The organism is Shinella sedimenti, assembly GCF_022601905.1.
GTDB lineage: Bacteria > Pseudomonadota > Alphaproteobacteria > Rhizobiales > Rhizobiaceae > Shinella > Shinella sedimenti.
Genome location: NZ_JAKVIN010000011.1, coordinates 55557 through 101479 on the forward strand (window position 1 = coordinate 55557; position 45923 = coordinate 101479).

43 protein-coding genes and 5 pseudogenes are annotated in these 45923 nt (G+C 60.0%); 15 read left to right on the plus strand and 33 right to left on the minus strand.

From position 1 onward, the window contains the following. The first annotated feature begins 188 nt into the window (after positions 1 to 188). Positions 189 to 935 (plus strand): FadR/GntR family transcriptional regulator, encoded by a 747-nt coding sequence (locus MKI86_RS21960; protein WP_241605337.1) that lies wholly within the window; start codon positions 189 to 191, stop codon positions 933 to 935. Between the two features lie 122 nt (positions 936 to 1057). On the opposite strand, the gene MKI86_RS21965 is transcribed toward MKI86_RS21960, so the two are convergent. The 11 genes from MKI86_RS21965 to MKI86_RS22015 form a co-directional block, all read right to left on the minus strand. Further along, positions 1058 to 1825, minus strand: coding sequence for a TSUP family transporter (locus MKI86_RS21965; protein WP_241605339.1), 768 nt, complete (start codon positions 1823 to 1825; stop codon positions 1058 to 1060). Next, entirely contained in the window at positions 1822 to 2985 is a 1164-nt protein-coding gene (locus MKI86_RS21970) for a mandelate racemase/muconate lactonizing enzyme family protein (protein WP_241605341.1), read from the minus strand. Before MKI86_RS21970 ends, MKI86_RS21965 begins: the two co-directional genes overlap by 4 nt. Positions 2986 to 2992: 7 nt before the next feature. Then, positions 2993 to 3727, minus strand: a complete 735-nt coding sequence (locus MKI86_RS21975; protein ID WP_241605343.1) for an SDR family NAD(P)-dependent oxidoreductase — start codon at positions 3725 to 3727, stop codon at positions 2993 to 2995. An 8-nt stretch (positions 3728 to 3735) separates the two neighbouring features. Further along, the gene (locus MKI86_RS21980; RefSeq protein ID WP_370880046.1) at positions 3736 to 5214 is read right to left on the minus strand and encodes an NAD-dependent succinate-semialdehyde dehydrogenase; all 1479 of its coding nucleotides are present in this window, start codon (positions 5212 to 5214) and stop codon (positions 3736 to 3738) included. Positions 5215 to 5239: 25 nt separating this feature from the next. Continuing rightward, on the minus strand, positions 5240 to 6286 hold the full coding sequence (locus MKI86_RS21985; protein WP_241605345.1) for a tagatose 1,6-diphosphate aldolase: 1047 nt from the start codon (positions 6284 to 6286) through the stop codon (positions 5240 to 5242). Positions 6287 to 6297: 11 nt separating this feature from the next. Further along, positions 6298 to 7209 carry a sugar kinase gene (locus MKI86_RS21990; RefSeq protein ID WP_241605347.1) on the minus strand — a complete coding sequence of 304 codons (912 nt, stop codon included), beginning with the start codon at positions 7207 to 7209 and terminating at the stop codon, positions 6298 to 6300. Continuing rightward, a complete protein-coding gene (locus MKI86_RS21995; RefSeq protein ID WP_241605349.1) occupies positions 7206 to 8282 on the minus strand; it encodes an ABC transporter ATP-binding protein in 1077 nt (358 codons plus the stop codon). Before MKI86_RS21995 ends, MKI86_RS21990 begins: the two co-directional genes overlap by 4 nt. Positions 8283 to 8286: 4 nt before the next feature. Continuing rightward, positions 8287 to 9285: an alcohol dehydrogenase catalytic domain-containing protein gene (locus MKI86_RS22000; protein ID WP_241605351.1), complete on the minus strand. Its 999-nt coding sequence runs from the start codon at positions 9283 to 9285 to the stop codon at positions 8287 to 8289. A gap of 5 nt (positions 9286 to 9290) precedes the next feature. After that, positions 9291 to 10118: a carbohydrate ABC transporter permease gene (locus tag MKI86_RS22005; RefSeq protein ID WP_241605353.1), complete on the minus strand. Its 828-nt coding sequence runs from the start codon at positions 10116 to 10118 to the stop codon at positions 9291 to 9293. A gap of 13 nt (positions 10119 to 10131) precedes the next feature. Then, a complete protein-coding gene (locus MKI86_RS22010) occupies positions 10132 to 11007 on the minus strand; it encodes a carbohydrate ABC transporter permease (protein WP_241605355.1) in 876 nt (291 codons plus the stop codon). Between the two features lie 69 nt (positions 11008 to 11076). Continuing rightward, positions 11077 to 12369, minus strand: a complete 1293-nt coding sequence (locus tag MKI86_RS22015) for an ABC transporter substrate-binding protein (protein ID WP_370880048.1) — start codon at positions 12367 to 12369, stop codon at positions 11077 to 11079. 212 nt (positions 12370 to 12581) lie between these two features. Between MKI86_RS22015 and MKI86_RS22020 the strand changes: the two genes are divergently transcribed. Together MKI86_RS22020 and MKI86_RS22025 are read left to right on the plus strand one after the other, a co-directional pair. After that, positions 12582 to 13613: a LacI family DNA-binding transcriptional regulator gene (locus MKI86_RS22020; protein ID WP_241605357.1), complete on the plus strand. Its 1032-nt coding sequence runs from the start codon at positions 12582 to 12584 to the stop codon at positions 13611 to 13613. A gap of 178 nt (positions 13614 to 13791) precedes the next feature. Continuing rightward, the gene (locus tag MKI86_RS22025) at positions 13792 to 14136 is read left to right on the plus strand and encodes a HipA domain-containing protein (protein WP_241605359.1); all 345 of its coding nucleotides are present in this window, start codon (positions 13792 to 13794) and stop codon (positions 14134 to 14136) included. A 224-nt stretch (positions 14137 to 14360) separates the two neighbouring features. Here the strand turns inward: MKI86_RS22025 and MKI86_RS22030 are convergent, their stop codons facing one another. Continuing rightward, positions 14361 to 15278 (minus strand): LysR substrate-binding domain-containing protein, encoded by a 918-nt coding sequence (locus MKI86_RS22030; RefSeq protein WP_241605361.1) that lies wholly within the window; start codon positions 15276 to 15278, stop codon positions 14361 to 14363. A 74-nt stretch (positions 15279 to 15352) separates the two neighbouring features. On the opposite strand from MKI86_RS22030, the gene MKI86_RS22035 reads away from it, so the two are divergent. From MKI86_RS22035 to MKI86_RS22050, 4 genes and pseudogenes are all read left to right on the plus strand, one after another. Then, positions 15353 to 15832, plus strand: coding sequence for a DMT family transporter (locus tag MKI86_RS22035; protein ID WP_241605363.1), 480 nt, complete (start codon positions 15353 to 15355; stop codon positions 15830 to 15832). Positions 15833 to 15870: 38 nt separating this feature from the next. Next, a complete protein-coding gene (locus MKI86_RS22040) occupies positions 15871 to 16482 on the plus strand; it encodes an FMN-dependent NADH-azoreductase (protein WP_241605365.1) in 612 nt (203 codons plus the stop codon). Between the two features lie 216 nt (positions 16483 to 16698). Beyond that, positions 16699 to 17321 (plus strand): annotated as a pseudogene (catB, locus tag MKI86_RS22045) (type B chloramphenicol O-acetyltransferase). 387 nt (positions 17322 to 17708) lie between these two features. Next, positions 17709 to 18218 (plus strand): hypothetical protein, encoded by a 510-nt coding sequence (locus tag MKI86_RS22050; protein ID WP_241605368.1) that lies wholly within the window; start codon positions 17709 to 17711, stop codon positions 18216 to 18218. A gap of 139 nt (positions 18219 to 18357) precedes the next feature. On the opposite strand, the gene MKI86_RS22055 is transcribed toward MKI86_RS22050, so the two are convergent. Then, positions 18358 to 19308, minus strand: coding sequence for an alpha/beta hydrolase family protein (locus tag MKI86_RS22055; RefSeq protein ID WP_241605370.1), 951 nt, complete (start codon positions 19306 to 19308; stop codon positions 18358 to 18360). Positions 19309 to 19341: 33 nt separating this feature from the next. Between MKI86_RS22055 and MKI86_RS22060 the strand changes: the two genes are divergently transcribed. The 3 genes and pseudogenes from MKI86_RS22060 to MKI86_RS22070 all read left to right on the plus strand — a co-directional run. Further along, complete coding sequence (locus tag MKI86_RS22060; RefSeq protein ID WP_241605371.1) at positions 19342 to 19911, plus strand: TetR/AcrR family transcriptional regulator; 570 nt, start codon at positions 19342 to 19344, stop codon at positions 19909 to 19911. 313 nt (positions 19912 to 20224) lie between these two features. Further along, positions 20225 to 20458: pseudogene (locus MKI86_RS22065) on the plus strand (IS6 family transposase); the annotation flags it as partial. Beyond that, a pseudogene (locus MKI86_RS22070) lies at positions 20440 to 20912 on the plus strand (bifunctional methylenetetrahydrofolate dehydrogenase/methenyltetrahydrofolate cyclohydrolase); the annotation flags it as partial. The pseudogenes MKI86_RS22065 and MKI86_RS22070, both read left to right, overlap by 19 nt. Positions 20913 to 21107: 195 nt before the next feature. On the opposite strand, the gene MKI86_RS22075 reads toward MKI86_RS22070, so the two are convergent. Then, complete coding sequence (locus MKI86_RS22075) at positions 21108 to 24221, minus strand: multidrug efflux RND transporter permease subunit (protein WP_241605373.1); 3114 nt, start codon at positions 24219 to 24221, stop codon at positions 21108 to 21110. Between the two features lie 10 nt (positions 24222 to 24231). Continuing rightward, positions 24232 to 25395, minus strand: a complete 1164-nt coding sequence (locus tag MKI86_RS22080) for an efflux RND transporter periplasmic adaptor subunit (RefSeq protein WP_241605419.1) — start codon at positions 25393 to 25395, stop codon at positions 24232 to 24234. Between the two features lie 161 nt (positions 25396 to 25556). On the opposite strand from MKI86_RS22080, the gene MKI86_RS22085 reads away from it, so the two are divergent. The 3 genes from MKI86_RS22085 (at position 25557) to MKI86_RS22095 (ending at position 28042) form a co-directional block, all read left to right on the plus strand. Continuing rightward, complete coding sequence (locus MKI86_RS22085) at positions 25557 to 26246, plus strand: response regulator (protein WP_241605375.1); 690 nt, start codon at positions 25557 to 25559, stop codon at positions 26244 to 26246. Then, positions 26243 to 27304 (plus strand): ATP-binding protein, encoded by a 1062-nt coding sequence (locus tag MKI86_RS22090; RefSeq protein ID WP_241605377.1) that lies wholly within the window; start codon positions 26243 to 26245, stop codon positions 27302 to 27304. The genes MKI86_RS22085 and MKI86_RS22090 overlap by 4 nt, the downstream gene beginning before the upstream one ends. Before the next feature lie 216 nt (positions 27305 to 27520). Then, entirely contained in the window at positions 27521 to 28042 is a 522-nt protein-coding gene (locus MKI86_RS22095) for a GNAT family N-acetyltransferase (RefSeq protein ID WP_241605379.1), read from the plus strand. Positions 28043 to 28209: 167 nt separating this feature from the next. Here the strand turns inward: MKI86_RS22095 and MKI86_RS22100 are convergent, their stop codons facing one another. The 15 genes and pseudogenes from MKI86_RS22100 to MKI86_RS22170 all read right to left on the minus strand — a co-directional run bounded on the left by MKI86_RS22100 (position 28210) and on the right by MKI86_RS22170 (position 42821). Next, on the minus strand, positions 28210 to 28503 hold the full coding sequence (locus MKI86_RS22100; RefSeq protein ID WP_241605381.1) for a type II toxin-antitoxin system RelE/ParE family toxin: 294 nt from the start codon (positions 28501 to 28503) through the stop codon (positions 28210 to 28212). Next, positions 28503 to 28757 (minus strand): type II toxin-antitoxin system ParD family antitoxin, encoded by a 255-nt coding sequence (locus tag MKI86_RS22105; protein ID WP_241605383.1) that lies wholly within the window; start codon positions 28755 to 28757, stop codon positions 28503 to 28505. Before MKI86_RS22105 ends, MKI86_RS22100 begins: the two co-directional genes overlap by 1 nt. Before the next feature lie 118 nt (positions 28758 to 28875). Then, positions 28876 to 29295 (minus strand): type II toxin-antitoxin system VapC family toxin, encoded by a 420-nt coding sequence (locus tag MKI86_RS22110; RefSeq protein ID WP_241605385.1) that lies wholly within the window; start codon positions 29293 to 29295, stop codon positions 28876 to 28878. Beyond that, complete coding sequence (locus tag MKI86_RS22115; RefSeq protein ID WP_241605387.1) at positions 29292 to 29546, minus strand: FitA-like ribbon-helix-helix domain-containing protein; 255 nt, start codon at positions 29544 to 29546, stop codon at positions 29292 to 29294. Before MKI86_RS22115 ends, MKI86_RS22110 begins: the two co-directional genes overlap by 4 nt. A 267-nt stretch (positions 29547 to 29813) precedes the next feature. Then, a pseudogene (locus MKI86_RS22120) lies at positions 29814 to 30623 on the minus strand (histidine phosphatase family protein). Further along, positions 30529 to 31629, minus strand: a complete 1101-nt coding sequence (locus tag MKI86_RS22125) for an ABC transporter ATP-binding protein (protein ID WP_241605389.1) — start codon at positions 31627 to 31629, stop codon at positions 30529 to 30531. The pseudogene MKI86_RS22120 and the gene MKI86_RS22125 overlap by 95 nt, the downstream one beginning before the upstream one ends. A gap of 17 nt (positions 31630 to 31646) precedes the next feature. Then, positions 31647 to 33359 (minus strand): ABC transporter permease, encoded by a 1713-nt coding sequence (locus tag MKI86_RS22130; protein ID WP_241605391.1) that lies wholly within the window; start codon positions 33357 to 33359, stop codon positions 31647 to 31649. 109 nt (positions 33360 to 33468) lie between these two features. Next, positions 33469 to 34788 carry an ABC transporter substrate-binding protein gene (locus tag MKI86_RS22135; RefSeq protein ID WP_241605393.1) on the minus strand — a complete coding sequence of 440 codons (1320 nt, stop codon included), beginning with the start codon at positions 34786 to 34788 and terminating at the stop codon, positions 33469 to 33471. Positions 34789 to 34947: 159 nt separating this feature from the next. Continuing rightward, positions 34948 to 36273, minus strand: coding sequence for a sigma-54-dependent transcriptional regulator (locus MKI86_RS22140; RefSeq protein ID WP_241605395.1), 1326 nt, complete (start codon positions 36271 to 36273; stop codon positions 34948 to 34950). Further along, positions 36270 to 38171, minus strand: a complete 1902-nt coding sequence (locus tag MKI86_RS22145) for an ATP-binding protein (protein ID WP_241605397.1) — start codon at positions 38169 to 38171, stop codon at positions 36270 to 36272. The genes MKI86_RS22140 and MKI86_RS22145 overlap by 4 nt, the downstream gene beginning before the upstream one ends. 11 nt (positions 38172 to 38182) lie before the next feature. Further along, complete coding sequence (locus MKI86_RS22150) at positions 38183 to 39511, minus strand: ABC transporter substrate-binding protein (protein WP_241605399.1); 1329 nt, start codon at positions 39509 to 39511, stop codon at positions 38183 to 38185. 1281 nt (positions 39512 to 40792) lie between these two features. Beyond that, the gene (locus MKI86_RS22155; protein ID WP_241605401.1) at positions 40793 to 41020 is read right to left on the minus strand and encodes a hypothetical protein; all 228 of its coding nucleotides are present in this window, start codon (positions 41018 to 41020) and stop codon (positions 40793 to 40795) included. A 331-nt stretch (positions 41021 to 41351) separates the two neighbouring features. Next, on the minus strand, positions 41352 to 41852 hold the full coding sequence (locus tag MKI86_RS22160) for a hypothetical protein (RefSeq protein ID WP_241605402.1): 501 nt from the start codon (positions 41850 to 41852) through the stop codon (positions 41352 to 41354). 172 nt (positions 41853 to 42024) lie between these two features. After that, positions 42025 to 42387 (minus strand): hypothetical protein, encoded by a 363-nt coding sequence (locus MKI86_RS22165; RefSeq protein WP_241605404.1) that lies wholly within the window; start codon positions 42385 to 42387, stop codon positions 42025 to 42027. 23 nt (positions 42388 to 42410) lie between these two features. After that, positions 42411 to 42821, minus strand: a complete 411-nt coding sequence (locus MKI86_RS22170; protein WP_241605406.1) for a hypothetical protein — start codon at positions 42819 to 42821, stop codon at positions 42411 to 42413. A 560-nt stretch (positions 42822 to 43381) separates the two neighbouring features. On the opposite strand from MKI86_RS22170, the gene MKI86_RS22175 reads away from it, so the two are divergent. Further along, a complete protein-coding gene (locus MKI86_RS22175) occupies positions 43382 to 43885 on the plus strand; it encodes a hypothetical protein (protein ID WP_241605408.1) in 504 nt (167 codons plus the stop codon). Positions 43886 to 43999: 114 nt separating this feature from the next. Continuing rightward, positions 44000 to 44133, plus strand: a pseudogene (locus MKI86_RS22180) (IS6 family transposase); the annotation flags it as partial. Here MKI86_RS22180 and MKI86_RS22185 read toward each other — a convergent pair. The 3 genes from MKI86_RS22185 to MKI86_RS22195 form a co-directional block, all read right to left on the minus strand. Continuing rightward, positions 44093 to 44701: an amino acid ABC transporter substrate-binding protein gene (locus MKI86_RS22185; protein WP_241605421.1), complete on the minus strand. Its 609-nt coding sequence runs from the start codon at positions 44699 to 44701 to the stop codon at positions 44093 to 44095. The pseudogene MKI86_RS22180 and the gene MKI86_RS22185 overlap by 41 nt on opposite strands. 14 nt (positions 44702 to 44715) lie before the next feature. Then, entirely contained in the window at positions 44716 to 45381 is a 666-nt protein-coding gene (locus tag MKI86_RS22190; RefSeq protein WP_241605410.1) for an HAD family hydrolase, read from the minus strand. Positions 45382 to 45764: 383 nt separating this feature from the next. Further along, positions 45765 to 45923: type II toxin-antitoxin system RelE/ParE family toxin (locus tag MKI86_RS22195; protein ID WP_241605423.1), on the minus strand; the 159-nt coding region annotated here is incomplete at its 5' end.

The window sequence follows — 45923 nt, forward strand, 5'->3', positions numbered from 1 at the left end:
CAAAATCTCTTCGTGTAGCCCACCGATCCCGACACACCTGAGTGAGTGTGCGCACACAACTGGATCAACTTCGAGACAAGGTGATAGGATCACTTTGCAAGGTCGTGTTATCTTGCTAAATATAGAGTTCTGGCAGTCTGCGAGCGGCAGATCGGAGGCCGGGCGCGATATCAGGCAATGGGTGGTTTTTGGATACTTTGGCAAGCCGGACGATACAGGCCCTCAAGGCCTTCATCGTCGACAATCAACTTGAAAACGGCCACAAGCTGGGCTCGCTGAACGAACTGTCCCAGCGGTTCGCGGTCAGCCGGACGGTGATCCGAGAGGCCATCTCTGCCTTGCGGGCCGATGGCATCGTCGAGGCGCGTCATGGGGTTGGCGTCTTTGTCCGCGAGTTGCCAAAACTGAATGAGACCGATACTGCAGATGCGGACCTCTCCTTTGCTCCGCTGCACAGCCTGAAGACCTCGTTCATGGACCTTCTCGAATTGCGCATGGCCTTTGAGGTGCATGCGGCGGGTCTTGCCGCGACGCGACGATCATGGGCGCAGGAATCCAATATTTGGAATGCTGCTCGACAATTCGAGGGCTCTCTGGAAGACGAAGCAGCACTCGACCAACTTGATTTCGCTTTTCATCGCTCGATTGCCGAGGCGACCAATAACGGTGCTTTCATCGAGTTCTTTAACTTGATGAGCCGTAGCATCCTGCCTCAACCGGCGTTTTCTAAGGAGTTGAACCCTGCGCTGATCACCAGTGATTACATCCACAACACCGTTGTAGAACACCGGGCGATCTGCGAAGCAATCAGCAAAGGCAACCCAGAAGAAGCGCGCGAAGCGATGCGCGCGCATCTCAATCGGAGCCACTTGCGCTATCGGGGCTTCTCAGACGGAGCGAGTTCGCCGCTCAGCAACGTAGCACAGGAGGAATAAAACCTCTCTGCCAACTCAGCAATCATGGCATAACCTGAAGGGGCGCTCTTGAAGGGGGACGAACCATAGACAACGCTCGTCGTGATTGCCCAGCATTGCTTTTCAATTAGCAGAGGCCGATTTCAAACGGACCAAAGTCCGAAGACGACAGGCGCAACCAGTGAAACGCCGGATAAGATCAGCAGCACGAATGCCCCTAGCCGCAGGGTCCACACCGAGAATGACGGGGCCAAGCGGCGAGCCAAGTAGGTGGAGAGGAGTACGGTTGGCAGTCCGGCGGCTGCCCATAGAAGTGCATGGTTTTGCCAGTCGCCATGCACCGCCACGAGACCGAGCCTGAACAAGGAGTTGATTGCGAAGATCGATACAAGCGTTTCGCGAACCACTGGATGCGGCAAGGGCTGCCGGTAGAACTGGAACACCAGCGGCGGCCCCGCCGTGGAAAAGAGCCCGCCCATCAGGCCACCAAGCCCGCCGAAGAACATAAAAGAAAAGCCGCCGGACCGTAGCACCAGCGGTAATGGCCGCAAGATCAATTGAAGGCTCGACATGATGATGGCCACGCCGAGAATGAGGCGCAGGACCGACAGCGACGAAGCTGCCAGAAGCGCGAGTAGCCCGTATCCGGCGCTGACCATTGGCAGTGCGCCGGCAAGCGAGAAGAGGAGAGGTTTCACGGCAATGTCCCGCCAGCCTTTCGCCAGCACCATCACCGCATTGGCAAGCGTCAGCAGGCTGACGACGATAGCCGCCTCGGGCAAGGGCATGAGCCCCGTTAGCGCCACGGCCGCCATCAATAGCAAGCCGAATGCGAATCCCGTCAGGGTTTGCACAAACGCGGCAACGAAACCAAGCGCGGCAAAGACGAAGACATCTGCCGGTGCGATCATGCCAAGACGCCGGACAGCGGATCGCAGACGCGGAAAGGTTCCAGCCGGTCCATGTCCGGCACAACGCCAAGGCCCGGCCCGTCCAGCAACCCGAGCATTCCACCGTCCACCATGGGCCAGGCGGGCGCGATCGCGTCGCGAAGCGGATTCGGATTGACGTCGATTTCAAGCAGGCCATCTCCACCGGCTGCCGCCAGGATATGGGCCGAAGCGGCAAGCCCGATGCCAGCGCCCAGGAAATGCGGGCAGTAGCGCCGGCCGGCGGCAAGTGCCGCCCGGGCCACCGCTCGGCATCCTGTCGGCCCGCCCCACTTTGCCGCATCAGGCTGAATGACCGACAGATGGCCGGCGCCGATGGCGGAGCGGAACGCTTTCAGACCGGCAAGATTTTCCCCGCCGGCCAGCGGCGTCTCGGTCGCCCGCGCAAGCTCGCTCCAGACCGCCGGGCCGGCGTCGACACGCACCGGTTCCTCCAGCCAGCCAAGTCTCAGATCAGCGGTCGCCAGAAGGAAGGCGCGCGCCTCATCGGGAGAAAACGCCTGGTTGGCGTCTGCATAAAGCGTCTCGTTCGGCCCCAGGCTTTCGGCAAGTTCACGGATCAGCGCCAGATCGCGGTCGATGTGGAAACCAACCTTCACCTTGAAGTCGCGGTAGCCAGCCGCGCGCGCCTGCGCCACGACCGTCCTGGCGTCTCGAATATGGATGCCGCTGGCATAAGCACGCACTGACCTGGTGGCATCCGGCGATAATGCGGTGGCGAGCGGAATACCGTGACGACGGGCAATGAGATCCCAATAGGCCATGTCAAAACCGGCGATGGCCTGGGCGTAAGGCCCGATCTCCCCGGTCTGCAGAACGAGAATGTGGGTCTCTGCGGTCAGTTCCTTCCAAAGCTCTGCCGGATCGGGCAACGGCCTGTCCAGGACACGCGGCGCGATGTCGGAGGTGAGCAGTCGGGCGCGGTGCTCCGCGCCGCAACCCGGCCAATTGCACCAGCTTTCTCCCCAGCCGACAAGCCCCGCATCGTCCTCCAGCCGCACCAGAACGGCCGGCCGGTCGCGCATCGCACCGAATGACGTCGACACCGGCTTTTCGAGCGGCACGCGGAAGACATGCGCCTCAACGGACCTGATCACGCAGGATGGGAAAGCCTTTGTCATCGCACCCTCAACCCGCAAGGAAGCCGCCATCGATGGCATAGACCGTCCCAGTGGCGTAGCGGGCGGCCGGCATGGTAAGGAAGATCACGGCGCCTGCCACCTCGTCCGGCTGGCCCCAGCGCTTCAACGCGGTACGCGCGGCGATGCGGTCGCGATGCGCGATGTCTTTGCGTCCCTCGCTGTTGATCGCCGTTTCTATATAGCCGGGGGCAACCGCGTTAACGCGGATTCCCTCCTCGGCCCAGGCGAGCGCCAGCGCCTTGGTCAACATGACGACGCCGCCCTTGCTGGCGCAATAAGCCGGAAGACGCGGCAATGCGGAAAAGGCGTTCATGGAGGCAATGTTGACAATCGATCCTCCGCTGGCGGCAAGATGCGGGCGAAAGGCCATTGAGGTCCGGAAGGTGCCGGTCAGGTTGACATCGAGCACGCGCTGGAATGTTTCGATGCGGTACTCCTCGTCCCGCGCGAGGATGCCAGCGCAATTGACGAGCGCGTCCACCCGCCCGAAGCGTGCGGCGAAAGTCTCGACCGCGTCGTCGGACGTGACATCCAACACGTCGAGTTCGAGCGCCGGCAGATTGGACAGCGGCGAACCGTCGAGCGCGGCTCGGTCGTGACCGGTAGCAGTAACCTTAGTACCGCGCGCGTGAAATTGTCTGGCGATCGCCGAGCCGATACCTCCCGCACCGCCGACAACGACGGCGTGGAAGCCGACCGGAAAGGCAAAAGGATCTTCCATGCCGTCCCTCAAATGCCTGCCACGGCAACATATTTCAGTTCGAGGAAGCCCTCGATGCCGTAGGTTGAGCCCTCACGTCCCACGCCCGACTGCTTGACGCCGCCGAAAGGCGCCATCTCGTTGGCAAGCATGCCTGTGTTAACGCCCACCATGCCTGCCTCCAGCGCCTCAGCGACCCGCCAGACTCGGCCGAGATCGCGCGCATAGAAATAGGAGGCAAGCCCAAATTCGCTGTCATTGGCCATGGCGATGACCTCTTCCTCAGTGCGGAAGGTGATGATTGGGGCGAGCGGCGCGAAAGTCTCTTCCTTCGCGACCTTCATGTCCTGCGTAATGCCGTTCATGACTGTCGGTTCGAAGAAGGTGCCGCCGAGTGCGCTGCGCTTGCCGCCCGTGAGAATCCGCCCCCCCTTCGCGAGCGCGTCGCTGACGTGTTCCTCCATCTTCATGACAGCCCGCTCGTCGATCAGCGGCCCCTGGCCAACGCCCACCTCCGTGCCGCGGCCGAGTGTGATCGCCGAGACCTTTTCCAGAAGCTTCGTCGTGAAGGTCTCTGCCACGCTCTCCTGTACATAGATGCGGTTCGCGCACACGCAGGTCTGACCCGCATTGCGGAACTTCGAGATCATCGCCCCCTCGACCGCCGCGTCGATGTCAGCATCGTCGAAGACGACGAAAGGCGCGTTGCCGCCAAGTTCAAGCGACAGGCGCTTGATGCCTTCGGCGGCTTCCTTCATCAGCCAGCGCCCGACGCCGGTGGAGCCGGTGAAGGTTATCTTGGCAATTTTGGGGTTGTGGCAGAATTCCATGCCGATCGGCCGCGCCTCGCCTGTGACGACGGAGAAGACACCAGCCGGCACGCCCGCACGCTCAGCAAGGACCGCGAGTGCAAAGGCCGATAGCGGCGTCTGGGCCGCAGGCTTCAGCACCATCGCGCAACCGGCGGCAAGAGCCGGACCCGCCTTTCGCGTGATCATCCCGTTGGGGAAGTTCCAGGGCGTGATGGCCGCGCAGACGCCGACGGGCTGCTTGAGCACCAGGACGCGCTGATTGCGGTTCGGTGCGGGGATTATGTCGCCGTCGATGCGTTTTGCCTCCTCGCCGAACCATTCGAGATAGGCGGCGTTGGAGACGATTTCGCCCCTCGACTCGGCGAGAGGTTTGCCCTGTTCGGCAGTCAAGATTTGGGCGAGATCGTCGGTATTCTCGATGATGAGTTCGTACCAGCGCCGCAGGACGACGGCCCGCTCCTTTGCGGACCGCCGTGCCCACTCCACCTGCGCGACGGCTGCGGCATCGATTGCCTGGCGAACGACATCCACGCCGAGATCGGGCACATGGGCGATGACCGATCCGTTGAACGGGTCCGTGACCGCGATGGTCCTGCCGTCCTCGGCGCCCAGCCAGCGTCCAGCCACATAAGCCTTGTCGGTCAGTAGGGTCCGGTCCGTCAGGGCAGCAACAGGCCGCATTGATCGATCGTCCATCTTCATTCCTTCCATCAATGGTTCGTCAGGCAGCGGCATAGCTGCTGGCGAAGTCACCTTCATTGCGAATACCCTGGAAGGCAGGAGCAGGCGGGGTCCAGCGTGGGGCCTTTGCGGCGGTGAGTGCGCTCAAGCGCTCCACCACGGCGACACCTTCATTCCCAAGCGCTGCGGCGACGGCGGCCGTATCAGGGAAATGTGAACGGATGGCATTGAGCCATATCGTTCGGCCGGCCAAGAAACCACCAGCGCCGGCGGCATAGGCGTAGTCGAGCACCCGCTCGAACTTTTCCGTCGCCGCGCCCCCCGAAAGCAGCACCCACGGGATTCCCGCGCCGGTGCAGATCTTACCGATCGCATCGAATTCCCGCTGTGCGGCCTGAGCAGCCTCGCTTCCATCCCGCGCAGGCAGGCTGTTTGCGGCAAGCGGGCTTTCGAGCTTCAGCAGATCGACGCCGTATTCGGGCTTTGCGAATTCGCGCACGCTTTCGATGACCAGTTCCGGCAGCTTGGTCGGCGATTCGACATAGTCCGCAGTGTGGTTCGCCGTGCCGAGGAACGGGAAGACGAGCAGCTCCAGCACATATGCGATGTCGTGGCGACGGCATTCTTCACCGATCTTGCGCACGAATTCCTTCTGGTGTTCCAGCACGTCGGCCGATGCGTCCGGACGGTACCATGCCAGGACCTTGACCGCATCGCCGCCGAGACGGCGGATCTTCTCGACGCTCCAGTCGGCGATGACCTTGGACTTGCGCCCACCTTCGCTTTCCTGTGTACGATGGTCCTCCAGCGTGACGATAAGCCCGCATTCCGGTGGCAGCACGTCGATGGCGGCAGGAATGGCGTAGTTCGGGTCGAACAGCATGGAGCTGCAATGCGGGGCGAGGTTTTCGACAAGAAGCCGCTTTGCCGTGATGACGTCCGAGAACGACACGTCCGATTTGTCGATGCCCCGCGCTACAGCGATGGCCTCGAAAAGCGGTGGGCGCTGATCGAGCGCCACCATGCAGAAATGACCGTCCTTGTTGGCGAGACGGGCGAGACCACGGGTTTTACCAAGTGTCAGCATGACGTTTCCTTTCAGGATGATTTCAAATCGTCGAGGGAGGGGATGGAGGCGCGGCCACCGGGCCGCGTGCATTTCAGGGCGGCGACCGAGCTCGCAAAGCCGAGCGCACCGGAAATGCCGAGCCGCGCGCCGATAGCGAAGGCGTAGGCTCCGTGGAACACATCGCCGGCGGCCGTCGTATCAACGATCTGGACGGAGGGAGCCGGCATATGGTGCCGGCCGGAATGATCCTGCCAGAGAAGGCCGTCGCCACCGCGGGTGACAGCAACCATACGGCAGCCGAACTTGGCGGCCCTCTCCAGCGCCGAGTCCATGTCCTCTCCGCCGAAGCCGCGTAGGCCGGGCTCGGAGAAGATGGCATGGTCGGTCAGGGGCAGCAGGCACTCGAAGACATAGGTGTCGGCCACATCGCCGTCGAGAACCGTCGGGATGCCACGGCGACGCGCTTCGGCGAAAAGCGCCTGCGCACCCTCCGGCCAGCGCGGATCCGCGAGGACGCAGTCGGCGGAAAGGCTGGTGAGCGGCAACCAGCCCGGATCGACCGGGTAATGTCCCCGAAAATTGACGATCTGGCGCTCGCCCTGCTCATCGACGATGACGCCTGACACGGACGACGCCCCATCTTCGAAGAGACAAAACTGGCTGGTATCGACCCCTTCAGCGGCAAAACTTTCTGCCATCAAACGCCCCGCCTCATCGGCACCGGCCCGTCCCCAGAAGGATGCCGTACCACCGAGCCTGGCCACCGCCACCGCAGCATTCGCCGCCATGCCACCGGGTTCCGTCAGGTGCTGGCCGGCGCGAATCTTCTCGCTGCCGCCGGAAAACGGCACCTCCACGCGCCAGATGCGATCGAGCGCGGAGAGCCCGAGGCACACGACAGACGGAGAAGCACCTTCCGGTATGGTCGGCGGGCGGATCATCGGATGGCCCTTCCGTCCGTGCGGTCGAAGAGATGGACCTTGCCAGCCGGCGCGACAAAACCCAGCCTCTCGCCGGCTCTAGGCCGAAGCTCGGGATTGACACGGGCGACGGTACGCACGCCAGCAAGGTCGAAATGCGTCAGCGTATCGGAGCCGAGCGGCTCTACCAGGTCGATCGTGACCGACAGCACACCGACCGCGCCCTCAGAGGGAAGGAAATGTTCAGGTCGAATGCCCAGTACCGCCTCGCTCCTGTCGCCAAGCGCCGGTTTCAGCGCTTCTGGCACCGGTGCGGCGAGATGTGGCGCTCCCTCGAAGACGAAGCCCTCACCGGCGCGGCGAATATTGAAGAAATTCATCGCGGGAGAGCCGATGAAGCCGGCCACGAACTGGTTTGCGGGCGTCTCGTAAACCTCTTCCGGCCGGCCAAATTGCTGGATCTCGCCGCCTTTCAGGACGACGATGCGATCTGCCATGGTCATCGCCTCCACCTGATCGTGGGTAACGAAGATCATGGTGGTCTTCAGTTCCTGCGAGAGGGCCTTGATCTCGGTGCGCACCTGACCGCGCAGCTTGGCGTCGAGATTGGAAAGCGGTTCGTCGAAGAGAAAGACCTTAGGGTCGCGGACAATCGCGCGGCCCATGGCGACACGCTGGCGCTGGCCGCCGGAAAGCGCCTTCGGCTTGCGCTCCAGGAAAGGCTCGATATGAAGGAGGCTGGCGGCACGACGCACACGCTGGTCGATCTCCGCCCGTGTCATGCCGCGAAGTTCTAGCGCGAAGGCCATGTTGTCGTAGACGGTCATGTGCGGATAAAGCGCGTAATCCTGAAAGACCATGGCGATATCCCGCTTTGCGGCCGGCACGTCATTGACCTTTGTCTCGCCGATGAAAAGCTCGCCGGATGTAGAGGGCTCGAGCCCCGCAATGATCCTCAGGAGCGTGGACTTGCCGCAACCGGACGGCCCGACGAAGACGATGAATTCCTCGTCCGCGATCTCCAGATCGAGTCCGGGAATGATGGTGAATTCGCCGAACTTCTTGGCGATGTTCCTGATTGTGATCGAGGCCATGATATCACCCAAACGATAGAACGGGCTTGATGAGCTTGCCTTCAGCGAAGCGGGCGAAATTTTCCGGCAGCTCGTCGAGCCCGAAAGCGGCATCGACGAGGCGGCGGTAGCGCTCCTTGTTGGCACGCAGCAGCTCGACATTCGGCGCAAAATCGCCGATCGGGAAATAGAAGGTTCGGATCATGTAGAAGTCCTTGCGACGGAAAATTTTGCCTTCCTCGATGGTCCAGGGCGCGGCATTCTCGCCGACCAGCATCAGCGCCCCACGCGGCAGAACCAACTCGATGCCGAGGTTGCGTGCCGAATGGGCGCCAGAGCATTCAAAGATCAGCTTGAAGCGCTTGTCGCGCGCGGAGACCGGATGAGCTATCGCGCCAAAGGAAACGGCAATCGCTAACCTCTCTTCGTTCGGATCGCTGACATGGATATCCTCGTATCCGAGGCTTGAGAGCGCGAGCACCACGCCGAGCCCAACCGGGCCCGCACCGATCACGAGCACCGGAACAGATCCTTCGGGAGGAGCAAGCGGCATGGCGAAGCGAACAGCGTGGGCCGAGGTCCCGATCGTGTCGAGAAGCAGCGGCGCAAGATCGTCCTCGATGTCGTCCGGCACGGGCAACAGGCAAGTTTCCGGCACGACCACATATTCGGCATAGCCGCCTGGCCGATTCCAGCCGATCAGGCTGGAGACCTCAAGGCACATCTGCGTGTCGCCCGCAGCGCAGGCATCGCAATGGCCACAATGCTCCGGAATATAAACAGCGCAGCGCTGCCCGTGGCGTGGATGGCCCGGCTGTTCGACGACGCCGAAGATCTCATGACCGGCGGTGAATTCCGCCCCCTTGTACCAGAGCTTAAAATCCGAACCACAAAGCGCGGTGCGCAGCACCTTTACCAGAACCTCGCCCTGCCCTACGGGCGGCAGGTCCTGCGTCTCGACGGTGATCTTGCGGTCGCCGTGAAAGACGGAGGCGCGCATGCGGGCATTGTGTCTGTCAGTCATCCTGGTCATCCCTTGACGGCACCGAGGGTCAGCCCCGCAACGAGCCAACGCTGGACGAGGATCGCGAGCGCGAGCGGCGGCAGCGCGATGAGCGTGGCGGCCGCCATCAGCGAACCCCACTGGGTGGAACCTTCACCAACGAAGTTGAAGGCGGCGGCAATGAGCGTTTTTGTGTCGGAGTTCGACAGGATCAGCGAGAAGAGGAAGAAATTCCACGAGAAGACGAAAGCGAGGATCGATGCGACAGCGACGCCCGAGCCGACCAGCGGCATGGCGATGCGCCAGAGAACGCGCGCCACGGAGCAGCCGTCCATCTGCGCTGCCTCGAAGACGCTGCGCGGAATGTTGTCGAAGAAGGGAAGCAGCACCCAGATGACGATCGGCATGGTGATAACCGCATGGCTGAGGATCAGCGCCGTGTAGGAACCGATCAGCCCGACTTCGCGGAACATGATGTACCAGGGCAGCAGGAAGAGCGTGCCGGGCGCCATGCGCGCCGCGAGCGTCAGCACGGCCGGCCAGGTGACGCGCGACCAGGAAACGGCAAACGCGGCCGGAATGCCGAAGACCAGCCCAAGCAGCGTCGAACCAATGGTCACGACAAAGCTGTTGACCGCATAGGACAGGAACGGCGTAGTCTCCCACAGCGTCACATAGTTGTCGAAGGTAGGCTGAAAGAACAGCGTGGGCGGATATGCGGTCACCTCGAAGGACGGCTTGAAGGACGACAGTACCATCCAGACGGTCGGCGCCAGGATGAGGATGCCCGCGATCGTCAACTGGAGGGTGTTCAGCCAGTGCAGCCAGCGGCGGGCGCCAGAATGATCATTCATCGTCGTCTCCTCCTTACCAGGCGACTGCGTTGCGCAGGCGGTTGAGCACGAGGACCGCGGCCAGCACGATGGCCGAAAGCGTGATCATGAGCGCGCTGGCATAGCCGATGTTGAAAAACTCGAACCCCACCCGAAAACCGTAGATATTGAGCGTGTTGGACGCATTGCCCGGACCGCCCTGGGTGGTGATGTAGATGATGTCGAAAAAGCGCAGCAGGTCGACGCTCCGCAGCACTGCGGCCGTGACGATGGTGGGCAATAGCAGCGGAAGGGTAATGCGGCGGAAGATGCGGAAGGGGGACGCGCCGTCAATCTGCGCCGCCTCGTAGACGCTCGGCGGCAGGGATTGCAGCCCGCCCAGAACGATGAGAGCGACATAGGGCGCCCACTGCCAGGTATCGATCAGGGCAATCGTCGGGATCACCCAAGTTGGGGAAGCCAGCCATTCGGAAGCGGGAAGGCCGAGCGCCTCGAGGATATAGTTCGCCGCGCCGAGGGACGGGTCGAGAATGACAAGCCACATCATGCCAGCCACCACTGGCGGCATCATGAAGGGCGAGATCAGCAGCGAGCGCAGTACCCCGGACAGCCGTTTCGAATGAAACAACAGCATGGCCAGGTAGATGCCGGCGACAAGCTGCAGGGCCATCGACAGGAAGTAGAGCGCGAAGGTGACGTAGAGGCCGTTCCAAAACTCGCCGTCCGCAACAAGTGCGGCATAGTTGTCGCCCCCCGCAAAGCTGGCCTCGCCCGTCGAGGAGAACGAATGGAAGCCGAGCCAGATCGTGTAGACCACCGGGAAGGCGATCATCGCGACGGTGAAGATGACCGCCGGTGCGGACAGGGCAGCAAGCTGCCGGCCCTGGCTGTTGGTCGAGCCTGGTGTCATGGATCCAGTCTTTCCGAATGGGGGATTGCAGCGAATGCCGGACCCTCGAAGCAGGAGCCGGCAAAGGCATTACTTCCTGGCGATCAGACCATCGAGCGCACTGTCCGCGGCGGCACACGCCTCTGCAACCGAGCGCTGGCCAAGAAGCACGTCCTGCACGGCCTGCCCGATATAGTCCCGGGATTCAGGATTGGCGATGATGGGATAGCCGACTTCCGAAGACCCGTCCGACGCCAGAACGCCTAGCGCGGTCTGCCAGTTGGCGCGCACGGGGGCCTCGGCGATCCAGGCCTTGTATTCCTCTTCTTCGGCGACGGAGGCGCGCGGCGAGGCAACACCCTGGAGCGCCAGGCGCTTCTGCATTTCCGGACTTGAGGCCCATTGTACGAAATACCAAGCCGCATCCTTCTTCGCACTGCGGCTGGAAATCGCAAGGCCCCAGCCGATGGCCGTTGGGACAGTTCCCGCCTCGCCGGCAGGCAGGGGAACGACGTCCGTATCGTTCAGGCGCTCGCCTCCTTCCATGATAGTGCGCAGCTCATTGGACGATTCAAAGGCCATGGCCGCGCGGCCGCTGCGATAGAGCGCCGAGATTTGATAGAAGCTGTAGTTCGCCGCGCCCGGAGGCCCGTATTCGCGCATCAGGTCGCCATACCACGCTATCGCCTTCTGGCCCGCGGGCGAGCAAAGCGCCGACTTGCCGTCGACCATGTAGGTGCCCCCCATGTTGTGCAGCACGTTGCTGAACGTGTAGGCAATCGCCGGCTTCAGGCCACGCGAGGCGAAGGGCGTGATGCCGCCGCCGCATTCCTTGATCTTTTCGGCCGCGGCGCGCACGTCATCAAGCGAAGCTGGCTTGGCAAGACCGCATTTCTCGAAGACATCTACCCGATAGTAGAGCAGCGGACCTTCGAGATTGAGCGGAATGCTGGTCAGCTTGCCGTCGAAAGTCGCCGCCTTCACCAAAGCAGGGCTGACGCCGGCGAAGTCGTATTCCGGGCCCACAGCGTCCTGCGTGTAGGCCGACAGGTCGGCATACCAGCCGGACGCTGCAAACTGCTGCCCCTCACGCGAGGCGAGGGTCATGAACACGTCGATCTCGTCGCTGCTGGAATTCAGCACGGTGACGAGACGCTGGCGCATCTGCTGTTCCTGATAGGAGTCGACCTTCAGGTTGATACCGGTCAAAGCGGTGAATTCGTCCTTGTAGGACAGGACCGCCTGGGACCAGGGATTATTGTTGGCCAGGAATGAAACTGTTTCACCCTCATGCGCCTTCCAGTCGAAGGCGAGCGCCGAGGTCGCCGTGCCGGCGAGGAGCATGGAAAGGACTACAGCATGGACAGAACGGTTTTTCAGCATATCTTCCTCCACAAGGCCGCGCCCAAGCGGCGAGACAAGCGCTCCTCCCGAGCGCGATCTTTATGTAACCGGTTACATATTATGCGCCAGACGCTTCTGTCAACACGGCACAAGGCCGAAATATTACGCGGCATTGAAGGGAATATTTCGTTTGACAACGATGTATCGCTTGCCGCACAACGCATGTAACGTTACATCTTCTGGGCCATCGCATGACCGCTGACAAGGAAAAAACAGGCATCAGGGCGGTCGCAAAGCTCTCAGGCGTCTCGACAGCCACCGTCTCGCGCGCCCTTAACAATCCACAAAGCGTCAGCGAGGACCTGCGCGCGCGCATCCAACAGGTGATAGACGAGACCGGCTACGTGCCGCACGGCATGGCGCGGGCCCTGTCCAGCAACCGGACCCGCACAATCGGCGCTATAATTCCCACCATCGACAACGCCATGTTCGCCCGCGGAATCGAGTCGCTGCAGAAGTTCCTCTCCTCGCGCGGCTACATGCTCATCCTCTCGACCAACGGATACGATATCGACGTCGAACTGGAGCAGGCCCGCAACCTTATCAGCCGCGGCGTCGACGGGCTGATCCTGCGCGGCGACTGTCACCATCAGGCGCTTCGCGACCTGCTAACGGCCCGCAGCGTACCGTTCATCAATGTCGGCATCTACAACCCGAATCAGCCCCACCCCAGCATCGGCGTCGACAACGAAGCGGCCGCGCACCGCGCCATGACACATCTCATCGATCTAGGCCATCGCCGTATCGGCGTGGTAAGCGCCCTCCAGCGCAACAACGACCGCGCCAGCGCGCGCATAAGGGGGTTCCGTCGCGCGCTCGCCGAACAGGGGCTCACCCTCCCGGAAGAATGGCACTTGGAAGTACGCTATACTCTGGACGACGCGCGCGAAGCCGCGCGTCAGATCCTCATGGGCCGGAGCGTGCCAACAGCGATCGCCTGCGGCAACGACGTGCTTGCCTATGGTGTCATGCTGGAAGCCGAGCGGCGCGGCCTGACAGTTCCAGCTGATATCTCCGTCGTCGGCTTTGACGATCTGGAATGGAGCCGCCACCTGCGTCCGTCGCTGACGACACTTCACATTCCGACCGACCTCACCTGGAAAGGCGCCGGCGAATACATCCTCGCCCGCCTCGACGGGCACAAGGTACCAAACCATTACGAGGTGGACTATGCGCTCGTCGTACGGGAGTCCACCGCACCACCGACGAAGAATGGTCGGTAAGTTCCTGAAGAGGAACCTGCTACAAAAATGGATAATGCCGCCGCCCTCAAAGGTGGACGTTCGCTGGGCGCCCCGTTGTTGATACCGGAAATATTGGAAATCCCAGCGTGGCCAATCCTAATCCGCCGCCGCACTCAGCGACAGTGACTGGCCAGGCGCAAAGCACACCGGAGCGGACTTGGCAACGCGATCAATGACGCGGCCGCAACACGTCAGTGTTGCCGCCCGCCTCGCTCCAGCCTATGACTTCTTATCTACGATCCCGTACATCGCAAACGATAAATCCGCGCTGACCTTCAGCCGGACGAAAGAGTTCACCGGGTTTACGTTGGACGAACTGGCGCATCTATCCGCGAAGGCGTACCTGCCGCGCAAGCTCGTCCTCGACACAGCCAAAGAAACCGTCGCTCTATTTATGGAACGATGGGAAGCAGAAAAGGCCGCTCTTCCCATGCGTCAAGACGTCGTCGAGACCATGGACAAACATCTTGTGACTTTGCCGATTGTCACCGGCAAAGCGTGAACAGGTGTGGCCTGAGCCGCATCCCGAGCGGCGGGGTTGCTATAGCGTGGCGACGACTTCCGGGAGAGTTTTCCAAGTGGGTTTCAATGCTATCCGGGTTAATCCTGATCGGCTTTGGTCTCTATTCACTCGGCTCGCTGCTTCCATTTTAGGCTTGGCAAGACGTTACACTTTAAAACGACACTCGTGGTTGGCGCGATTAAGGGCGATCGCGCCTCTGGTTATCACTTCAGAGACGCCGTAACACCCGAAATGACGTTTCGGAGCCACAGATGAGCAGGATCGCTCGCGCGACGCTCATGCCAGACCTGCACAAACGGAAATGGCGCGATCGGAAACGGCGGCTCGAAGAGAACCAGAGAGGGATCGGATTCATGGAGTGCGAGCGCATTGCGCGCGACCGTCAGGACGAGATCCGTTCCATGGATCAGCCGCGGTGCATTTCCCCAGTGCGGTAGCGTGACCACGACGTGTCGCATTTGGCCCAAAGCGCGTAAAGCCATGTCAATTTCGGTGTTCGTGCCGTCGTTCATCGCAACGAGAACGTGGGGCCTTGCAAGATAGCCGTCCATATCAAGGCGGTCCTTGCCCGCCATAGAACTGCGGTCCGCCACGCAGGCGAAGTGCTCGATGGCGAGCTGCCCCGCTTGCAGCCGTTCGGGAAGATCAGGAAAGACGCCTAGGGCGAGATCGCACTCGCCGTCCAGCAGCAGCCTAAGCATGGCTTCCCGGCTCGACTGGGTCACAACAAGCTCGACCCCAGGCGCCTCGAGACGCAGCCTTCGTAAAAGACCGGGAAGGAAAACGGCAGAGCCGTAATCCGACATTGCAAGGCGGAAGATCCGTTTCTCACGCGCAGGGTTGAAGCCGTTCGGGCCGAGGACCTCCCTCATCTGTCGCAGGGCTTGCCCCAGAACCGGCGCGATCTCCATTGCCTTGGCAGTGGGGATAAGCTGACCGCCGCGGCGTACGAGCAGCGGGTCGTTGAACAGAAGGCGCAGACGCCCGAGCGCATGGCTGACTGCCGGCTGGCTCATATTGAGCCGGGCGGCTGTCCGCGACACATGCCGCTCGGCCAGAAGGGCATCAAGGACCACAAGAACGTTAAGGTCAACACCTTTGAGATTATTCGCATCATGCATAGTGGAGATATCATATCGGAATTTCCATCAGCACACCATATAGTGCACGTGGTGGGCATCGGAGGTTATTCGCCATGCAAACCAATACACTATTCATCTTCGCTGCCGTCTTGACCGGTGCGGTCGTTCCGTTTCAGGCGGGAGCAAACGCGGCTCTCGGACGGTCGCTTGGTCATCCGCTTTGGGGCACGCTCGTATCCCTTTGCGTCAGCCTGGCGTGCATCCTGCCCGTCATGCTTTTGACGAAGGTGCAGTTGCCAACCCTGTCGAACCTCGCCTTGGCGCCGCGCTGGATATGGATCGGCGGCATTGTCGGCGTCGTCTACATCACTGGCGCCCTTATGCTTGCGCCAAAACTCGGTGCGGCCGGCTTCATTATGGCGGTCATCGCCGGGCAGATGCTGGCGTCGATCATCATCGACCAATGGGGCCTCGTCGGCCTGCCACAGCAACCCGTTTCATGGTCCCGCCTTGCTGGTCTCGGCCTGATCTTTCTCGGGCTGATCGTGATGCAGTTCCAGACATTCGGGCTGAAGCCGCCTGCCGGTTCGTGACGTCAGACGACACAATGCTTTTCCAGAGAGGATAATTGATGAAACTGCTTCACATCGACTCCAGTATTCTCGGTGAGCAATCCGTTAGCCGCATGCTGAGCAAGGCCGCGGTTGACCGACTTAAAGAGCTCGAACCGTCGATGGAAATCATCTACCGCGATCTTGTCACCAGCCCCCTTCCGCATCTTGTCGGCAACCATCTCGCTCGTGTTCCCGATGTGATTCATGATTTCACACTTGGGGAAAGGGCCCTCGAGGAGTTCATCAATGCCGATGTTATCGTGATGGGCGTTCCACTCTATAACCTATCCGTTTCAAGCCAGCTAAAGGCGTGGATCGACCGGATCGTTGTCCCAGGCCGCACTTTTCGTTATACATCCGACGGTCCCAAAGGCTTGGCGCATGACAAGCGCGTCATTCTCGCTATGGCCCGCGGTGGGCATTATCGACAGGGAAATGCCTTGGTTTCATACGAACACGCCGAGGCTTATCTTCGCTCGATATTTGCGTTCATTGGCGTACCGAGGCTCGATGTGGTCGCCGCAGACGGCCTCGCTGTCGACGACACACAGAAGGAACTCAGCATCCGAGAAGCCCTCAGGACAATATCGGCGCTTAAACCCAATGCGCAGTCTGACCGATGCGGCTAAAAGCGAAGCTCTCTAAGTATCAACTTGCTTCGAAGCCGACATCCGTCGCATGGTACTCCTATGAAGGCAGCAGATTGTACCATCTGAATCAGCTTCCGCGCTTGGTCGCGAGAAGCCACACGTTGATTAGCTCATCGAGCTTGGTAGCGCCTCTTGGTTTGCGTTAACGCAAACAGGACAACGACGCTGGTGCGGCAAAGATTCGAGATACATCTCATGAGCAATTTCTTTGAAAGCCCCTCAAAAGCGTGAGTCTTGATCGTCAGGTCACGAATGCGAACATCGTCGTCGGTCGCCTCAGATACTACTCCGGCTACTACCATGGTCACAGTTTTGACGACTGCGCCCGTTATCTGTTGCCGGACGATGGCGTTGACAGACTCGTCATCGGCTCGTTCTGCTCGATTGGTTCGGGCGCCGCCTTCATCATGGCGGGGAACCAGGGGCACCGGAACGACTGAATCAGCACTTTCCCATTTTTCTGGATGCCGGAGGTACCATGCTTTACTGGAGCGCAAAACGGGTTTGTTCCCGCTGGTGACACGGTGATAGGCAACGACGTTTGGATCGGCGCCGAGGCCATCATCATGCCTGGAATCGCGATCGGCGATGGCGCGGTCATCGGCACCAGGGCGCTGGTGACTAATGATGTTGAACCCTACGCTATCGTTGGAGGCAATCCGGCAAAAGAAATCCGAAAGCGGTTTGATGTCACGGATGTTGCGATGCTGCTCGACATGCGCTGGTGGGACTGGACCGACGACAAGCTCAAAGAGGCGATGCGCCTTCTGACGAACTGTGATGTCGGTCCAGTACTACCAGAGTGGCGTGGAAGCTGACTGAGCAAGTTGAACCGCAAAGCCGAGTTGGCGCATATTTGTTGCTTGTCCTGCCGCCACGGCCATAGTGGCATCCTTGATCGCTAAACCCAACACAGAGGTTCACTCCTTTATCTGACTACCGAAGTTATCTAAAATATATTCTTGCAGACCTTAGAATAAGATTGCTTGACGCCCGTGGAACCGGGCCCCACCACCGAAATTGACGTCGACATAGATGCCTGTTGAACTCCCAAAGATACGCACCTAAAAAACCACCTCTCATCTTACATCTGGCACAGCGCGCTGTTGATTATCAGAAACCTTGGCTGCCAAGGCAGTTGCCAAAGGTCTGCCTTGTCCGCCGCGTCTAACCTCTTAAGGGCACGCCCCCGCAGGAGAATCGACATGGCCGTCAAGACACATCTTTCAGTCGCGCTTTCCTTGTTTGCACCATATTTGCTCGGCACAGCACAGGCGCAATCTCCCGTAGCTCCGGATGAGGTCGTCAGTCGCTTTGCCCGGGAAGTGAAAGGTCAGATCGCTAGCCTCAACATCTATACTGAAGATTTCTCGGTGCGCCTTAATCGCTGCCAGAGCAAATTCGGCGAGTTTGCAGACGACATCTACACCGTTTGGATCGGCTGGAGGGGCTTTGACAGGGATGGAACGGCCGGCGCGCGACTGGCTGCGATCCGATCTGCTTGGTCGGATGCCGGTTGGGAGATAACCAGGAGCCGGGAACTCGAAAATGGAGGGGTCAATCTTGCTGCCTTAGAGCCATGGACCGGCAACACCTATATTCTGGATTCCGGCTTCGATGCAGGTCCCGACAAATACATCGTTGGCTTTTTCAACACGCCCTGCTTTTCAAACCCGGCGGGCGGCACGTCGTTCGGCGCCTGGAAAGCACCGTAGAGCCTTGGGCAGAGCCAACTGAACAGGATTGTGCTCATTGTTGCAGCAGGCCAAATTTCCCGCCGTGCAAAGCTAGGACCCCCGTGCGCTGCTCGATCATCCCAACCATGAAGTCTGCATACACGTCAAAGCTCCCCATTTAAGGATAGATTGCGTGATCGGGCCATGGGTTTCGCGCGTCGCGCAGCCACAACAAGGTGTCCAGCCAGAAGCCTGAGGCATGGCTGTCGTGAAAGAGGCCGAAATGGCCTATGGCGCTGCGTCTATAATCCGATGGCCGCAGCTCCACCGCTACACGTTCAGCGCCGGAGTAATAGCCAAGCGTACGACAGATGGCGGCGGGTGTTCCAAGATCGTCATCAGATATGACCACCGCCAGGATTGGCGCTGTGACGGCAGCGATGCGGTCCAGCACAATCTGCCGATCAGGCAGTGGATGACTTCGCTCGAAACAGGACCTGCGGAAACTCCACTCAAAGGCGACTCCCGCCGGAAGATCTTCCAGCCAACCCAGACGGCCACCAGGAAAATATCGAAAGGCCATTGTCAGTACAGGCATCGCCACATGCCACTTGAGAAACAAGCGGAACCGTCGATGCGGAGCGTAGTCGCCCCACCACGCATATTGAGCGCCAATGGTCAGCAGGCGCTCGATCCGGTACGCACTCGGAGCGAGGCCTGGCAGGAAGCCGCCGAAGCTGTGGCCGACGACCAACAATCTGCCCTTACGTTGCTTTTCGTGCACCAACCTGATTGCGCCTTCGAAATCCAGTTCGCCCCAGTCCCGCCAGCGGTAGCGGCAGCCACGTAGACTTGCGGGCCGCGATAGCCCGATACCCCGATAATCATAAGTCAAAACGTCAAACCCATGCTCCGCAAGGAAACGAGCATAGCGATGGTAATAGCGTGCAAGCACACCGGTTGCAGGATTGACGATGACGGTACCCAAGGCTGTTGCTCGCCTGCTCTGCCAGAGATGGCCGGCAAGCTGCAACCCGTCTGGAGCGAGAAACTCGACGAGCTGTCCTTCGATGGGATTGGCGTTCAAAGATGGATCACGCATTCCGAATGAATACGAGCGTTTTCTCATTGAGTATATTCACTGGTCGGTATACTTTTAGGCATGACCAGTTCTACCAGACCGACACGCGAGCGTATCATTGCAGCTGCCGGCAAGCTGTTCCACGCTGAAGGCATCCGCGCCGTCAGTGTTGACGCAGTCGCCGAAAAGGCTGGCCTGACCAAGCGGACGCTTTATTACCACTTCCGCAGCAAGGACGACCTGATCGCCGCCTATCTGGAAAAGCGGGACCAGCCGAACCTCGAGTTGTTTCAGCGCTGGTTTGCGGAGACTGAGGGAAATACGGCAGACAAGATACAGGCAATCTTCCGTAATCTTGCGACTTCCGCCCGGCATCCCAATTGGAAGGGTTGCGGCTTTCTTCGAACCTCGGTTGAGCTCATTCACCTCCCCGGACACCCAGCGATCCTAGCGGGCCGCGCACATAAGAAGCGGGTCGAGGATTGGCTCTGCACAATCCTGGAGGCGATACGGGAAACCCAGGAAGCTCGCCGTCTGGCGCGTCAGATCATTCTTCTGCTCGATGGTGCATTCGCTGTTGTTCTTTTGCACCGTGATCCCAGCTATATGGATAGCGCCGGAGAGGCTGCCGCCCAGCTGATTGCCGACTGAAGCGCCAGCGCGTCTTATCAGCCGCTCTATTAAATCGGCTCTGCGATGAACATGGCGCCGAAACCCGCCTCTTCCTCGGCTAGCTTGCTTCGGTGGGCACCGGCTCTTGTTCGATCCAACGCTTCTCAACCGCGTAAACGGCACGCCTAGCTCAGCGCGCAATTCTTGGGGAGCCGATTTTGTCGCGCAGCGGCAAGACCGGGAGAACCGTCCATCGTTGACGCGAGCTGTCCAGCTTGGATCACTCGGGTGATGTCGAGAGGGAGGCGTCGTCTTACCTGGCTGGTGCGGATCGAAGCAATAGTCTATCGGCATGGCTAAAGATGCGTGCGCCCAATTCAGACGCCACCGCATTCCCACCGAGATCATCGCGCACGCGGTATGGCTCTATGATAGGTTTCCGCTGAGCCTGCGATGTTAAAGACCAGCTTGCCGAGCGTGGGATCGAAGTGTTTTTTCAGACCGTCGCAGAATGGCGAGAAATTTTGGCCTGAAGTTCGCCCATCGACTTCGTCGGCTGTCGTCGGCACGCCGGTCGGCGCGATGGTCTTCGTGCGGCGCGTCCATGACGAGACCTGTCTGGCCTGAATGGGGTCGTGATCGACCGCTCCAATCTGTTCGGCAAGCCCATTTCGGCGCTGTGGCTGGCTGCGAATGCGACGGTCACGACGGCGCATTCGCGCACGAAGGACCTCGCCGGCGTCTGCCGCAATGCCGATATTCTGGTTGCCGCCGTCGGCAGGCCGGAAATGGTGAAGGCAGACTGGGTGAAGCCCGGCGCGACCGTCATCGACGTTGGCATCAACCGTGTCGCCGCACCCGAGAAGGGCGAAGGCAGGTCCCGCCTGGTCGGCGATGTCGCGTTCGAGGAATGCGCCAAGGTAGCGGGCGACATTACGCCCGTCCCGGGCGGCGTCGGCCCGATGACCATCGCAATGCTCATGGCCAACACGGTCATTGCCGCCTATCGCAAGGCCGGAGGGACGCCACAGAAACTCTAAGGTTTTGTTCTTGAAAGGGACTTGAACCACCGACCCCGTCGTCTGCCAATGCGTTCGCGCCAAATTTACACGTAGAGACAGCTACTTGCTCGCGGGATTTGCTGGTATGGCGCCGTGACACGATTGTCCGCTTCTGTCTCGTGGACGAAAGAAGCGGACAATCTCGTAGGGGTTATGCCGCATCGGTCCTGCTGGCTAGCCGTTGCCGGACAGCGCACTTGAACGTCTGAGCGAGCGTGTGAACCGCGTTACGATCACGTAGAAGGCCGGGACAAATAATACCGCAAGTACCGTTCCGGAAATCATTCCGCCGAACAGGCCGGTCCCAATTGCATTCTGGGTTTCCGAGCTTGCACCTGATGCAATGACCAGCGGAACGACGCCCAGCGTAAAGGCGAGCGAGGTCATGGCGATGGGGCGCAGACGCAGGCGCGCGGCTTCGACGACGGCTGCGGCAAGCCCCAGCCCGTCCCGCTGGCGCTTGCGCGCAAACTCGACAATCAACACCGCATTTTTCGCGGAAAGGCCGATCAGGGTGATCAGGCCGACCTTGAAGAAGACATCGTTTTCCAGGCCACGCAGATGAACGGCGATAACCGCCCCGAGCATCCCGAGTGGGACCACCAGCATGACCGAGAGCGGAATAGTCCAGCTTTCGTACAAGGCTGAGAGCACCAGAAAGACAATGAGAAACGAAAAGGCCATGAGCATAGGCGCCTGCGCACCCGATTGCCGCTCCTGCAGGGACTGCCCCGTCCATTCAACGGCAAAGCCCTTGGGAAGCTTAAGTGCCAATTGCTCAATTTCATCCATGGCTTTACCGCTCGAAACACCCTTTGCTGCCGAACCCGACAGGCTTATGGACGGATATCCATTGTAGCGCGTCACCTGCAGCGGGATCGTGGACCATTCTGCTGTCACAATTTCGGAAAGCTGAACCATCTTACCCGCATCGCTGCGAACATGCAGGTTAAGGATGTCATCGACCTGCATACGGCTTTTCGGCTCGGCCTGAACGATGACCTGTTGCAGTCGACCGTCACGCGGGAAGTCGTTGACATAGGTCGAGCCAATGGAACCACTGAGCGTGTCGCTAATCGTTGTGTAGGCGACCCCCAGCGCACTAGCCTTCTGGCGATCGACGACAAGGGTAACACTCTGACCGTCTGGCAACCCGTCGACGCGCACGTCGCTCAGCAGCTTGTTCTCGGATGCAAGCTGCGTGAGTTGGGCTGCAGCCACAGAAAGGGCTGTCCCTCCATGGTTCGCGCGGTCTTGGAGCCTCAGCGCAAATCCCGAGGTTGTGCCGAGTTCGTCAATGGCCGGCGGTTTCATGCTCAGAATCTCGCCCTCTGGTGCGGCAGCCATGGCTTCGGTTGCTAAGTTCACCTCGTCGTCGACGCTACCTGAACGCTTATCCCAGTCCTTGAGGCTCGTGAACGACATAGCTGTATTCGTGCCTGAACCCGAGAAACCGAAACCCATTATTGTCAGGTTGTTGACGATATCCGGTCGTGTCTGGACGTGTCTTTCCAAGAGATCAACGACGTCTCGGGTGCGTTCAGCCGTCGCCTCTGCCGGAAGTGTGATGGAGGTCATGAACGAACCCTGATCTTCCTCCGGCACGAATGCCGTGGCCAGCGTGCCGTAACCATAGGCGACTGCGCCCACTATCGTGACATAGACAAGCATGGTCCGACCCGTACTCTGAACAAGACGTGCGACCCAGCCCGAATAGCTCTCGGTCAAGCGATCAAAGCTACTGTTGAACCAGCCAAAAAGCCCGTTCCGCTGACGGTGCCCGGGGTCTATCGGCTTCAACAAGCTCGCGCAAAGAGCCGGGGTCAGGCTGAGAGCCAGAAAGGCCGAGAAAGCCACTGATACGGCCATTGATACCGTGAACTGACGATAGATTGCGCCAACCGACCCGGAGGCAAAGCCCATAGGAAGAAGTACGGCCGTCAACACGAGCGTGATCCCGATCACCGCGCCCGTGATCTCGCCCATAGCCTTGCGCGTCGCCTCACGGGGGGACAGACCTTCCGTCGCCATCAGTCGCTCGACGTTTTCGACGACCACGATCGCGTCGTCCACGATAATCCCGATCGCGAGAACCATGCCGAACATCGTGAGGACATTGATGGAATATCCCAATGCCAGCATGACCGCGAATGTGCCGAGCAGCGCTATCGGTGCGACGATGGCCGGAATGAGGGTGTACCGGATTTTCTGCAGGAAGAGCAGCATGATGAGAAAGACGAGCACCATAGCCTCAGCCAGTGTCTGCGCCACTTTCTGGATCGAGACTTTCACGAAGGGTGCCGTGTCGTACGAGATCGCATATTCGATCCCAGTCGGTATGGTCAGCGAAAGCTCCGCCATCCGCGCGCGAACACCGCTAGATGTGCTAACCGCATTGGCCCCGGGTGTGACCTGGATGGCGGCTGCCGTGGCAGGCTTTCCGCCGTCGAGAATGGCAAAGCTCGACGACTGGGATCCAACCTCGATGCGGGCAATATCACCCAGTATGAGGCGGGAGCCGTCCGGATTTGAGCGGATGACGATGTCCGAGAATTCGTCGACGGTCTGGAGTTGGCCTTTGACATTGAGTGGCACGCTGACCTTTTGCCCCGGAACTGTCGGCGCATCTCCAAGTCGCCCCGGCGCCACCTGAAGGTTCTGCGACTGGATCGCCTGTGTGACCTCGGCCATCGAAATAGAATGCGCGAGCAAGCGCGTCGGATCGACCCATATCCGCATGGCAGCCTCGGACCCGAAGGACTGAACGCGGCCGACGCCTGACACTCGCTTGAGCTCCGGGGCGATGTTGCGCACGAGATAGTCATCAAGCGCCAATGCGTCGATGGCGCCGTCTTTCGACTTCAGGGAGACAATCATCAAGAACCCTGACGAAGCCGATTCCACCGACAGGCCAGCCCGACGGACTGCCTCTGGCAATCGCGGCTCCACGGCCTTCAGCCTGTTCTGGATGTCCATCTGGGCCAGTTCAGCGTCCGTGCCCGGCTTGAAGGTGACGGTGACGGTTGTCGATCCTGAGGAGTCAGCAGACGAGTCGAAGTAAAGCACATTCTTTGCACCGGAAATCTCGCGTTCGATCAGACTGGTGACGCTATCGTTGATGACCTGCGGAGTGGCGCCGGGATAGCTCGCGTAAATCGACACGCTCGGCGGAGCAATTGCCGGATAACGCGACACGGGCAGTTGCGGAATGGCGATCAGACCCGCGATCACAATCATGATCGCGATAACCCATGCGAAGACGGGCCGTTCGATGAAATATTGCGGCATGATGAGTGTCTCAGCTCTGCGTATCAGGGGCGGGTTGGACCGGTAGTGTCTCCAAAAGCTGGCCACTTCGGACCCTCTCCTGCCCTTGAACGACAATAGTTTCACCAGCCGACAAGCCGCGTCTTACGAGGTAGTTGCGATCAATAAGCGGCCCCAGTTCGACCAGGCGTTTTTCGCTCGTCTTTTTGGCGGTGACGATGACAAGTTGAGGCTTTCCGGTGAGGTCGCGCATGACGGCCTCTTGAGGCACAAGAAGTGCTGCGGAATGGACCTCTCGCGGGACGAGTGCGCGCACGAACATACCCGGCATCAACTGGTTCTCGGAGTTCGGCACGACGATGCGAATCGCCAGACTCCCTGTGGCGCTATCGACCGAGATATCGGAGAACACTATAGTGCCCGTATGGGCGTAGGGTTTGTCCGTAATGGTTTTGATCTTGACCGGCAGTTTTTCCGGATCTTCGACATCGGAACCCGATGCCGTCTCGCGCAGGCTTTCAAGGCTCATCGAGGATTGGCGAACATCCACATAGACCTGATCAATCTGCTGGATGACAGCAAGCGGCGCGCTCCCGGAAGAGGAGGCGAGGCCGCCTTCTGTCATGAAGGACTGACCGATCATCCCACTAATCGGGCTGCGGATTGTGGCATTCGACAATTCCAGCTTTCGCCGTGTCAGATTGGCCGTGGCCTCGGCCACGCTTGCCTTAGCCTGAGCAAGCGTCGCGGTCGCATTGTTGAGAGCCTCGTCACTGGTGATCTTCTGTGCGGAGAGAAGCTCAGCGCGCTCGAACTTCACCTTTGCATTCACAAATTCGGCTTCGGCACGAGAAAGCGCGGCGGAGGCGGCATCGACGTCGGCCTCAAAGGGCGATGGATCGATCTGGAAGAGCGGCACATCTGCGCCTACGAAAGAGCCCTCTTGAAAGAGCTTCTTTTGAATGATCCCGCTGACCTGCGGCCGAATCTCGGCCGTGCGAAAGGCACTGACACGCCCTGGCAGCTCGTCATAGACCGTCACGGCTTGCGGCTGCGCCGTCATTACGCCGACCCGCACGGGCTTCGGTTCGGCCGCTGCATTCGCTTCAACATCCTGCTCAGTGCAGCAAGCAAGCAGCAGCAATAACGGCACGCATAGCATGCAGAAAATCCAAAACCGCGCGACATTTTGCATCTGTGTCACCGTCATCTCGTGAGGGAGTATCGATGGTGACGCTCTAAGAGCCTTCCATTGGCGGATTGTGGAGGTTGTGTTGCGATCTTATGGAGGCGGGCCACGGCCGCTCGACGGATGGACTGTTCGGTGCCATGTAAGTTGCAAGGAGTGCGATGATCATGGCTGAACTTGTTTTGATAGCTGAGGACGATGCGGAGATTGCCGGCATCCTTGAGGCGTACTTTGCCCGCGAAGGCTTCCGCACCGTGCATGCCCGCGACGGGCAGGTTGCGCTTGATCTGCACCGGTCGTTGAAACCCGACATCGTCTTGGCTGATATCACCATGCCGCGCCTGGATGGCTGGGAGCTTCTCGCCGAGATCCAGAGACGAGGCCGCACACCTGTCATAATGATCACGGCACTTGATGAGGATGTTGATCGGTTACAGGGCCTGCGCATCGGCGCCGACGACTATATCGTCAAACCTTTCAATCCGATCGAGGTCGTCGCGCGAGCCAAGGCCGTATTACGTCGCGCGGGTCTCAGCCAGTCGGGCGCAGTGATCCGCGTCGGAAACCTAGCAATCGATCTCGATAGCTATCAGGTCAAGATTGAGAAGGATGACGGGCTCGTGACCGTACCTCTCACGCTGTCGGAATTCAGGCTTCTGGCCCATCTTGCTCGGACACCCACCAAGGTGTTCTCGCGAGCCGAACTTGTTGACGCCTGCCTGCCGGGCTCTGATGCGCTGGATCGAACGATCGACAGTCATATGAGCAAGCTGCGCAAGAAGCTCGAACAGGCGGGAGGCGAAGACTTGTTGATCAGCATTCGAGGCGTCGGCTACCGACTTGGGGTCGATCCATGATCGTGAAGGGGCTCAGTCGGCAGATATTGCTCGCCATGGCCTCGGTCACCCTGGCGGCCGGCCTGTTGGTCTTCTTTGGAACCTATCTCGCCTTCACCATTCTCTTCTATTTTTCTCCTTGGTCTGAAGACACTGATAATTGGCTGACGGGCTTCGATTTCATTACTCTGGCCATTCTCATCTTAATCGCGCTGATCGTCGCGGCGATCGCATCGATCCGATTGGCGCGCCGCATCCTCGAACCGTTGGAATCATTGGCGATAAGCGCGCGGCAGATCAAAGGCGGAGATCTTTCGGCTCGCGCCATCCCCGGCGATCACTCTCTGGGGGAGACGGCCCTTCTTGTCGAAGACTTCAACGCCATGGCCCAGCGTCTGCAGGACATGGCCTCGGACATGACACTCTGGAATGCGACGATCGCCCATGAACTGCGTACACCTTTGACCATCCTCAAGGGGCGACTCCAGGGCATGATTGATGGCGTCTTCGAGCCCGATGAAAAGTCGCTTAATGCCCTCGTGCTGCAGGTCGATTCATTGGCAAGGCTGGTGGAGGACCTGCGAACGGTGACCCTCGCTGACAGTGGTCACCTCGATCTTCGCCTTCAGCCTGTTCGTCTCAAGGACGAGATCGTGAGACTTGCTGCGGTGCTGGACCAGGAACTGCAACAGGACGGCTTCGAGCTTAACCTCGACCTTTGCGATGTCACGGTCCGGGTCGATGCGATGCGGATCCGGCAGGTGCTTCTTGCCCTGGTTACAAATGCGCGCCGATACGCGCAACGAGGCCTCATCGAAATCAGCCTTTGCGTGGAGAGGAACGAAGTGATCCTGCGTGTCGCTGACGAAGGTCCGGGCCTTGCCCCCGACATCGCCGCTTCTGCGTTCGAACCTTTCCGAAGAGGCGGAGAGTCCGGCTCGTTGGAAAAGGGCGGCAATGGTCTGGGTCTATCCGTCGTCCGTGCGATCGTTGAGGCTCACGGCGGCAAAGTCCAATATACAAAATCTGACAGAGGCGGCGCCATGTTCGAGATGGTTCTTGGCGAGGCAGTCTCTTGACGTACCGTTCATTGCCGCTTCCTCACAGATTCTGCGGCTCGTTCAACTTCGCCGGTCGTCTCCACATAGTCTCCACACGCCCTCCACGAACCCTCAAACTTGGCTTGCTAACTCAGTCATCCCAAGCCCAACCAGATGCTGTGCTCGGGATTAGGGAAAGCGCACTTATGGGCACCGAATCCGGCCCCGCGTTCGATAAGCCGTTGGAGAAACGTTATGACCATACAAACTGTCAGCCTGGCCGTTGCAGATCAGGATGATCTCCTGGACTTCAAGAAAGAGCTCCAGGAGGCATTTTCTGTTGCTGTCATCGATGAATACGGAGCGCTGCCCGATGGCCCAATACCTTCGGACGAGGACCTCGACAGCTCTATCGCCGCCCCTGGAGCTGTTGCACTGCGTATTCTCTCAGACGACGAGAAGATCGGTGGCGCAGTTGTGACCATCGATGAGAACACGCATCACAATACGCTGGATCTATTTTTCCTGAAGGTTGGCGAGCATGGGCAGGGTCTGGGTCACAAAGCCTGGCTTGCGATCGAAGCCCGTTATCCGAAGACAATCACGTGGCGAACCCATACACCCTATTTCGAGAAGAGGAACATCCACTTCTACGTCAACAAATGTGGCTTCAAGATCATCGCGTTTCATCACGCCAAGTACCCGGACCCACATCATCCCGCGTCGAATGATCTTCCGGATGACGAAGGGTTTCTGTTCGAGAAGGTTATTCAGTAAGCCGCAATCGATCTGACCCATTGCAAACGACCGGCTGCAGCGGGAAGTCGCGATGGTCAGCTCAAGCGCAGGTTTGATGGCGTAATTCTGTCGAGTCCCACGCGCGTATCGCCTTGATGAGGTTCGAACTTATGGCCAGCAAGTGATGAACTCGACAAAACAATTGACTAGAGCGAATCTGCTGCCCAATCCTCGTGGCTATGCCTGATACGGATCACAAAGACGCTTCCGTCCTCTTTGATGCGATAAACTATAAGGTGTGCCTTGAAGGGATGGATCCTAACAGGCGGAGAAATCTCATGGCGCTCACGCGCCATTCGTGGATTGCTGGCAATTAGCGCAAACAAATTGAAGAGCTCATCATGATATCGCTTAGCAACCAATGCTCCGAAGATGCGAATGCCTTCTTCCGCAATTGAGATTACATCCTCTTCCGCTTGGACCGATAGGATGAATGGCATCAGGCACGTCCGCGGCTGATCTCGGCTCGCGTGGTGGCTGCAGCAAACAGCTCGTCTGCTGAACGGCTCCCAACACCGCTTCTAATTCCGTCATCGACAAACCGCTGCATCTCGGCAATCTTGTCGGTACGGGTCTGATCTCTGCGGATCAAGTCTCTGACGTAATCGCTCGCATTCGAATACCGACCGCTCTTAGCTTGGGCTTCAACCCAATCTTTCATGGGGTCCGGCAGGGATACGTTCATCGTCGCCATTTGAATCTCCTTGATGAGTAACGATATCCGCCAATGGCAAAGTTTGTCAAACTATTGGTTGCCGTGCGGCAGGCTCTTGATGGGATACGTACTCAGCACACCTACATACATTCTGTCGTTATGTGGACCAGGGGTTTATAACTTTTAGCCCAGCAGCCTCAAAAGGGCGCGTGTCGCGAGTTGCGATCGCAAGGCCGTTTGCTGCCGCGGTGGCTGCAATGTAACCATCAGCAGTGCCGATCGCTTTCCCAGATATTCGAGCACGCGCCATCAGTTCGGAATAAGACTGAGAAGCAGCCAGATCGAAAGACAGGATGCGCTCGGAAAAGTGGGGCAGCACTTCGCCCTCAAGGCGATCGCGAAGCACGGTTTGCCGTTTCCCTAACGGCATGGCAGCGATCCCGAAGCGAAGTTCGGCGATCGTTATTGCGGAGAGGAACAGCGTTTCGATAGCTTGAGCGTCCAACCAGGCGATTACTGCCTGATCAGGAACGGGCTTCCAAGGCTCGGATATAAGATTGGTGTCCAGCAAGATCATTCGAATGTCATCGGTTCAGCAGGTGTCTTGTCGCGGCTTTTCTGCAAGGCTTCAATGTCGCTATCGGAAACCTCAGCTTCCCGACCAATAGCCGTCAGCAACGAACCGAGCTTAACCCGTTCATGAGGACGAACAGCGGCTTCAATAATGTCACGGATTTCGGCCTCGGTGCTCCGGCCATGATGAGCCGCTCGTACCCGCAGAGCACGATGTGTTTCGTCAGAGAGGTTTCGAATGGTAACTGCCGGCATTGATATCACCTCTATATAAATGATGTCTTTGATATCAAAATATGCAAAGCGCCTAAAAACTTCAAGAGGCTCATGAACTAGGCAGGGCATCCAGTCTGTTTAGATGTCACGCCTTTATGAGACCCGAACCAGTTACCGGCATAAATCACTGATAATGCTGCGGTTTCGTCGAAAAGCTGCGCCTCTTCCCACCACTTGCATACGAATTTCAACCCACCATCCCTTGAATGACTGGTGGCAAACGAAACACGACTCCTCTCGTCTAACCTAGATCCAAACAGTTCGCCCCTCACCGTCGCAACCGAAGGCACGCAGGGTTGCCGCGGGCACGCTCAGCATGCACTCCGAGCCCCCATTCAGAAAAAACGCCGAGGTCTGAGGTTCCCGATAGGCGAGGATGTCTACCGGTAGCGCTTCCGTGTAGATGCCGCGCAACGCGCGCAGGCAGCCGCTGTGGGTGATGGCAATATGCGGGCGTTTAGGATCAAGCGTGCGAAGCCATGCGCGCAGCCGGCCTGTCAGCGCTGTTCGACTCTCGCCGCCGGGCATCGAGTAATCCCACGGCTCGGTGGCGTGCGCATTGTACTGATCGGGCAGATCCCGCTCGATTTCACCATGCAGGCGCCCTTCCCATACACCGTAGCAACGCTCGGCAAGCAGCGGCTCCTCCACGAAATGCTCGAAAGGCCGCGACTAGAGATCGGCGAGGATAGAGGCCGTCTGCCGGGCGCGACCGAGAGGGCTGACCCAGAAAGCCGCATCTTTAAGGCTCGTTACAGTTTCCGAAAGCCGCACGGCCACGGCCTGTGCCTGACGCATGCCATTGACGGTCAATGGGGTATCGCGGCTTCCTTGCAGGCGCCCGGCGACGTTCCATTGGGTCTCCCCGTGGCGGATGACGAGGAGGGTGGGCAGAGTTTCAGTCATGTTTTGTCCTCTTGCATGGGGAGCCTTCGCCGCGGGCGCGGCGAAGGCCGTCTTGTCAGTCAGCAAGCCACAGCGCCGACGCCGGCTTGATGCCGAGCACGGTGTTGCTCCCAGACTCAAGCAGGCCGTCGCCAGAATGGAAGGGTGCATCGACCAGCACCGTCGCCGTACCGACCTCCACGCCGTAGCGCACCGTTGCACCGAGGAATTCGCGATGAGCGATGGTGCCGGATAGAGGGACAGCATCGGCTTCCACCGTGCCGATCGTCGCATATTGTGGGCGGAAGACGAGCTTCGCTCTCGCCGGCACCTCGACGCCCGACGGCACTGGAATGCGTCCGCCGCCAGCAACCTCGAAGCTGCGCACCGCGCCATCCCCCTGCACGCTGCCCTCCAGGATGTTCGCCGTGCCGAGGAAATTGGCGACGAAGAGGTTGGCCGGCTTCTCGTAGAGATGCATCGGCGTGCCGACCTGCTGGATGCGACCTTCATTGAAGACGGCGATGCGGTCGCAGACCGTATTCGCCTCCTCCTGATCGTGGGTGACGAAGATCGTGGTGAGCCTCAGGCGCTGCTGGAGTTCGCGCAGCTCCCGCCGCACCTCCACGCGCATCTTCGCGTCGAGGTTCGACAGCGGCTCGTCGAGCAGCAGCACCTTGGGCTCGATGGCGATAGTGCGGGCGAGCGCCACGCGCTGCTGCTGGCCACCGGAAAGCTGCGAGGGCCGCCGGTCGGCAAGATGCGACAGACCGACCAGCGCAAGGGCCGCGGCCACGCGCTTTTCCACGTCGGCGCGCGGCAGGCGCCGCTCCTCAAGACCGAAGGCAACGTTGCGCGCCACCGTCATGTGCGGCCAAAGCGCGTAGGACTGGAACACCATGCCGATGTCGCGCTTCCACGGCGGCATGTCGAGCACATCCTCGCCGCCGACAACGACGGCACCGTTGTCGGCCTGGTTGAACCCGGCGATGAGGCGCAGCAGCGTCGTCTTCCCGCAGCCGGACGGGCCGAGGAAGGCGAAGAACTCGCCGGGCTGGATTTCGAGGTTGATGTCCTTCAGCACATGCAGCGAACCGTAATAGAGGTTCACATCGCGAATGCTGATGGCTTTGGCGGGGCTTTCCGCGAGGGTAGCCTTGTCGATATTGATGGTCATAGTCCGTTCCTCCCGGATCATTTGCCGATGCCGAGCGCTTTCTGGCGGCGCTCGATGACGTAGTGGGATATCAGCGTGCAGAGCGCGACCATGACGACAGCGATGACGCCGAGGGCTGCGCCGGGGCCGCGACCGGCGGGCGATTGCATGAAGACGTAGAGGCCATAGGCAAGCGGCGCGTCGGAATTGCTCTGGATGAGCATCAGCGTAGCCGAAAGCTCGACGGCGGCCGTCGAGAAGCTGGTGACGAAGCCGGCGAGAAGCCCGCCCGTCATCAGAGGCAGCACGATGCGGCGGATGGTCCGCTGCTTGGTCGCACCGAGGTTTTCCGCCGCCTCTTCCAGCGATTCCGACACTTGCTGCAGCGCCGCGTAGCAGGCGCGCAGCGCGTAGGGCAGGCGGCGAATCGCGAGCGCCAGAACGACCATGATCCAGAGCGTGGCGAGCGGCGTGCCATCCGGCAGCGAGACGCCGTAGAAGGTGCGCAGATAGCCGATGCCGAGCACGACGCCGGGAATGGCGAGCGCCGAGGTCGCAGCCCAGTCGAGCCAGCGGCGGCCGACGATCTTGGTGCGCAGCACGAGATAGGCGATGGCGCCGCCGACGACCACGTCGATGAGGCCGGCGAGCGTGGCGTAGATCAGCGTGTTCTTGATGTAGATCGAGCTTTCGCCGAACACCCGGCCGTAATGGGCAAGCGTCACGGCATCCGGCAGCGGGCTGAAGGACCAGACCGTGGCGAAGGACAGCATCAACAGGCCGATATGCGGCGAGAGCACGAGTAGCAAGATGAGACCGACGACGCCGTAGGCGACGATGCTCTCGCCGAGGCCGAGCTTGCGCCGCGACAGGCCGCCGCCGCCGCGCTGGGTGGTGGAATAGTCCTTGCCGCGCATGGCGACGGCCGACAGCCACATGGCGAATATCGAGACGACGATGAGGATGACCGAGATAACGTAGCCCATCGGATCCGTTAGGCCGACCGAGGTGACGCGCAGGTAGGCTTGTGGCGCCAGCATGTCCTTGACGTTGAGCAGAAGCGGCGTCGCCAGATCGTCAAAGACCTTGACGAAGACGAGCGAGGCGCCGGCGAGATAGCCGGGCATGGCGAGCGGAAAGACAATACGGCGGAAGAGGCGCATGCCGGAAGAGCCGAGGTTTTGCGCTGCCTCCTCCATGGAGCGATCAATGTTGCGCAAGCTGGTGGAGAGGTTGATCAGGATGAAGGGGAAGTAATGCAGCGACTGCACGAAGATGACGCCGTTCAGCCCCTCCATGAAGGGAATGCGGATGCCGAACCAGTCATTGAGTAGCAGGTTGACGGTACCATTGCGGCCGAAGAGCAGCTGCATGGCCACCGCGCCGACGAAGGGCGGCATGATGAGCGGCACGAAGCCGAGCGTCTGGATGACCAGCGAGCCGCGGAACTCGAAGCGCGTCGTCAGCACCGCGAGCGGCAGCGCGATGGCGCTCGCCCAGACCACGGACATGGCCGAGACATAGACCGAGTTGAAGAAGGAGCGGCGGAAGAGATCGGTGTTGAAAAAATCGACGAAGTTCACGGCGGTGAGCGCGCCGGTGCCCTTCTCCGTGAAAGCGGTGTAGATCACCGTTCCGGCGGGGATGACGAGGAAGATCGCGAGGAACAGCGCGATCAGCGTCACCGCCATAACCTGACCGGGCCGCGCCCTTATGCGCCGGACAGGAAGGGATGAAAGTGCGAAGGCCATGAGGCAGTCTCCGGAGTGAGATCGGCCGGCCCGGCGGCCAGGGGCGCCGGGAGGAGCGAAGACAGGGCTGAGGGGGAGGCCGCCGGTCCGGCGGGCGGCCCTGGCAACATCAGTCGATCAGGTCGAGCGCCTGCTCGGCCTTGGACTTGGCGGCAGCGTATTTCTCGCTCGCAAAGGCCGCCCAGGTCTGTTCCAGTTCGGCCTGACGGGCCGTCTTTTCCTCGCCGCCGGTGAAGGCCGCGCGCATTTCGTCGGTCGCTGCCTCTTCCGCCGAGACCGGCATGCGGGCCATCAGGCCATGGGCCTCTACAATCAGCGCGCGCGCTTCGGCCTGGTCATTGGCTGCCAGCGCCTCTTCGGCAGCATGGATCGCCTTCGTCGCATCGCGCAGATTGTCGAGTTGGAAGGTGATCAGCTGGTCGTAAAGGGCGTCGACAACATCCGTACGCTGCTTGGAGACCTCGGAATCGAAGGCGATCATCGACTGGAAGCGTGGATCCTCGAAGGGGTTCGGGAAGCCTTCCGGCGCATTCTTGTAGAGTGCCGGATTGATCGGTAGGCGACGGATCGCCGGTTCGAGCAGAACGGCCTGTCCTTTTTCCGACAGCAGGTAGTTAACGAAGGCTTCGGCGCCCTTCTGGTTCGGCGCATTGGCGATGATGCCGACATTGGCCGGCACGACCGTCGTGATCGACGGATAGCTGAACGAGACCGGGAAGCCGCTCGCCTTGGCGGAAAAGGCGAAGAAGTCGATGACGATGCCGATACCCGTCTGGCCGGAGTTGACCGCATCCGGCACGCCGAAGGAGCGCTCCGTTACCTGCTGGAGATTGCCGCCGATGCCGGTCAGCGTCGCCCAGCCCTTTTCCCAGCCCTCGCCCTGCAGGATCGTCTCGATCGTCAGATGCGTCGTGCCGGAGCGCGAGGGTGCGGCGATGGCGATATGGTCGTGATATTCCGGCTTCAGGAGGTCGCTCCATTCGGTCGGCTGCGGCAGATTGTTGGCTTCCAGATAGCGGTCGTTCGACATGATGCCGTAACCGGACGCGGCAAAGCCGAAGTAGTAGCCCTGCGGATCGTTGACCGGATAGGAACCGACCTTTTCCGGCAGGCCCGTGACGGACGGCGTAAACCGGGCCAGCATGTCGCGGCTCTTCAGGTTCTCGAAGGCATCGGGCGCGGAAGCCCAGAACAGGTCGACCTGGTTGTTGCCCTTTGTCTCGTCGACGAACTTGACGCCCGAGCTCGTGCTTTTGTTCTGAACGTCGAGCGTATAACCGGGATTGGCGGCCTCGAAGCCGGCCTTGAAGGGATCGGTGACGTCCTTGGAGAAGGACGTGATGACGGTGACTTTTCCGCCGTCCTGGGCTTGAACGGTAACGATCATGGCGGCCGACATCAGCATCGCCGCGGCAATGGTCTTGAGCATATGGTTTCCTCCCAATGGCACCGCCGACTCTCCGGCGGTCATCGGAATATCAGCAAGGCCCGTGCCAGTTTCGGAAATGCCGGTTTTCCAGCGTTCCTGCACGGAAAATGGGAAAGAAAGGTAACATCGCCGCCGGTTTCCGGGGTCAATAAGGTAACGTTACGCTTCCTCTTCCCCCCCGAGGCCATGCTTGCGCATCTTCAGGTACAGCGTCTTGCGCGAGATGCCGAGCATGTCCGCCGTCACGCCGATGCGGCCTTCCTGCTCGGCAAGGCTGTCTATGAGGATAGCCCGCTCCACCCGGTCAATGCGTGCCTCCAGCGTCTCGCCGGCCACTTCGCCGCCCGTCGGCAGGTCTTCGAGGCCGAGCACGTAGCGTTCGGCAACGTTTCGCAATTCACGCACATTGCCGGGCCAGCTGCGCCGGTCGAGATCGGCCAACACGGTCGCATCGACATGCGGGGCTGCGCGGCCCTGCCGGCGGGCAGCCAGATCGAGGAAGTGGCGGAAAAGCAGCGCGACGTCGCCCCGGCGAACCGAAAGCGCAGGCAGTTCGACACGGGCAATGTCGAGCCGGTAGGCGAGATCTTCGCGGAACCTGCCCTGCCGGGCAAGCTGGTGCAAATCCGCTTTGGTGGCGGCGACGACATGGAGGTCGACCGCCACCTCGTCGTTTGAGCCCAGCCGTTCGATGACCCGCTCCTGCAGCACGCGCAGCAGCCGCACCTGTGCGGGCAACGGCATGGATTCGATCTCGTCGAGGAAAAGCGTGCCGCCATGGGCATGCTCGATCTTGCCGATGCGCCTGTCCTTCGCCCCGGTAAAGGCGCCAGCCTCGTGGCCGAACAGTTCCGATTCCAGCATGGTCTCCGGGATCGCGCCGCAATTGACCGCGACGAAGCGGCCCTTGCGGCCGCTGAAATCGTGCAACGCCCGCGCCGTCACCTCCTTGCCAGTGCCCGTCTCGCCGAGCACGAGAATATCTGTCGCTGCGCCCGCGATGCGCTTCAACCGCTCGCGCAGCGCCACCATCGGCGCCGAATGGCCGATCAACCGCGCCTCCCAGCCGTCGGCTGCGATGGACAGGCGTAGGCGCCGGTTCTCGATAAGCAGGCCGCGATGGTCGCGCGCGCGGCGCACGGTCTCGATGAGATGCAACGGATCGGCTGGCTTCTCTAGAAAATCCCATACGCCATCGCGCATCGCGCGCAGCGCCATGGGGATATCGCCGTGACCGGTCATCAGCACGATCGGAATCTCCTTGTCGATCCCCTGCACGGCGGCAACGAGATCGAAACCGTCCTGCCGGGGCATGCGAACATCGGAGACGACGACCGCCTCGCTATCGGCCGCAAGCCCCGCCAGCGCCCCCGAAACGGAACCGTGCGCGGATACGCGAAACCCCTCGATCTCCAGAAGCTCACGGCAGGCGTCGAGCACATTGGCGTCGTCGTCGACGAGGATGACGTCTATCGATGCGGTCATGCCGCTCCTTTCAGGGACACGATGAAGGACGTGCCGCGGGGTCCGGTCTCCATCACGGCGATATCGGCGCCGAAATCCTTGATGATGTTATAGGAAATGGAAAGGCCGAGCCCAAGACCCGCACCCACCGGCTTGGTGGTGAAGAAGGGATCGAAGACCGCATCGCGGTTCCCAGCAGCAATGCCCGCGCCGGTATCGCCGACGATCAGGCTTGCCCCCTCGCCGCTCCCCACCGCCGTCACCGTCACCACCCTTTCGGGCCGCTCCGCCACGGCATCGAGGGCATTGGCGACAAGGTTCACCACGACCTGTTCGAGCCGCACCGGCTCGGCCATGACGTGCGGCAGATCGGGCGGCAGCACGAGTGCGAGCGTCGCGCCCTCCTCCTCGAAACGATGGTCGAGAAGGCTCAACGCCTCGTGCACGACGGCCGCAAGATCGACGGGCTGCAGTTTCGCATCCGGCCGGCGCGCGAAGCGGCGGATATGGCTGATCTGCCCGGCCATGCGCGACGTCAGCCCGCGGATCTTCTCCAGGTTGTTCAGCGCCTGCTCGCTGTTGCCGCGCGAGATCAGCGTGGAGCCGCTGTGGATATGCGCGCGGATTGCCGCCAGCGGTTGGTTGAGCTCGTGGCCGATGCCGGCCGCCATTTGGCCGAGCGCCGCGAGCTTTGCCGACTGAACCAGCTCGTCGCGCGTCTGGCGAAAGAGGGTGAGCGCGCGGGCAAGATCCGCCAGTTCGTCGTTGCCGCCCGGCGGGATGGGTACAGCGGGATTGCCCGCGCTGATCGCCGTCGCGGCATGGGCGAGCTGGTCGATGCGGACAAGCAGGCTGCGATGCACATAACAGACGCCGATGACGACGGCGAGCGCGACGGCCAGCACGGCGATGGCCGCAAGCAGCTTCCGCCCGAGATCGATGGCCGCCGCCGCCCTTTGCGCCGCCGCACCGGCGCTCGCCTCGATGGCCACCACTTCCGCCTCGATGCGCTGACCGAGCGCCGCGACGAGACGGCCGTTCTCCTTCGCCAGTTCACCGAGCCGCTCCGCCTCGCGCATTTCGGAACGCTTGCGGTTGGGTGTACCCGTCGCGGGGTCGGATTGCTGCAGGATGCGCCGGGCAAGCTGGCGCACCGTCAGACTGTCCGGCCAGCCCTCTAGCGTCGCCAGGCGCGCAGCAAGCTCGTCCGCGCTGTCGCCGAGAAAAGCGTTGGCCTCCTGCACCTCCTCCGCCGTCGCGCTGCTGACGAGCCGGGCGATCAGCCCGGTTGCAAGATTGGCCTGCGACACCACGGTCAGCAGCGCTTCGCTGCGCCGCTGCTCGCCGAGCGCGGCCGCGCTGCGGCCATTGCGTGTTTCCGCCTCGATGTTGAAACGGATGTCGTCAACCAGCGGATCGGCCTCCTCGATCAGGTCGGCCTGCACCCAGCGCAGTTCGTCGACATCCGCGCGCATCGCCTCGGCCAGGGTGAAGCGCTTGCCGGCCGCCAGGTCGATCCGGGCGAGATTGCCATTGATCGAGGCGGCCAGCGGTAGAAGCTTCTGCACGGAAGGTTCGGCCTCGTTGTCCTCCAGCAATGCCTGCAAGGCGGCCAGCCGCTCGGCATAGACGCGGCGGGTCTCGTCATATTCCGCCCGTGTCTCCGCGCCGGTGAGCGCCGCCGTAACCGAGCCGATATCCGCTCCCGCCTTGGAGAGCCGCGAGGCGAAAGCCAGCTGCGGCATCTGCACTTCGGCAATGCGCGAAAGCTCGCCCGACAACTCGCGATAGGAAAGCCAGCCGACAAGACTGGCGCCGACGGCAAGACCGACGATCGCGACGAAAGCCGCACCGAGGCGCGCGCCGATGCCAAAGCGCCAGCGCCTCGGCCCTTTCCGTCGTGATCCATCATAGGTCATAGCACCGGCTTCTACCATCGCCGGCCGGGCGGGGTCGAGATCGTCACCAGCAGGCTTTCCGCCCGGGCAAGGTTCTGCTCCACGACGCCCCTTATGTCGCGCGCGACGGTCTGCTGCGCCGCCGTGCGGGCAATTCCCCGCGGCCACTCGCCCTTGAGGTCATTGGCCAGTTTCTCGACATCTCCAGCCGACAGAGGCGGCGTGCCCAGCAGTCGGCGCACACTTGCCAACGTGCTTTGCCGCGCGGCATCACCCGGCGCCTGGCCTTCGAATTCCCGAAGCCGCGCCCACAGACGGGCGAGCATCGCCCGTCGACGAACGATGTAGTCATCGAAGATCAGGTTGACGATGCCGTAGCGCTCGGCCGAAAGTCGCGCATCGAACCCGTTGGCGACAAGCAGGCCGCCCGTGCTTTCGGGCGGCAGCAGGCCGGCATTCAGCTCCGCGCGCACCGGAATGCGCCTGATGACCGGCCGCAGCAGGATGCCCTGCCCCTCCGCGGAAAACAAGAAATCGACGAAGCGCTCGGCCGCCTCTCCATTGCGCGCCCGCGAGAGAATGGCGATGTTGGCCGGCACGTAGATCGGGTCCGGCGTCAGCGCGAACACATTCTCGCCACCCGCGACATCCGGCGCCTTCGCCAGGAAATCGATGGTGACGCCGATGCCGAAGCGGCGTTGCGCCACGCCCGAGGCGACGCCGAAGCTGCGCGCCGTGACCGTCGAGAGATTGCCGCCAAGCTCCGAAAGCAGCGCCCATCCCCGCTCCCAGCCATAGGCCTGCAGCAGGGCTTCCACGATGAGATGCGTGGTGCCGGAGCGGGAGGGCGAGGTGATGCCGATATGACCGGCATAGGCGGGTTTCAGCAGATCTTGCCAGTTCTGCGGCACCGGCAGGCCATATTGCGCGAGATAGTCCGCATTATAGACGAGCCCGTAACCCGACAGCGCAAAACCGAGATAGAATCCATCTGGATCGTTGACCGAATAACCGAGAATGCGTTCCGGCGCGCCGGTCTGGCGCGGGCGGATAGCCCTCAGGGCCCCTTTGCGCTTCAGAAGCTCGAAGGCATCCGTCGCCGAAGCCCAGAAGATATCCGCCGCGACCTTGGGCTTTTCGAGGATGAAGCGGCTCGCACTGCCCGTGTTGCGCTGGACAACAGTGACGCGCACGTCAGGATTGCGAGCTTCGAAAGCCCGCTGGAATGGCTCGTAGAAGGACGGCGGATAGGAGGTGATGATCGACAGATCTTCCGCTCTTGCGCTGCTGAGTGCACAACCGAGAAATACGGCGAACGACAGAAGCCAAAATACGCCACGATGATGTCCGTGCCGGTTCAAAGCTGACTTCCCTCCGGTCAAAAGTCTGATTGCATCAAGGTGAGCTCCAGAACTTTGTCTGCGTCCGCGGCTGATGTCCACCCCGAAACTCCGGACGCCAAAGCTCATCCAAGCTCTTGAGCGGATACGATCCGGCGACTGGCCGATTAAAATCTTAAATGTATGAAAAGCCACGAACCCTGCCATAAGTCTAATCTTCCTCCATAAATGCCTCCTCCTTTGTTGGTGACTTTACGCATCACCATGTTGGCACACGGCGATGCCGGTGGGAGGGGCATCCAACCCATCAGTGGCAATCAAAAGAATGGCTGATCGAAACGCTAGATGACGGCATCAAACCCTTGCTCATCATGTGAGCGACGAGGAGAGCCCGCCTTGGTTGGCTGACCGGGCGGGTCTGCGAGACGGCTTTCACGTCTCTCCGGGGATATTTGCTCCCGTTGCTTCCTGTTACGGCCATGCCGTATGGGGTCGGGATTGCCGGAATCAGAGGCCTCGATAGCCGCACTCTTTCGGCTTTTGGCGGCTCCGGTGGCGTAGAGATGGATGCCTGTAGCCTGACGGGCGGTCACACGCTTTGGACTCATTGAGCGCGAAACGAAGCCTGGTGAAGCGGCCGCGCGCCAACTTCAACTTTTCGGCCGGCGCTATGGGCAGGTCTATTATGGGCATCATTCACGAACGGCTGCTTTCGCAGCTCGTCTCACTGCGATTGGCAAATCTGTCGCCTTGAGCATGCTCCCTGCAATTTCATACATTCGCCGATAGCTGCGTGCATCGTCGAGGGCCTTGGTCCAAGCGCAATCAGTCAAACTCGATTCCCGTTACAGATGCCCCATCTGGGACCGTAACGCGTCAGAGCTCGATTGGTCGTTCAGCGGCGAAAATCAGGACTAACAAACCCTTAAGCTAATCAATCAAAACGGCCGAACCAATCCAAGGAGGTCCGACCTCTCGCGGACACCAGCGGAATAGGCCAAGAGCATCTTCCGAGCTCGATCGCGTGCTAGCCGCCCATCAGGATCACATCCGTACTCGCCACACCACCACTTAACCAGACCGCGAAGCTTCTCGACTTCTTCCGGGTCGAGAGGCGCGACAACGATCAACTCCCCATTAAACATGGCAGCCTCCGTCAACAGGCATTCATTGCCCGCCTCAGGAGAGTAGAGTGTCCTAATTTAAGAACAAGCTATAATTGCGGGCATGTTTTCGTATGGTTGCCGAACGTTTACGATCAGAATGGAACTGTGGAAATTCCCCCCCACTTCCGGCTTAGCGTTACCGTTCTCCGCCTTCAGAGTAATCGACGTAGATGAAGCCCGCCGGCTTTCCGAGCCTATCGGTTACCTCATGATGGCCGAGGTCGAAACCGCCCTTTTCAATTCGGGCCGCGAGTACCCGCAACACGTCAGCGACCTGCGTGTTGTTCGCCGCGACCGTCGGGCCGGTAATTTGGATCTCGATATCACACGTCAGGATTTGCGTCAGTTCGCCGTCACCACTCATCTCGTCGACCCCTTCGTTGGTTCGAAGAGGGGTATAGAAGGCCTGGCGCCGATGACAAGTGAAGGGCTTAGGAATGGGAAAGACCGGGGACTCGAACCCCAACCTTCTGCGATGCAGAGGTCTACCAATTGAGCTACGTCGGATGTGGCCGAACGCTTGCCCAGGTTAATTGAGGAGATCCACAATGCCAAGCGGCTACACTCGGGCCTTGGCTACATGTCGCCAGCAGAATTTGAAACCCAACTCGCCCAGCAGGCGGCTTAGTTTGAAGCGCCTCGCTGGTCCCACCCGAGGGGTTCACTCCAGGCAGCTTGTGGAAGGCGAGACCGTATCAGGTTCCGCGCAGTGCCGCATAACACGTCAGCAACGCGGAGACGGCCTTACTCGAGTGGTCCGATGTGAAGATGTTGGGGCCAACGTTGATTGTGTCCGTTTTGGAGAGCTCATCGAACCAGTCGACATGCCATTCCAATTCCACAACGAAAACGCCGTCCTTGGGCTGTGCACCCGCCTCAATGGGTTTGCCGTTGATGGTGATCGGATAGTATTCAACGTCGTCGGGAAATTCCTGTGTCACTGAGAGCATAACAGACAATCGCGGCGCTATCTGACTGGAGGTTGCCTTGACCACAAGCATGCCAAACGTGCTGTCACCAGCCCCTTGTAGAGACAGCATGCAGGAGCATTTTGCTTGAAACAGAGTCCACGCGCCGAATGATTGCTGCGACAAGGCAGCATCGCCATCCTCAGCGATGCATTCATTAGCCGCATCTGGTGGCAGGACCGTCGCCGACACAGCCAACACGACTAAGCTGTAGAAAAGTAGTGACATCTTTTCACTTGAGCGACGAGTTCGGAAACGGGAGGCTACAGCGGTGAGATTTCTGCAGTCAGCAACGAGACCATGACGGCCTTGCCGCAAGCCGGACCCGGCTCCAAAAACGAAGGTCCCGGCTGGTGATCGTCGAGTCCTTAGAAGTCAGTTCGCTACAGGCGAGAGCGCATTATTGCTTCGTCAATGCTTCAAACGAAGCGCAACGGTCGGCAACCGTCATGCCTGTTCCCTCTGCGATAGCTTCCATCGAAACGCCGGAGCTGCCGTCAAAGCTGTTTCCCTTAGCGCCCTCCTCTTCATACGCGTCACCTTCCGTGGTGCTGGCAGGGGTGGGCAGAACGCTTACGATATTCTGGTAGGCCGTGACTGCATCGTCTCTCAGGTGACCCTGCTCGACGCAATATTTGATCAGGCCGAGCTGGTTTCTCGAGGAGTTGTACAATTGTTGCGTTTCATCCGCGGATGCGGCCGATGCCAGCATCATGAGTGGGACGATTGCCGCCGAAAAGAAAGCGAGGGAACGGTTTTTCATCGAGTTTCTTCTTCCTGTATCCATTATTTGCCGGCTTTGTTTTTTGCCATCATGCGTCCAAGGGTTATTTGAGCCTTGTATTGGCCGCAGACCTCAGCGACGCCGACGCCGTTCGCTTCAGCCAGATCTGCCAGTGACTGTTCCTCGCCCTGAAGATAGGAAATCCCATCGCGACCCATTTGTTCATGCAAGTCGGCTTCGGGCGTGTTTTCGACTTCGCCAAAAATCTCATCCGTGCCAACCTTGAAAAATTGCTCGGCATCCGGGTCAAGCAAACCCTTCCCGCTGCAATATACAACTATGCCGTGATCGTTGCGCCGCTCCAGGTAGGCGGAATCCCCTGGGCCTTGCGCAGAAGCGCCCGACAAAGAGGCCAAAAGCGACAGCGAAAGCGAAAGGACAAAAGCGGGCGCTTGAAAAGTTTTTTCGTTCATGTGTCGATGCCTATATCTGGGCCTCGTGAAGCGAGATCGATGTTGTCTTCTCCGTCTTCATAAGTCCGCTTTTCCCGCTTCACCCTCTGTTTTTTGAACACTAAGGATCTATTAGGACCGCATGTTTGCAATCCTGGCGGCTTATGGCTTAAATTTTGGGCAAATGCAATGTTTTAGACATTCAGCGCCTGCCATGCTTACCGCTATAGTTGCGTATCAGTTTTCGCGGTGCTCTTATTTTCCATGTGAGCAGAACCCACTGCTGAGGCATCGCGAGTTTCCGGAGAGTGTGCGGCCCAGCGCTCGTCTGATCGCAGCGGAATGTTTATGCCCTAATGACTGTATTCAACCTCTTGGACAGTCGTTTCGGTTTCTCCGTTGGCGCCAGTTCCGCAAGGAAGCAGTTGCAGAAACACGTCAACCGAGAATAAACGAGTGATTTCGGCCGTATAGGGTGTGTTCAGCATATCGTCATCGCCCGATGGTCGTATCGCGGGACGCATTAAAAGTGCGCTGCGTCGAAAGCGTGGGCACAGCATTTGAATGAATGAGGACATGGAATGCCCAAATATCCGAGGATGGTAATACTCGCGACGGCTCTGCTCATGCTTCCTGTAGCCTCTCAGGCACAGAGCGAAGGCGGGCTTACTGAGCGGAGAGCGATGGCAGCGTACTCGAAGGATGTGTGGCCGTCGCTGGAGAAGCAGATCCAAGATGCCGCGGGTTTTCCTGTCGCTGTTTCGCTCGACGCTAACAGCCTCGCGATTAAGGGCTATGCGGATTCTTACGCCCTCGACGATTATCTGCGCAAACCGATCATCGACCCGATCATTAAGGCGTTCTCAGCCATCTCATCCGATGCGATGGGAAAAGACGCGCTTCAGGCGAACCTGAAATCCGTTATCATATCCTACGATGAAGCCACTGCGCCCGTGTCCAACTATGAGGATGGCATCACCTTCGCGGATGGAACACTAAGGGTGAACTGGAAGCCCTATACAAATGTCGATGACATCGACGCCCGCGTGGCGGCGCTTACAAAGGTTCTCGAGAACAATCTCTGACCGGGTACAACTGAACCGGCGTTCCGCTAAGCGTTGCGCCGGCACAGACCTGCATCATCTTCAAGGGCACTGCAACGTTAACCGGGCGTCGAGCAAAATGTGGGATCTGGCAGCATGACCAGACTTGCCCGTGAGCCGGTTATCGTCGCCACCGATTTCCAGCCGACGTCATTACCCATGCAGTTTGACTCTATTTCCGGTTTCCGCTCAATCTGCGCATGGTCGCTGATATGTTGGCAGCTCGTGGATCATCGTCTCTGACCAGACAGTGAGGCTCTGCTCACCATCGCGCGATAGCCGCGCTAGTGTGGCATTCACGATAGTGAGAAAGACGGTGCTGTTCTTCTGCACCAGAAAACCGTAGCTGTCGTAGGATAGCGGTTTTCCGACGACTTCATACGCCGTGGGATCGACCGCCTTGTTTTTCAGCCCGAACAGCAGGATATCGTCGGTCGAGAATGCATCCGCGCGACCGGTCTGAAGCACGAGGAAACCTTCGGAATTGTCCTTCACGGGGACGATCCGCACATTGAGGTTATCTCTTTCGAGCAGGGACTTGATCAGCCGCTCAGGAACGGAATTGATCGATAACGCAATCGACTTGCCGTCAAGGTCGGTGAGTTCGGCTATCCCCGAGCCGTCCTTCACCAGAAAGCGGGTGTGCGAAATGAAGAACGGGTTCGAAAAGTCGACCTGCGACTGCCGCCCGATCGTATTGACGGCCGATTCACAGGAGATATCGACGGTGCCATTCGCGACCAGCGGAATCCGGTTCCGAAGATTGACCGGCACCCACGCGACCTTCAGCTCCGGCATCTCCAGCGCCGTCTTCACCGTTTCGGCGACCTACCTGCAGAGGTCGGTCGAATAGCCGACCGGCTGGCCCTCTTTGTTAACGTAGGAAAAGGGAATCGACGCCTCGCGGTAACTGATCGAGATTGCGTTCTTCTCCTTATCCGGTCGATCACCGCATCGCTGGGCAGGATGCCGAGCGCGTCCAGGTCGGCTATAGCCGTATCAAAATGCTCCTGAGCAAGCTTGTAGGCGCCCACCCTTTCTGCCGTGACGACGATATCGAACCGTATGTCTATCTTCGCGCAGGAGGACGAAAGCGAAACGTTATCGATGTTCGAGAGCGCGCCGATTTTCGCCCGCGCCTGCACAACCTTCAACCCTTCCGAGGCGTCGGAATATGCCGGCCAGTCATGCGGCGTTCTTGAAAAGGCTTCCCGTTGCGTGGCATCCACCGGCACGTTGTATTTGGCGGAGATGCGATCGAAGCAGCGACGCAGCACCTCGGGGTACAGATGCGCCGGCCGTTCCTTCTGTATATCCGCCCTTGCACGATCGAAGGCCATGATCAGCTCTTCGCCTTCGGTCTTTACGACGGCCTTCCCGGCCCATTCTCGCAAAAAGGCAACGATGGAAGGTTCCCAGTCGATAAGGGTCCCATACACATCAAAGGTGACGGCGTCGAAATCGAAAAGTCGCAGCATCAGAAAATCCACATGTAACTCAATCTCGGAACTCGATGCCCGACACAAGGCGCTAGTGGTGCAGACCATGAGACCTGCCTGCCTCTCTAGGGAAATTTCTTCAGATTGCCACCATAGCTATTATGTAGCTGTCCCTTAGCGCTGCAATATCATCTGCCCCGTTTCGGGGCTGAGGTGGAAGCACGTACCAGACACGGGTATAGCCCGGTCCTCACACCGAGCTTAGATGTCTGCTTTCAGCTTGAAGCCAAGAATGTCGCAATGACGGGAACGAAGGAGCTAAGCGGTCGTGACGCACGAGCCGCATATGGCTCAAGAAAATACCATTTAGGCGTCTTCGCCTTGACTGGAATCGAACCGTCGCCGCTGGGCGAACGCAATCATCAGCCTAGCGGCAGCTGTTCTGGCCATTCCTGCGCGCCATGGAGTACGCGAAGAATTCGAACTGTTGTCTCAGTGATCGCGTAGGCGGCGACGTAAGGCGTACCATTGATGACAAGTTCGCGTGTCCCCGCAATTCTACCCACGCGCCCACTGGCAGG

Excerpts from the sequence above, each read along its gene's own strand:
- MKI86_RS22105 (WP_241605383.1), bottom strand. The coding sequence starts at position 28,757 with ATGGCGACGATGAACGTATCCCTGCCGGACCCCATGAAAGATTGGGTT.
- MKI86_RS22130 (WP_241605391.1), bottom strand. The coding sequence starts at position 33,359 with ATGGCCTTCGCACTTTCATCCCTTCCTGTCCGGCGCATAAGGGCGCGG.
- MKI86_RS22055 (WP_241605370.1), bottom strand. The coding sequence starts at position 19,308 with ATGAGAAAACGCTCGTATTCATTCGGAATGCGTGATCCATCTTTGAAC.
- MKI86_RS22000 (WP_241605351.1), bottom strand. The coding sequence starts at position 9,285 with ATGACTGACAGACACAATGCCCGCATGCGCGCCTCCGTCTTTCACGGC.
- MKI86_RS22030 (WP_241605361.1), bottom strand. The coding sequence starts at position 15,278 with ATGCATGATGCGAATAATCTCAAAGGTGTTGACCTTAACGTTCTTGTG.
- MKI86_RS21995 (WP_241605349.1), bottom strand. The coding sequence starts at position 8,282 with ATGGCCTCGATCACAATCAGGAACATCGCCAAGAAGTTCGGCGAATTC.
- MKI86_RS22085 (WP_241605375.1), top strand. The coding sequence starts at position 25,557 with ATGGCTGAACTTGTTTTGATAGCTGAGGACGATGCGGAGATTGCCGGC.
- MKI86_RS21990 (WP_241605347.1), bottom strand. The coding sequence starts at position 7,209 with ATGATCCGCCCGCCGACCATACCGGAAGGTGCTTCTCCGTCTGTCGTG.
- MKI86_RS22005 (WP_241605353.1), bottom strand. The coding sequence starts at position 10,118 with ATGAATGATCATTCTGGCGCCCGCCGCTGGCTGCACTGGCTGAACACC.
- MKI86_RS21985 (WP_241605345.1), bottom strand. The coding sequence starts at position 6,286 with ATGCTGACACTTGGTAAAACCCGTGGTCTCGCCCGTCTCGCCAACAAG.
- MKI86_RS22015 (WP_370880048.1), bottom strand. The coding sequence starts at position 12,369 with ATGCTGAAAAACCGTTCTGTCCATGCTGTAGTCCTTTCCATGCTCCTC.
- MKI86_RS22115 (WP_241605387.1), bottom strand. The coding sequence starts at position 29,546 with ATGCCGGCAGTTACCATTCGAAACCTCTCTGACGAAACACATCGTGCT.
- MKI86_RS22175 (WP_241605408.1), top strand. The coding sequence starts at position 43,382 with ATGCCCAAATATCCGAGGATGGTAATACTCGCGACGGCTCTGCTCATG.
- MKI86_RS21975 (WP_241605343.1), bottom strand. The coding sequence starts at position 3,727 with ATGGAAGATCCTTTTGCCTTTCCGGTCGGCTTCCACGCCGTCGTTGTC.
- MKI86_RS22035 (WP_241605363.1), top strand. The coding sequence starts at position 15,353 with ATGCAAACCAATACACTATTCATCTTCGCTGCCGTCTTGACCGGTGCG.
- MKI86_RS22075 (WP_241605373.1), bottom strand. The coding sequence starts at position 24,221 with ATGCCGCAATATTTCATCGAACGGCCCGTCTTCGCATGGGTTATCGCG.
- MKI86_RS22080 (WP_241605419.1), bottom strand. The coding sequence starts at position 25,395 with ATGCAAAATGTCGCGCGGTTTTGGATTTTCTGCATGCTATGCGTGCCG.
- MKI86_RS22010 (WP_241605355.1), bottom strand. The coding sequence starts at position 11,007 with ATGACACCAGGCTCGACCAACAGCCAGGGCCGGCAGCTTGCTGCCCTG.
- MKI86_RS21965 (WP_241605339.1), bottom strand. The coding sequence starts at position 1,825 with ATGATCGCACCGGCAGATGTCTTCGTCTTTGCCGCGCTTGGTTTCGTT.
- MKI86_RS22190 (WP_241605410.1), bottom strand. The coding sequence starts at position 45,381 with ATGCTGCGACTTTTCGATTTCGACGCCGTCACCTTTGATGTGTATGGG.
- MKI86_RS22170 (WP_241605406.1), bottom strand. The coding sequence starts at position 42,821 with ATGAACGAAAAAACTTTTCAAGCGCCCGCTTTTGTCCTTTCGCTTTCG.
- MKI86_RS22165 (WP_241605404.1), bottom strand. The coding sequence starts at position 42,387 with ATGAAAAACCGTTCCCTCGCTTTCTTTTCGGCGGCAATCGTCCCACTC.
- MKI86_RS22160 (WP_241605402.1), bottom strand. The coding sequence starts at position 41,852 with ATGTCACTACTTTTCTACAGCTTAGTCGTGTTGGCTGTGTCGGCGACG.
- MKI86_RS22095 (WP_241605379.1), top strand. The coding sequence starts at position 27,521 with ATGACCATACAAACTGTCAGCCTGGCCGTTGCAGATCAGGATGATCTC.
- MKI86_RS22090 (WP_241605377.1), top strand. The coding sequence starts at position 26,243 with ATGATCGTGAAGGGGCTCAGTCGGCAGATATTGCTCGCCATGGCCTCG.
- MKI86_RS22110 (WP_241605385.1), bottom strand. The coding sequence starts at position 29,295 with ATGATCTTGCTGGACACCAATCTTATATCCGAGCCTTGGAAGCCCGTT.
- MKI86_RS22140 (WP_241605395.1), bottom strand. The coding sequence starts at position 36,273 with ATGACCGCATCGATAGACGTCATCCTCGTCGACGACGACGCCAATGTG.
- MKI86_RS22135 (WP_241605393.1), bottom strand. The coding sequence starts at position 34,788 with ATGCTCAAGACCATTGCCGCGGCGATGCTGATGTCGGCCGCCATGATC.
- MKI86_RS22155 (WP_241605401.1), bottom strand. The coding sequence starts at position 41,020 with ATGAGTGGTGACGGCGAACTGACGCAAATCCTGACGTGTGATATCGAG.
- MKI86_RS22040 (WP_241605365.1), top strand. The coding sequence starts at position 15,871 with ATGAAACTGCTTCACATCGACTCCAGTATTCTCGGTGAGCAATCCGTT.
- MKI86_RS22020 (WP_241605357.1), top strand. The coding sequence starts at position 12,582 with ATGACCGCTGACAAGGAAAAAACAGGCATCAGGGCGGTCGCAAAGCTC.
- MKI86_RS21970 (WP_241605341.1), bottom strand. The coding sequence starts at position 2,985 with ATGACAAAGGCTTTCCCATCCTGCGTGATCAGGTCCGTTGAGGCGCAT.
- MKI86_RS22060 (WP_241605371.1), top strand. The coding sequence starts at position 19,342 with ATGACCAGTTCTACCAGACCGACACGCGAGCGTATCATTGCAGCTGCC.
- MKI86_RS22185 (WP_241605421.1), bottom strand. The coding sequence starts at position 44,701 with ATGCCGGAGCTGAAGGTCGCGTGGGTGCCGGTCAATCTTCGGAACCGG.
- MKI86_RS22050 (WP_241605368.1), top strand. The coding sequence starts at position 17,709 with ATGGCCGTCAAGACACATCTTTCAGTCGCGCTTTCCTTGTTTGCACCA.
- MKI86_RS21980 (WP_370880046.1), bottom strand. The coding sequence starts at position 5,214 with ATGGACGATCGATCAATGCGGCCTGTTGCTGCCCTGACGGACCGGACC.
- MKI86_RS22145 (WP_241605397.1), bottom strand. The coding sequence starts at position 38,171 with ATGACCTATGATGGATCACGACGGAAAGGGCCGAGGCGCTGGCGCTTT.
- MKI86_RS22125 (WP_241605389.1), bottom strand. The coding sequence starts at position 31,629 with ATGACCATCAATATCGACAAGGCTACCCTCGCGGAAAGCCCCGCCAAA.
- MKI86_RS22100 (WP_241605381.1), bottom strand. The coding sequence starts at position 28,503 with ATGCCATTCATCCTATCGGTCCAAGCGGAAGAGGATGTAATCTCAATT.